This window comes from Afifella aestuarii (assembly GCF_004023665.1).
GTDB classification, from domain to species: Bacteria; Pseudomonadota; Alphaproteobacteria; order Rhizobiales; family Afifellaceae; genus Afifella; species Afifella aestuarii.
In genome coordinates this window covers 806,757-863,405 of the sequence record NZ_SAUF01000005.1, presented here as the reverse complement: position 1 = coordinate 863,405, position 56,649 = coordinate 806,757, and the positions used below count along the sequence as shown (strand labels likewise).

53 protein-coding genes, 2 tRNA genes and 1 riboswitch (1 of these 56 cut by a window edge) are annotated in these 56,649 nt (G+C 63.0%); of the genes, 41 read left to right on the top strand and 14 right to left on the bottom strand.

The genetic code is table 11. The features are described 5' to 3' along the window. On the top strand, positions 1-45 hold the final stretch of the coding sequence (locus tag EO094_RS18165; protein ID WP_246008594.1) for an ATP12 family chaperone protein. It extends 714 nt beyond the left edge of the window; the window shows 45 of its 759 coding nt (coding positions 715-759); its start codon lies off the left edge, out of view; its stop codon occupies positions 43-45. A 32-nt stretch (positions 46-77) separates the two neighbouring features. Here the strand turns inward: EO094_RS18165 and EO094_RS18160 are convergent, their stop codons facing one another. Together EO094_RS18160 and EO094_RS18155 are read right to left on the bottom strand one after the other, a co-directional pair. Then, a complete protein-coding gene (locus EO094_RS18160) occupies positions 78-839 on the bottom strand; it encodes a molybdopterin-binding protein (RefSeq protein WP_128294251.1) in 762 nt (253 codons plus the stop codon). Continuing rightward, positions 836-1,666, bottom strand: coding sequence for a cytochrome b/b6 domain-containing protein (locus EO094_RS18155; RefSeq protein ID WP_128294250.1), 831 nt, complete (start codon positions 1,664-1,666; stop codon positions 836-838). The genes EO094_RS18160 and EO094_RS18155 overlap by 4 nt, the downstream gene beginning before the upstream one ends. Before the next feature lie 208 nt (positions 1,667-1,874). Here EO094_RS18155 and EO094_RS18150 point away from each other — a divergent pair, with 208 nt between their 5' ends. Further along, the gene (locus EO094_RS18150) at positions 1,875-3,407 is read left to right on the top strand and encodes an acyl-CoA carboxylase subunit beta (protein WP_128294249.1); all 1,533 of its coding nucleotides are present in this window, start codon (positions 1,875-1,877) and stop codon (positions 3,405-3,407) included. A 38-nt stretch (positions 3,408-3,445) separates the two neighbouring features. Here EO094_RS18150 and EO094_RS18145 read toward each other — a convergent pair whose 3' ends face one another. Together EO094_RS18145 and EO094_RS18140 are read right to left on the bottom strand one after the other, a co-directional pair. Then, the gene (locus EO094_RS18145; protein WP_128294248.1) at positions 3,446-4,399 is read right to left on the bottom strand and encodes a DMT family transporter; all 954 of its coding nucleotides are present in this window, start codon (positions 4,397-4,399) and stop codon (positions 3,446-3,448) included. A gap of 121 nt (positions 4,400-4,520) precedes the next feature. Beyond that, the gene (locus tag EO094_RS18140; protein ID WP_128294247.1) at positions 4,521-5,456 is read right to left on the bottom strand and encodes a DMT family transporter; all 936 of its coding nucleotides are present in this window, start codon (positions 5,454-5,456) and stop codon (positions 4,521-4,523) included. 78 nt (positions 5,457-5,534) lie between these two features. On the opposite strand from EO094_RS18140, the gene EO094_RS18135 reads away from it, so the two are divergent. The 3 genes from EO094_RS18135 to EO094_RS18125 all read left to right on the top strand — a co-directional run bounded on the left by EO094_RS18135 (position 5,535) and on the right by EO094_RS18125 (position 9,623). Next, positions 5,535-6,938, top strand: coding sequence for an aminotransferase-like domain-containing protein (locus EO094_RS18135; protein WP_128294246.1), 1,404 nt, complete (start codon positions 5,535-5,537; stop codon positions 6,936-6,938). A 171-nt stretch (positions 6,939-7,109) separates the two neighbouring features. Next, a complete protein-coding gene (locus tag EO094_RS18130; protein ID WP_205649963.1) occupies positions 7,110-8,111 on the top strand; it encodes an autoinducer 2 ABC transporter substrate-binding protein in 1,002 nt (333 codons plus the stop codon). 21 nt (positions 8,112-8,132) lie between these two features. After that, a complete protein-coding gene (locus EO094_RS18125) occupies positions 8,133-9,623 on the top strand; it encodes a sugar ABC transporter ATP-binding protein (RefSeq protein WP_128294245.1) in 1,491 nt (496 codons plus the stop codon). A 57-nt stretch (positions 9,624-9,680) separates the two neighbouring features. Here EO094_RS18125 and hxlB read toward each other — a convergent pair whose 3' ends face one another. The 3 genes from hxlB to EO094_RS18110 are packed head-to-tail and all read right to left on the bottom strand — an operon-like array spanning position 9,681 to position 12,404. Beyond that, positions 9,681-10,241, bottom strand: a complete 561-nt coding sequence (hxlB, locus tag EO094_RS18120; protein ID WP_164879721.1) for a 6-phospho-3-hexuloisomerase — start codon at positions 10,239-10,241, stop codon at positions 9,681-9,683. Positions 10,242-10,254: 13 nt separating this feature from the next. Beyond that, positions 10,255-11,313 (bottom strand): ABC transporter permease, encoded by a 1,059-nt coding sequence (locus tag EO094_RS18115; protein WP_128294243.1) that lies wholly within the window; start codon positions 11,311-11,313, stop codon positions 10,255-10,257. An 8-nt stretch (positions 11,314-11,321) separates the two neighbouring features. After that, positions 11,322-12,404, bottom strand: a complete 1,083-nt coding sequence (locus EO094_RS18110; protein WP_128294242.1) for an ABC transporter permease — start codon at positions 12,402-12,404, stop codon at positions 11,322-11,324. A 422-nt stretch (positions 12,405-12,826) separates the two neighbouring features. On the opposite strand from EO094_RS18110, the gene fabF reads away from it, so the two are divergent. Then, complete coding sequence (gene fabF, locus EO094_RS18105; protein WP_128294241.1) at positions 12,827-14,098, top strand: beta-ketoacyl-ACP synthase II; 1,272 nt, start codon at positions 12,827-12,829, stop codon at positions 14,096-14,098. A gap of 327 nt (positions 14,099-14,425) precedes the next feature. Continuing rightward, complete coding sequence (locus EO094_RS18100; RefSeq protein ID WP_128294240.1) at positions 14,426-15,964, top strand: acetolactate synthase large subunit; 1,539 nt, start codon at positions 14,426-14,428, stop codon at positions 15,962-15,964. Between the two features lie 191 nt (positions 15,965-16,155). Here the strand turns inward: EO094_RS18100 and EO094_RS18095 are convergent. Together EO094_RS18095 and gloA are read right to left on the bottom strand one after the other, a co-directional pair. Continuing rightward, positions 16,156-16,231 (bottom strand) — tRNA-Glu (locus EO094_RS18095). Between the two features lie 135 nt (positions 16,232-16,366). Further along, entirely contained in the window at positions 16,367-16,807 is a 441-nt protein-coding gene (gene gloA, locus EO094_RS18090; RefSeq protein WP_128294239.1) for a lactoylglutathione lyase, read from the bottom strand. A 34-nt stretch (positions 16,808-16,841) separates the two neighbouring features. Between gloA and EO094_RS18085 the strand changes: the two genes are divergently transcribed. The 3 genes from EO094_RS18085 (at position 16,842) to EO094_RS18075 (ending at position 18,908) form a co-directional block, all read left to right on the top strand. Next, the gene (locus tag EO094_RS18085; protein ID WP_128294238.1) at positions 16,842-17,633 is read left to right on the top strand and encodes an SIR2 family NAD-dependent protein deacylase; all 792 of its coding nucleotides are present in this window, start codon (positions 16,842-16,844) and stop codon (positions 17,631-17,633) included. A gap of 137 nt (positions 17,634-17,770) precedes the next feature. Further along, positions 17,771-18,346 (top strand): cold-shock protein, encoded by a 576-nt coding sequence (locus tag EO094_RS18080; protein WP_128294349.1) that lies wholly within the window; start codon positions 17,771-17,773, stop codon positions 18,344-18,346. 112 nt (positions 18,347-18,458) lie between these two features. Next, the gene (locus EO094_RS18075; protein ID WP_128294237.1) at positions 18,459-18,908 is read left to right on the top strand and encodes a DUF192 domain-containing protein; all 450 of its coding nucleotides are present in this window, start codon (positions 18,459-18,461) and stop codon (positions 18,906-18,908) included. Between the two features lie 72 nt (positions 18,909-18,980). Here the strand turns inward: EO094_RS18075 and EO094_RS18070 are convergent, their stop codons facing one another. Then, positions 18,981-19,346: a hypothetical protein gene (locus tag EO094_RS18070; RefSeq protein WP_128294236.1), complete on the bottom strand. Its 366-nt coding sequence runs from the start codon at positions 19,344-19,346 to the stop codon at positions 18,981-18,983. 257 nt (positions 19,347-19,603) lie between these two features. Between EO094_RS18070 and EO094_RS18065 the strand changes: the two genes are divergently transcribed. Next, positions 19,604-19,680 (top strand) — tRNA-Pro (locus EO094_RS18065). A gap of 392 nt (positions 19,681-20,072) precedes the next feature. On the opposite strand, the gene EO094_RS18060 is transcribed toward EO094_RS18065, so the two are convergent. Both EO094_RS18060 and EO094_RS18055 read right to left on the bottom strand, forming a co-directional pair. Then, positions 20,073-21,008 carry a threonine ammonia-lyase gene (locus EO094_RS18060; RefSeq protein ID WP_128294235.1) on the bottom strand — a complete coding sequence of 312 codons (936 nt, stop codon included), beginning with the start codon at positions 21,006-21,008 and terminating at the stop codon, positions 20,073-20,075. Then, a complete protein-coding gene (locus EO094_RS18055) occupies positions 21,005-22,039 on the bottom strand; it encodes a succinylglutamate desuccinylase/aspartoacylase family protein (RefSeq protein WP_246008593.1) in 1,035 nt (344 codons plus the stop codon). Before EO094_RS18055 ends, EO094_RS18060 begins: the two co-directional genes overlap by 4 nt. Before the next feature lie 134 nt (positions 22,040-22,173). Here EO094_RS18055 and EO094_RS18050 point away from each other — a divergent pair, with 134 nt between their 5' ends. From EO094_RS18050 to EO094_RS18015, 8 genes are read left to right on the top strand one after another with little or no spacing between them, the layout of a single operon-like run. Then, complete coding sequence (locus EO094_RS18050) at positions 22,174-23,523, top strand: alanine racemase (RefSeq protein WP_205649962.1); 1,350 nt, start codon at positions 22,174-22,176, stop codon at positions 23,521-23,523. Between the two features lie 6 nt (positions 23,524-23,529). Beyond that, entirely contained in the window at positions 23,530-24,198 is a 669-nt protein-coding gene (locus EO094_RS18045; protein ID WP_128294233.1) for an amino acid ABC transporter permease, read from the top strand. A gap of 22 nt (positions 24,199-24,220) precedes the next feature. Further along, positions 24,221-24,871 (top strand): amino acid ABC transporter permease, encoded by a 651-nt coding sequence (locus tag EO094_RS18040; protein ID WP_128294232.1) that lies wholly within the window; start codon positions 24,221-24,223, stop codon positions 24,869-24,871. Beyond that, positions 24,858-25,589 carry an amino acid ABC transporter ATP-binding protein gene (locus tag EO094_RS18035; RefSeq protein ID WP_128294231.1) on the top strand — a complete coding sequence of 244 codons (732 nt, stop codon included), beginning with the start codon at positions 24,858-24,860 and terminating at the stop codon, positions 25,587-25,589. Before EO094_RS18040 ends, EO094_RS18035 begins: the two co-directional genes overlap by 14 nt. Before the next feature lie 12 nt (positions 25,590-25,601). Further along, positions 25,602-26,387 carry a transporter substrate-binding domain-containing protein gene (locus EO094_RS18030; protein ID WP_128294230.1) on the top strand — a complete coding sequence of 262 codons (786 nt, stop codon included), beginning with the start codon at positions 25,602-25,604 and terminating at the stop codon, positions 26,385-26,387. 27 nt (positions 26,388-26,414) lie between these two features. Beyond that, complete coding sequence (locus EO094_RS18025) at positions 26,415-26,762, top strand: RidA family protein (RefSeq protein ID WP_128294229.1); 348 nt, start codon at positions 26,415-26,417, stop codon at positions 26,760-26,762. Positions 26,763-26,822: 60 nt separating this feature from the next. Next, positions 26,823-27,830, top strand: coding sequence for a succinylglutamate desuccinylase/aspartoacylase family protein (locus EO094_RS18020; protein ID WP_128294228.1), 1,008 nt, complete (start codon positions 26,823-26,825; stop codon positions 27,828-27,830). Between the two features lie 30 nt (positions 27,831-27,860). After that, on the top strand, positions 27,861-28,931 hold the full coding sequence (locus EO094_RS18015) for a LacI family DNA-binding transcriptional regulator (protein WP_128294227.1): 1,071 nt from the start codon (positions 27,861-27,863) through the stop codon (positions 28,929-28,931). Between the two features lie 24 nt (positions 28,932-28,955). Here EO094_RS18015 and EO094_RS18010 read toward each other — a convergent pair whose 3' ends face one another. Further along, entirely contained in the window at positions 28,956-30,419 is a 1,464-nt protein-coding gene (locus EO094_RS18010) for a glycosyl hydrolase family 28-related protein (protein WP_128294226.1), read from the bottom strand. A gap of 79 nt (positions 30,420-30,498) precedes the next feature. Here EO094_RS18010 and EO094_RS18005 point away from each other — a divergent pair, with 79 nt between their 5' ends. The 22 genes from EO094_RS18005 to EO094_RS17900 all read left to right on the top strand — a co-directional run bounded on the left by EO094_RS18005 (position 30,499) and on the right by EO094_RS17900 (position 54,049). After that, positions 30,499-31,425 carry a LysR family transcriptional regulator gene (locus EO094_RS18005; protein WP_128294225.1) on the top strand — a complete coding sequence of 309 codons (927 nt, stop codon included), beginning with the start codon at positions 30,499-30,501 and terminating at the stop codon, positions 31,423-31,425. 180 nt (positions 31,426-31,605) lie between these two features. After that, complete coding sequence (locus tag EO094_RS18000) at positions 31,606-32,754, top strand: ABC transporter substrate-binding protein (RefSeq protein ID WP_246008611.1); 1,149 nt, start codon at positions 31,606-31,608, stop codon at positions 32,752-32,754. 82 nt (positions 32,755-32,836) lie between these two features. After that, a complete protein-coding gene (locus tag EO094_RS17995; RefSeq protein WP_128294223.1) occupies positions 32,837-33,838 on the top strand; it encodes an ABC transporter ATP-binding protein in 1,002 nt (333 codons plus the stop codon). Then, entirely contained in the window at positions 33,835-34,815 is a 981-nt protein-coding gene (locus EO094_RS17990) for an ABC transporter permease (RefSeq protein ID WP_128294222.1), read from the top strand. Before EO094_RS17995 ends, EO094_RS17990 begins: the two co-directional genes overlap by 4 nt. Continuing rightward, positions 34,805-35,632, top strand: coding sequence for an ABC transporter permease subunit (locus tag EO094_RS17985; protein WP_128294221.1), 828 nt, complete (start codon positions 34,805-34,807; stop codon positions 35,630-35,632). Before EO094_RS17990 ends, EO094_RS17985 begins: the two co-directional genes overlap by 11 nt. Positions 35,633-35,678: 46 nt before the next feature. After that, positions 35,679-37,103, top strand: a complete 1,425-nt coding sequence (locus EO094_RS17980; RefSeq protein WP_205649972.1) for a gamma-aminobutyraldehyde dehydrogenase — start codon at positions 35,679-35,681, stop codon at positions 37,101-37,103. A 495-nt stretch (positions 37,104-37,598) separates the two neighbouring features. Continuing rightward, positions 37,599-38,579 (top strand): TRAP transporter substrate-binding protein, encoded by a 981-nt coding sequence (locus EO094_RS17975; protein ID WP_164879720.1) that lies wholly within the window; start codon positions 37,599-37,601, stop codon positions 38,577-38,579. A 1-nt stretch (position 38,580) separates the two neighbouring features. Beyond that, positions 38,581-38,958 (top strand): cupin domain-containing protein, encoded by a 378-nt coding sequence (locus EO094_RS17970; RefSeq protein WP_128294218.1) that lies wholly within the window; start codon positions 38,581-38,583, stop codon positions 38,956-38,958. Between the two features lie 97 nt (positions 38,959-39,055). Continuing rightward, positions 39,056-39,625 carry a TRAP transporter small permease gene (locus EO094_RS17965; RefSeq protein ID WP_128294217.1) on the top strand — a complete coding sequence of 190 codons (570 nt, stop codon included), beginning with the start codon at positions 39,056-39,058 and terminating at the stop codon, positions 39,623-39,625. Continuing rightward, entirely contained in the window at positions 39,622-40,899 is a 1,278-nt protein-coding gene (locus EO094_RS17960; protein WP_128294216.1) for a TRAP transporter large permease, read from the top strand. Before EO094_RS17965 ends, EO094_RS17960 begins: the two co-directional genes overlap by 4 nt. Before the next feature lie 3 nt (positions 40,900-40,902). Next, complete coding sequence (locus tag EO094_RS17955; protein ID WP_128294215.1) at positions 40,903-41,685, top strand: IclR family transcriptional regulator; 783 nt, start codon at positions 40,903-40,905, stop codon at positions 41,683-41,685. Next, positions 41,682-43,760 carry a hydantoinase/oxoprolinase family protein gene (locus EO094_RS17950; RefSeq protein ID WP_128294214.1) on the top strand — a complete coding sequence of 693 codons (2,079 nt, stop codon included), beginning with the start codon at positions 41,682-41,684 and terminating at the stop codon, positions 43,758-43,760. Before EO094_RS17955 ends, EO094_RS17950 begins: the two co-directional genes overlap by 4 nt. Next, positions 43,760-45,304: a hydantoinase B/oxoprolinase family protein gene (locus EO094_RS17945; RefSeq protein WP_128294213.1), complete on the top strand. Its 1,545-nt coding sequence runs from the start codon at positions 43,760-43,762 to the stop codon at positions 45,302-45,304. The genes EO094_RS17950 and EO094_RS17945 overlap by 1 nt, the downstream gene beginning before the upstream one ends. Before the next feature lie 8 nt (positions 45,305-45,312). Continuing rightward, the gene (locus EO094_RS17940; protein WP_128294212.1) at positions 45,313-46,065 is read left to right on the top strand and encodes an HpcH/HpaI aldolase family protein; all 753 of its coding nucleotides are present in this window, start codon (positions 45,313-45,315) and stop codon (positions 46,063-46,065) included. A 46-nt stretch (positions 46,066-46,111) separates the two neighbouring features. Further along, positions 46,112-47,272 (top strand): thiolase domain-containing protein, encoded by a 1,161-nt coding sequence (locus EO094_RS17935; protein ID WP_128294347.1) that lies wholly within the window; start codon positions 46,112-46,114, stop codon positions 47,270-47,272. A gap of 3 nt (positions 47,273-47,275) precedes the next feature. After that, complete coding sequence (locus EO094_RS17930) at positions 47,276-48,793, top strand: class I adenylate-forming enzyme family protein (RefSeq protein WP_128294211.1); 1,518 nt, start codon at positions 47,276-47,278, stop codon at positions 48,791-48,793. A 164-nt stretch (positions 48,794-48,957) separates the two neighbouring features. After that, positions 48,958-49,190, top strand: a riboswitch (cobalamin riboswitch). A 130-nt stretch (positions 49,191-49,320) separates the two neighbouring features. Next, the gene (locus EO094_RS17925; protein ID WP_128294210.1) at positions 49,321-50,328 is read left to right on the top strand and encodes an ABC transporter substrate-binding protein; all 1,008 of its coding nucleotides are present in this window, start codon (positions 49,321-49,323) and stop codon (positions 50,326-50,328) included. A 12-nt stretch (positions 50,329-50,340) separates the two neighbouring features. Further along, positions 50,341-51,390: a FecCD family ABC transporter permease gene (locus tag EO094_RS17920; RefSeq protein ID WP_128294209.1), complete on the top strand. Its 1,050-nt coding sequence runs from the start codon at positions 50,341-50,343 to the stop codon at positions 51,388-51,390. Continuing rightward, complete coding sequence (locus tag EO094_RS17915; RefSeq protein ID WP_128294208.1) at positions 51,387-52,172, top strand: ABC transporter ATP-binding protein; 786 nt, start codon at positions 51,387-51,389, stop codon at positions 52,170-52,172. The genes EO094_RS17920 and EO094_RS17915 overlap by 4 nt, the downstream gene beginning before the upstream one ends. 2 nt (positions 52,173-52,174) lie before the next feature. Next, the gene (locus tag EO094_RS17910) at positions 52,175-52,603 is read left to right on the top strand and encodes a pseudoazurin (protein ID WP_128294207.1); all 429 of its coding nucleotides are present in this window, start codon (positions 52,175-52,177) and stop codon (positions 52,601-52,603) included. A 195-nt stretch (positions 52,604-52,798) separates the two neighbouring features. Further along, on the top strand, positions 52,799-53,473 hold the full coding sequence (locus EO094_RS17905; protein WP_128294206.1) for an aminodeoxychorismate lyase: 675 nt from the start codon (positions 52,799-52,801) through the stop codon (positions 53,471-53,473). A 144-nt stretch (positions 53,474-53,617) separates the two neighbouring features. Beyond that, positions 53,618-54,049 (top strand): OsmC family protein, encoded by a 432-nt coding sequence (locus tag EO094_RS17900; protein WP_128294205.1) that lies wholly within the window; start codon positions 53,618-53,620, stop codon positions 54,047-54,049. 742 nt (positions 54,050-54,791) lie between these two features. On the opposite strand, the gene EO094_RS17895 is transcribed toward EO094_RS17900, so the two are convergent. Beyond that, complete coding sequence (locus EO094_RS17895) at positions 54,792-56,333, bottom strand: gamma-glutamyltransferase family protein (protein ID WP_128294204.1); 1,542 nt, start codon at positions 56,331-56,333, stop codon at positions 54,792-54,794. Positions 56,334-56,649: the final 316 nt, after the last annotated feature.

Sequence of the window (56,649 nt, the reverse complement as noted above, 5' to 3'; positions counted from 1 at the left end):
CGCGGCTCTGAGTTCTCGGTGGCCGCGATGGTGCTGCGCGCCTGAACTGTCCTTCCGTTTCCGCTGGCGGTCATGGCTCAGATGCCGGCATACCATTCGTAGCCGCGGTCTTCCCAATAGCCGCCCTTGCCGCCGCGGATTGAGGCGAAGCTCCCCACGACCTCGATGCCCATGACGTACTTCGCCATCTTGTAGCCGAGCTGGCGTTCGATGCGCACGCGCAACGGCGCACCGTTTGCGACCGGCAGGGTTTCATCGTTGAGGCCGTAGGCGAGGATCGTCTGCGGGTGACGTGCGTCGATCATATCGATCGATTCGTAGTATTTTTCGCGACCGAGCGTGTCGGCGCAGCGGAAGACCACGTAGCTGCCACCGGGTTTGACACCGGCTTCATCGAGAACCGCGGCGAGGGGCACGCCCGTCCATTTCGCGATGCAGCTCCATCCCTCGACGCAGTCATGCCGCGTGATCTGCGTGCGCGCTGGCATGCCGCGTAATTCGTCGAGCGACAGGGATTGCGGTCGCTCGACGAGGCCGGTGACGGAAAGACGCCAATCGGCGAAGCCATTCGCGGCCATCCTCCGATAATCCGGATCGCGCGGACTGATCGAGCCGTTCGGACGCTGCGGTTGGATGATCTCGCTTTCGGAATACTCGCGCGCCAGGGCCTCGCGATCGAGGAGGCTGCGCTGCGCGGTCATCGTCAGATCTTCGGCCCGCTGCAAGAAAGCGCGTGCCATCGGATTCTGGACGATGCGGTCGCAACCAGACATGAGCGCGGCTCCACCGCCAATGGCGGCGGCCCGGATGAGGCCGCGACGGGTTAGGGAGACGGTCATGAGGTTTCTCCCTTCGCCTCGGGCCGCACGCGGTACCGTCCGGTGATGATGGCGCGCATCTCGTTGATCGGACCTGCCGCGAGAACCATGACGATGTGAACGACAAAGAAGAGGACGAGCAGGCTCATCGTCATGAAATGCAGCGTGCGTGCCGACTGGCGTCCACCGAACAGATCGAGAAGCCAGGGCAGGGCAGCATCCATCCCCGGCGACATGGCGAGACCGGTGGCGACCATCGTTGGAATGAGGCCGAGGATGACGATGAGGTAGGAGAGCTTTTGCAGAATGTTGTAATGAGCCTCTCGTCCGAAGCGGAAGCGGAGGTGATCGCCGATCGCGCGTGGCATGGCGCGTAGCTCGCCGCGGCGGGGGATGAGATCGCGGCGGAAATGGCCGTTGAAAAGGCTGACGCAGACATAGGCGAGGCCACTCGCCACCAGCACCCAGGCGAAGAAGAAATGCACGATCCGACCGGTCGCAAGGTCTCGGTAGCTCGGGATGGTCGCCCAGGCGGGAAAACCGCGCGCGACAAGTGCCCCGCTGCTGTCGCGTGAGGCGCCCAGAAAGCCGGTCGTGTCGAAGTCCATGCTGCCGATTTCTGTAATTCCTCGCAGGCTGCCGTCACCCGTACGCATGGCGGTCATGGAGACGAGGGAGTTGGAGAAGTTCGACTGGGTGCCGAGATAGAGCGCGGGATGCGCGTTGAAGATCTGCAGACCGCTCGCGAGAAGGAAGAAGAGGCAGAACGCGTTCAGCCAGTGCCATATGCGCGTTGCCCATCCGTGCCGGTAGACGATTTCCGTTTGCGGTTCGGCCGGCTCTGGCATTGGTGCATTCCCTTCGTGATCCCCATGAATATAGCGTCCGCTATGGCGCGCAATGTCACGAAGCGGTCATGCCTCTTCACATCAACGCCAGATTCGCATCCGATCTCTCTCAACAAATGCCGCTGATTGGCGTAGGCCGTTATATGAAGGCGAGATTCTAAACCGGCTAATGGCCATGGGAACAAGATCAATCTGATTGGGGGGTAGAATGCGTGACGTTCTAGTGGAGTTGGAAAAGCGGCGCGCCAATGCGCGCGCGGGCGGCGGCGAGAAGCGTATTGCGGGCCAGCATGACAAGGGCAAGCTGACGGCGCGCGAGCGCCTGGTGGTGCTTCTCGATGACAGCTCGTTTGAAGAGTTCGACATGTTCGTCGAGCACCGTTCTTCGGCCTTCGGCATGGAGGAGCAGAAGATCGCGGGCGACGGCGTCGTCACCGGGTGGGGGACGATCAACGGCCGCCCCGTCTACGTTTTCGCCAAGGACTTCACCGTCTTCGGCGGCTCGCTTTCCGAGGCGCATGCGGAGAAGATCTGCAAAGTCCAGGACATGGCGCTTAGGAACGGCACGCCGATCATCGGGCTTTTCGATGCCGGCGGCGCGCGCATCCAGGAGGGGGTCGCGGCACTTGGCGGCTATGCCGAGATTTTCCAGCGGAACGTGCTTGCCTCCGGCGTCATTCCGCAGATTTCGGTGATCATGGGGCCCTGCGCGGGCGGCGATGTCTATTCGCCGGCAATGACCGATTTCATCTTCATGGTGCGCGGCACGTCCTACATGTTCGTGACCGGCCCGGATGTCGTGAAGACCGTGACCAACGAGACGGTGACAGCCGAAGAGCTCGGCGGCGCATCGGTGCATTGCGTGAAGTCGTCCGTGGCGGATGGCGGCTTTGAAAACGACGTCGAGGCGCTTTTGGAGATCCGGCGCCTCTACGATTACCTGCCCCTCAACAACAAGGCCGAACTGCCCGAAATCCCGGTCCACGATCCTTGGGATCGGCAGGAGAAATCTCTCGATACGCTGGTCCCGGATTCGGCGACCACGCCTTACGACATCAAAGAAGCCATCCTGAAGACGCTCGACGAAGCGGCCTTCTTCGAGATTCAGCCCGACCATGCGAAGAACATCCTCACCGGCTTCGGCCGCATCGAGGGACGTACGGTCGGTGTCGTGGCAAACCAGCCGATGGTTCTGGCCGGCGTCCTCGATTCGGACGCCTCACGGAAGGCGGCACGCTTCGTGCGCTTTTGCGATTGCTTCGGCATTCCGATCCTGACCTTCGTCGACGTTCCGGGTTTCCTGCCCGGCACGTCGCAGGAATATGGCGGCCTCATCAAACACGGCGCCAAGCTCCTCTTCGCCTATGCCGAAGCGACGGTACCGAAGGTGACGGTGATCACGCGCAAGGCCTTCGGTGGCGCGTATGACGTGATGGCGTCAAAGCATCTGCGCGGCGATATCAACTATGCCTGGCCGACGGCGCAGATCGCCGTCATGGGCGCCAAGGGTGCGGTGGAGATCATCTTCCGCAAGGATATCGACAATCCGGAGAAGATCGCCGAGCACGCCAAGACCTATGAGGATCATTTCCTCAATCCGTTCGTGGCGGCGGAGCGGGGCTATATCGACGACGTGATCATGCCGCAATCGACCAGACGGCGGGTTGCCCGCGCCTTCCGGCTCCTGCGCCGCAAGGAACTCGCCAATCCCTGGAAGAAGCACGACAACATCCCGCTCTGAGCGCTTGAACGCTTGAGCCTCTCGAGCCGTCGGTCGCCTCAGTGCGTGACCGGCGGCTTTGCCGTGGTGCGGGCGATGCGATGCTCGCGCAGATAGATGAAAATGCCGGAGCCGACGACGATCGCCATCCCGGCCCATTTCGGAGCATTCGGGAGGTCGCCGAAGACCAGGAGGCCGAGAGCCACCGCGGAGACGATCTCGGTATAGCCAAAAGGGGCGAGGACCGAAGCCGGGGCGAGCTGGTAGGCCCGGTTGAAGAGAAGATGGGCGAACGTTCCGATGACGCCTGTCGCCAGCAACAAGGTCCAGGCAAGAGTGCTTGCCGGCCACGAGAAGGCAAGATCTTTGATGCCGAATGGACGGCAGACGATCATCGCGGCGACGATGACCGCAAAGCCGCCGAGAGCTGCATAAAACTGCATCGCAAAGGCGCTCGCACCGCGCGCCACGTGCCGGCTCAAGATGAAATAGATTCCGACGAGGAATGCTGTCAGCGCCGGCAGGAGAGCGGGCAGCCCGAAGACCGCATAGCTCGGCTGGATGATGATGAGCGCTCCGGCAAATCCGACCAGAACCGCGACGATCCTCCGCCATCCTACCTTTTCGCCGAGGAATAGGCCGGACAAAAGGGTCACGATCATCGGTTCGATCATGAAGATCGCAATCGCGTCGGCGAGCGGCAGGAAACGCAGCGCGGCGAAGAAGGCGAGACTGCCGAAACCGAGACAGGCACCCCGCAGGAGGTTGAGCCCGAGATGCGGAATGCGCAGAGCGGCGGTCCCTTCCCAATGAAGGAGCAGGGGCAAGATCAGCACGCCCTGGAGAAAGAGACGAACGGCTCCGACTTCGCCGGCCGAAAGGCCGTGCTGCGTGATGAGGAGCTTGCTCAAGGCATCCATCGTCGGGATGATTATGCCGCCGGCGACAAAGATCATGATGCCGCGCACCATCTCGGCGGGCGTGTTGGTCAGAGAGGAGGGGAGCGATGCCATTCGCCGTCCTTGCCACAAAGCCGCAAGGCGAGCCACCAACGCCTGATGGCATGGCCGGCGTCACGGTGAGATCAGGCACCGGTTCGCACGGTGTTGCTGTCTCCGTTGCTGGCGGTGATCGTCATCCGGGTGAGGGCGCGCGGCGCGCCTGACGGCCGGCGAAGAGGAGCCCGTATAGCGCCACGCAGATGACGACCATCGCCAGGATCTGAAATGTCTCCACGTGCCCGCCGAGAACGACCACAGTAATGAGCATGGTGACCGCTGGGGTCGGTACCGTGATCGAGCTCGCGACGGAGACATCGATATGGCGGATGGCGTTGAACCACAGGACGAGCTCCAGATAGTAGGCGACGCCAAGAAGGATCGCGGCCTTTTGGAAGGTCGGATCGGTGAAACCCTGCAAGAGAGCGCCCGGTTCGCCAATGACCGCCTGAAGGGCGAGAAGCACGATGCCGGAGGTAACGAGGCGGGTGACGGTCACCTGGTTTGGCGTGATCGACGTCGTCGTCAGAACCTGGCGCAGCAGCACATGTGCGATGGCCCATAATGCCGGGATGCCGAGGGCATAGGCCGACCACCATGAGATGTCCGCCACGCGAAACGTGCCGCCGGTGGTGAGATAGACCAGAGCTGCGAGTAGGAGTGCGGTGAAACCGAGCTCGGTGGTGCTCTTGCGTTTGCCGAGAAGAACCGCCTCCAGAAGGATGGCGAAGAGCGGATAGGCCTGCAGCGCGATCACCATGCTGACGGGCCCGGCCTTCTTGGCCGCCACCACATACATGTAGGTCGCCACCGCGAACATCGCGCCGGTCAAGAGCGCGATTGCGAGCGTTCGGGCGGAAGGTCTTTGCGCTGCCGTGCTTGCGGGCACCCCGCGTCGGAGCTCGACGATAAAGAGGGGAAGACCCGCGATAAGCTGCCAAAAGGTGAGCCAGATGGCGAAGGAGAGGCCGCTCGATCCTTCGGGACGCGCATCGGCGATGAGCGGCATCGCCGATAGGATGGCGAGGCAACAAAGGGCGTAGAGAATGCCGGTACGATGCGACGTGGACATCACCGTTCCATGAGAAGATGTGTGTGATTGTATTGGTATGTCTCGTGCGGTATTGAATGCAATCGGATTATTGTATTGATGGCAATGTGGATCCCTGATCTTTCCCGCTTTTCCGGCCCGGCCTACACAGCACTCGCCGAGGCGATCGGCACGGCGATCTCCGATGGGAGTTTAAGTGCCGGCGAGCGGCTGCCGCCGCAGCGCGATCTCGCCTGGCGGCTGGGCTTGTCGCTCTCGACGGTGACGCGCGGCTATGGCGAGGCGGTGCGTCGGGGCTTTCTGGAAGGCAGCGTCGGGCGCGGCACCTATGTGCGCGATGCGAAAGCGGTCACCGCCGCGGCAAGTGGTGCATGGAATGCGGGGCTCGCGCGGCCCGCGGGCGATGCAATCGATTTCGCCAACAATCTGCCGCCGCTCGGCGGGGCGGAAAGGCAACTTGCAGAAACGCTGGGCGCAATCTCGGGCGAGCCGGGGCTCGGGGTTTTTCTCGATCACTGGCCGGGGCGAACGGCAGAGCGGCACGCAGAGGCCGCGGGCGCATGGATCGAAACGCTGGGGCTTCCCCATCAGGGGCGGTCGATCGTGCTTACCAACGGCTCGCAGCAGGGGCTCTTCGTGGCGCTCCTGGCGCTGGCGCGGCCTGGCGATGCGATCCTCGCCGAGGCGCTCTCTTATGCACCCGTCCTGGCAGCGGCCGAGCGTCTCGGTCTCAGGGTTTTTCCTGTCGCCATGGACGGGGAGGGGCTCTTACCTCAGTCTCTCGACGAACAATGCAAGGCGACGGCCGCCCGACTTCTCTACACCATGCCAACGCTGCACACGCCGACGACTGCGACGATGTCCGAGGCGCGCCGTCGGGCCGTCGCCGAAGTCGCCGAGCGTCACGGCATCGACATTCTGGAGGACGATGTTTTCGGCTTTCTGCCGCGCTCGCGGCCTGCGCCTCTCGGTGCCTGGCTGCCCGATCAGACGATCTATGTGGCGAGCACCTCAAAGAGCCTCGCGCCGGGTCTGCGCGTGGGCTATCTGAGCGCGCCCATGCGCCATGAGAGAGCTTTGCGGGCGGGAGTCGCACTCTCCTCGTGGATGCCGCCGCCGCTGATGGCGGAGATCGCGACACGCTGGATCGAGGATGGGACGGCGGAGCGCCTCAACGAAGAGAAGCGTCAGGCTGCTGAGGCTCGGCAGGCCTTGGCGCGTGCGACGTTGAAAGGGAGCCGCTTGGCGGCCGATCTGGCGTGCTTCCATCTCTGGCTGCATCTGCCGAAGGGATGGCGGCCGGATGCGTTCGAAGCGGCGGCGCAGCGTGAGGGTGTCGCCTTGCGCTCCGCACAGTCCTTTTGCGTCGATCCCGCCGTCGCGCCTGCCGCGGTTCGCCTCTGCCTCAGCCATGAGGCGTCTCACTCGCGGGTGGAAGACGGGCTCTGGCGCCTCAAACGGCTTCTCGACGAAAGGCCGGGAGAGGCTGCCTTCATCGTCTGAGCCGCGGGCTTTGGTGCGCTCGTGCGGGTGGCGTTCTTAGGCCACCCCTTACCGCCAGGCTGACGCTTTTGCGCGACGATCGGGCTCAAAATTGTCCTTGATGCAAATCAAGGTGCAATTAAAAGGGCGGGCGCAGCGTGCTCTCCTCCTCGGAGACAAAGGAGACCAACAGTGATTACAAGAAGAACATTGCTCGGTTCCGCCGCCCTTCTGACGGCTGGTGCCGCGCTTCCGGGAGCGTCGAAAGTCTGGGCTCAGCCCAAGAAGTTCGAGATCGTCATGTGCGCCAAGCAGGAGGGTATCTCCTGGTTCGACGACATGCGCACGGGCGTGGAGGATTTCGCCAAGGATTTCGGCGTCAACGCCTATCAGATCGCACCCGAGACCGGAGACCCCGCCAAGCAGGCGCAGATGGTCGAAAGCCTGATCGCCAAGAATGTCGACGCCATCCTCGTCGTCCCGAACGATCCGAAGTCCATGGAGCCGGTGCTCCAGAAGGCCAAGGACGCGGGTATCGTCATCGTCAGCCATGAGGCGAAGAGCCTTGCGGGCACGGCCGATTACGATGTCGAAGCCTTCAAGAACGAAGATTTCGGCGCCCTCATGTTCGATAAGCTCGCCAAGGCCATGAATGGCGAAGGCAAGTTCGTCGCGATCGTCGGTGCGCTGACGATGGAAACGCACATGCAGTGGTTCAATGCCGGCATGGAGCACATCAAGGCCGATTACCCGGACATGGAATTCGTCCTGTCCGAGCCGATCGAGGACAACAACGACGAGAAGACTGCGCTCGACAAGGTCAACGAGGTGCTGAAGCGCTACCCGGACCTCAAGGGTATCGTCGGCTGCTCGGTGTCTGGCACCTCGATGGCGGCCCTCGCGGTCGAGAAACTGCGCCGCAAGGACATCGCCGTGGTCGGTCTCGGCCTTCCGAGCATCAATGGCCCGTATCTCGAGGACGGCTATCAGAATGTGGCGCTCTGCTGGCGTCCTGCCGATGCCGGCTACGCGTCCGCCTTTGTCGCCTACAAGCTTCTGAACGGCGAAACCGTCGAGGCGGGCATGGACCTGAAGCGGCCGGGCTACGACAAAGTCACCATCGAGGACGGTGTCGTCTATGGCGATGCGACACTGATCCTGACCGCAGAGAACTGGAAGGACTACAAGTTCTAACCCAGGGGATGCTCAGCGATCATGGCTGAACTGATCCGCTTGGAGGGCCTGAGCAAGCGATATATCGCGACCCAGGCCCTCGATCATGTCGACCTGTCGATTGCCGCCGGCGAGGTGTTGTGCATCGCCGGCACGAACGGCTCCGGCAAGTCGACGCTCATGAAGTGCATCTGCGGTGCCGAGGAGCCGGATTCCGGCAACATCGTTTTCGATGGCCATGCCTATCAGCGCTTGAGCCCGTCGCAGGCGATGCGCCTTGGCATCCAGATCATCTATCAGGATCTGGCGATCTTCCCCGACCTGACGGTCGCCGAGAACATTGCGTTCCACGAGATCCAGCATCGCAAGGGATTGTGGGTCGACTGGAAGGCGTGCCGAAAGACGGCGGAAGATGCGCTTGCCTCCCTCGGGGCGAAGCTGCCGCTCGATGCCAGGCTCGGTGATCTGTCCTTCGGCGCGAAGCAGACGACGGCCATTGCGCGCGCCCTGACACAGGAATGCCGCCTGCTGATCATGGATGAGCCGACGAGCGCGCTGCCGGCGCGCGATGTCGAGCAATTGCTGACCATGGTGCGGCGCCTCAAGGAACGCGGAATTTCCGTCATCTTCGTCAGCCACAAGCTCGACGAAGTGTTCGAGATCGCAGACCGCATCTACGTGCTCCGCGATGGGAAGGAAGTGGGCGAGTACGCGCCTGCCGATATCGACGTCAGCGAGCTTGGTTTCCTGATGACGGGTGTGCGCGTCGTTGCCGGAAAGAGCGACGAGGTGAGGGCGGATGCGCCTGTCCTCCTCGAAGTTCAGGATCTTCAGCGTGACGGCCAGTACCGCGATCTGTCTTTCACGCTGCGCGCGGGCGAGGTTTTGGGCTTTGCCGGCCTGACTGGTTCGGGGCGCACGGAGACCGCGCTCTCGCTCTTCGGTCTCAATCCGGCGAAGTCCGGCCGCGTGCTCGTCGACGGTGCGGAATTGCGCATCACCTCGCCGCAGGATGCCGTGCGCGCCGGGATCGTCCTCGTCTCGGAAGATCGGGCGAGCCAGGGGCTCTTCGGCCGCAAGCCGATCCGCATGAACATCGCCTCGTCGATCTATGAGCGCATCAAGGGCGCGCTATCGCTCATTTCGAGCGACAAGGAAGCGACGATCGGCGACGAATGGGTGACGAAGGTGCGGGTGAAAACCCCATCGGCCGCAGAACCCGTGCAGAGCCTCTCCGGCGGCAATCAGCAGAAGGTCGTGCTCGCCAAATGGCTGGCGACCGAGCCGAAGATCCTAATTCTCGACAATCCGACGGCCGGCATCGATGTCGGCTCAAAGGCCGAGATCCATGAAATCGTGCAGACGCTGGCACGCGAAGGCTGCGGCGTCATCATGATTTCGGACGATCTCGACGAGCTCGCCATGAGCTGCAATCGCGTCCTCGTCTTCCGCACGGGACGGATCGTCGAGGAATTTTCGGGTCCGGAGATTACATCGGCTCGCATCGCCGCAACGATCCGGCAGGACGACTGAGCGTCCTGTCGGTTTCGATTTCGATCGAGAGCTTAAGCGTCTGGAAAAGCCGCGACGTCACTCGACGTTGCGGTGACGCCCGACCATGGTTTCGCGGTCGACCTGCATGCTCTCGGCAAGCGCGATCACGATCTGGTCGAAGAGAATGAGCAGGGCCTGCTCGAAGAGATTGCCCATCGGCTGCGTGGATGGCACCACGTTGGCCTTACCCTTGAAGACGGCGGCCGGCAGGAACAGGCGTTGTTTCGCCTTCTGCGCCGTCGTGCCGCTCGGATCGCCGGTGACCACGATGGTGGCGGCGCCGGCCCCGACGGCCTGGTCGTGCACATAATCGATATGGCCGATCGAACCGCTGCCCGAGGTGGCGATCAGCAGATCACCCGGCCCGATCGAGGGCGTCGTGTCGTCCCAGATCCAATGCGCTTCCTTGCCGAGATGCATGAGGCGCATGGTGAAGGCCCGGGTCGACAGGCCTTCGCGCCCGACACCGATCAAAAAGACCCGCTTCGCCTTGATGATCGCGTCCATGAAGGCGCTGATCTCGGCTTCATCCAGGCGCTTCGCCACCTGGCTCAGCTCGTCGACGGCACGTTCAAAGCCGCTTGTGATCGTTTCCATTGTCATCTCCTGATCAGCCAGCACGGAGCGCGGCGCGCGTCAGTGAGCGCCTCACGATCCTGCGCACGAAGAAGTTCAGCGCCATGAAGATGAGGAGAAGACCGCCCCAAATCATCTTCTTGGCGTAAGGCGAGAGCCCTTCGATGGTGAAGGCGTTCTCCACGCATTGCAAAAGCAGGACGGCGGCGAGCACGTTGAGAAGCCGCCCGCGGCCGCCATAGGGATCCATGCCGGCCAAGACCGCGACCAGGATCGCCTGCAGCAGAAACGTGTCGCCGAAGCCGACCTTCATGGAATTGAAGCGCGCCAGCATGATGAGGCCGGCGGCCCCGGCAAGGAGGCCGGAAAGCGCATAGGAAATCATGATGGCGCGGTTGATCGGCAGGCCGGTGAAGAGGGCCGCGACCTTGTTGTCGCCGTAGAGGTAGAGGGTTTTTCCAAACAGCGAATTGCGGATGTAGAAGGATGCGAGGACGAACAGCACCGCCAATCCGCAGAACGAAACCGGGATCGGCCCGAGCTTCAGCATCAAAATGTCGGTAAACGCCGAAGGCATGCCGGTGATGCCGACGCCGCCCGTCAGCCCCGATGCGAGGCCGAAATAGAGCAGCATCGTGCCAAGCGTCGTCACCAGCGCCGGGACGCCGAAACGGGCGATGATGATGCCGTTGAAAAGCCCCATCAGCACGGAGGCTCCGAGCGCCACGACGGTGGCAAGCGCGATCGCGCCGTCGGGCCCGAGCGCGTCGACGATGCTCGGGTTGGTCATGATGTAGGCCGCGAAGATCGCCGACAGGTCGGCGACCGCAATCACGGAAAGATCGATGCCGCCGGTGATCATGGCAATCGCCATGGCGAGCGAGAAGAGGGCGAATTCCGGCACCTGCTCGAGAACCGAGACGAGGTTGGTGGCATTGAAGAACGCACCACCAAGACGCAGGGCGATCAGAGCGAGCACGATCGCTGCGATGCCGTAGAGAACGACTTCGGCCAGGAATTCTTCGTTGAGGCGGGCCTGCAATCCTGGCCGCTTGCTCGTTGGTGCGGGGTGAGAAGGCGTTGTATCAGCCATGACCGTGCTCACACATCCTGGAAGTTGAGGAGCTTTAGATTGCGCTGCTTCGCCCGGTAATGAGAGATGGCGGCGATGGCCACCATGGCTGCGCCAATGAAGAAGCGGTTCCACGAGGCGGAAAGCCCAAGGGTCACCAGCGTGTTGCTCAAGAGCGTGATCAGCGCCATGCCGAGAACGACGCCGCCGACCGAGCCTGTGCCGCCTGTCAGCTTCGCGCCTCCGATGACGACGGCCGCGAGCACGATGAGCTCGTTGCCGACGAGCGAGACCGGGTTCACGAGGCGGATTTCCGACACCATCATGAGGCCGGTGAGGCCCGCAAGCGCGCCGGCATAGCCGTAGACGACGAGGTTGATCTTCAAGACTTCGACGCCGGAGCGCACGGCGCCGAGGGGATTGGAGCCGAGGGCATAGCTCGCCCGGCCGATCGGCGTCCGGTTGAGAAGATACCAGGTGAGCGCAATCACGATCACGAGGGGAATTGCGAAGACCGAGAGCCCGGTGAAGCCGGGGCCGGCCGGGATCTCAAACAGGACTGAGGTGCCGAAATCGCGCAGCGAGGAGGGCATGAAGCCCGCGGTGATCGGCCGTGCACCGAGGAAGACCATGAGCACGCCTTGCAGAACCCCCTGCATCGCAAGGGTCGTGATCAAGGTCGGAAGCGAAAACAGATAGATGATCAGGCCGTTGACGAGGCCGACGAAGGTGCCGATGCCGATCGCGACGGTGAGCGCGAATGCGAGACTGTCGATCCCGAGAGCGTTGGACAAAGCGGTGGCGATCCAGGCCGACAGAATCGCGTTCGCAAGGAAGGACACGTCGATCCCGCCAGTGACCATGACGACGAGAACCCCGAGGGCGACGATGGTGAGGGCGGAGCCCGTCCGGATAAGGTCGAACAGAGATGCAAGCGACAGGAAATCCGGCGACTGAAACGTCACGATGACGACGTAAGCGAGGATGATCAGAGCGAGGAGCCGCAGGTTCTCGCCAGATCCGCTGCCGCCGCGCGGCCATAGCCGCTCGCGCCAGGATGTGCTTGCGCCGGGCGTCGGCGCATTTGGCTCAAAGGCGGGCGTTGTCGTCATCCACTCCCCCAGAACTCGTTCTCATCGTTGGCGTCAGGCAGCGCCGACACTCAGCGTCCGATTGCATGGCCCGCTGATTGCGGTCAAGTTTGTACGACTATGTGACAGAAGAACCATGTGGCTCGTTGCCCATGCACTGGCGATGCGCCGCGTCCCGGGGGGAGAGCCCGATCTCTGCGTGGCGCTTGTAGGCTCTTGTGAATGACATCAGATTAGGGCGGTCGGCGGCGCCAGGTCAGGCTATTCGATCTGCGCAAGACGGTAAGTGACCGAGGTCGGCATCGGCGACCGGCTGATTTCCGGGAGGCTTGAGTCGATCCGTGCAATGGCGCAATGCGCGTCATGCCGCCTTGCACATGCGGCTCCGGAGTGCAGGTTGCGCCGAATCGTCTTTCTGAGAATGTGAACGTCAGGATGTTTCCATGAACCCGAACAAGCGTGTGGTCGTGACAGGGCTCGGCGTCGTCTCGCCGCTCGGCTGCGGTGTGGACCTCGTCTGGAGCCGGTTGGTCGAAGCCCGCTCTGGTATCCGCGCACTCCCCGACGACGTCGTCCCGGATATCCCGTCCAAGATCGGCGGTGTCGTTCCCTCCGTTTCAGATGATGCGGACGGCGGCTTCGAGCCCACGCGCGTGGTGCCCGAAAAAGACCTCAAGAAGATGGACCGTTTCATCCAGATGGCGATGGTGGCGGCGGAAGAGGCCCTCGGGCAGGCCGACTGGCATCCCGAGGATGAAGGAGAGCGCGAGCGCACCGGTACGGTGATCGGCTCGGGCGTCGGCGGCTTTCCGGCAATGCGGGCGGCCGCAGACCTGACCACGGCCCGCGGTGCACGGCGTCTGTCGCCGTTTCTCGTGCCGTCGTTCCTGGTCAATCTCGCGGCCGGCCAGGTTTCGATCCGTCATCACTTTCGCGGGCCGATTGGCGCGCCGGTCACGGCCTGTGCGGCAAGCGTGCAGGCGATCGGCGATGCCGCACGGCTGATCCGGAACGGCGAAGCGGATGTGATTCTGGCAGGTGGCGCGGAGGCCTGCATCGACCGCGTCAGCCTTGGCGGCTTTGCGGCGGCACGGGCGCTTTCCACGCATTTCAACGAGACGCCGGAAAAGGCCTCGCGGCCGTTCGATCGCGATCACGACGGCTTCGTGATGGGCGAGGGGGCAGCCATGCTGGTGCTGGAGACCCTTGAACATGCTGAGGCACGCGGCGCGACGCCGATCGCGGAAGTCCTCGGATACGGGACCACTGCCGACGCCTATCATCTGACGGCGGGTCCGGAAGATGGGGCGGGCAACCGCCGCGCCATGGCCATCGCGCTTTGGCAGGCTGGCCTTGAACCTTCTGCCGTCGGCTATCTCAACGCGCATGCGACGTCGACGCCCGTCGGCGATGCCGGTGAGCTTGCCGGTGTCAGGTCCGTCTTCGGCGACCACAAAGTGGCGATTTCGTCGACCAAATCGGCGACAGGCCACCTTCTCGGTGCGGCCGGCGGATTGGAAGCGGTCTTCACCATTCTCGCGCTGCGCGATGGCATTTTGCCGCCGACCCTCAACCTGGAAAGTCCGATGGAGGGTGCGGAAGGGCTCAATCTCATCGGGCCGGAAGCTCGTGAGCAGAAGATCGATGTCGCCATGTCGAACGGCTTCGGCTTTGGCGGCGTGAACGCCAGCGTCGTTCTGAAGCGCTGGAACTGACGGCGCAGATCAATTTTTCAGGAAGGGCGGCTCATGTGGTGAGCCGCCCTTCGTCTGTATCAGCGTCATTGGCCGGGCGGCGGATAAGCAGCCCGGCCGGCGCGACTCGCGGATTTTTTAGCCGCGGCTTTTTCATCTCGTAAAACTCATTGTCGCCACACGTGCCGTCCCATAGGACGGGGCGGGTGGGAGGCGTCCGTCGCCGCTGGAAGCGACCGACCAGGGCGGAGCACGGCCCCATTCTGCACTTCAACCGGAACCTCGTTTCTGGGTTGGGGGGCACAGAAGAGAAGTCTCCGAAAAGGACCCTCCAAGAAGGACAATGCGATGAACGGCGCACATAGCCTCGTCAGAACGCTCCTCAATCAAGGTGTCGATACCTGTTTCGCCAATCCCGGCACGAGCGAGATGCACTTCGTTGCGGCGCTCGACCAGATCGAGGGCATGCGCTGTGTCCTCGGACTGCAGGAGAACGTCGTCACGGGGATGGCCGATGGTTATGCGCGGATCGCGGGCAAGCCCGCCTGCACGCTCCTGCATTGCGGGCCAGGCCTCGCGAACGGCCTTGCCAATCTCCACAATGCGCGCCGTGCAAGAGCCGCGATCGTCAACATCGTCGGTGACCAGGCGACGTATCATCGCCCGCACGACGCGCCACTGACGATGGATACGAGCAGCCTTGCCCATACGGTTTCTGGCTTCGTGCGCGCATCGACTTGCGCTGCCGATGTCGGGCGGGATGCTGCGGCCGCGACGCAGGCCGCGCGTGTGCTGCCGGGGCAGGTCGCAACCCTGATCCTGCCGTCCGACACCTGCTGGAACGAGGGCGGGATCGTCGCCGATGCGCTGCCGGCTCTGCCCGCGGCACCACTCGACCCCCAGGCCGTCGAGACGGCCGCACGGATGCTGCGGAACGGCCGCGAAACCCTCATTCTTCTCGGAGGCGCCGGGCTTCTCGAGCCGGCCCAGGAACTCGCCTGGCGCGTGGCGCAGGCGACTGGTGCCACGCTTATGGCGGATTTCGTCTGCGGGCAGGTGGCGCGGGGGCGTGGGCGTGTGCCGCTCGCCCGGGTCCCCTATGTCGCCGAAGCCGCGCGGGCCGCACTTGAGCGATTCGAGCAGATCATCCTCGTCGCCGCAAAGCCGCCGGTCTCCTTCTTCGCGTATCCCGGTCAGCCGTCGATTGAATATCGTGCGGAGGCAGAGCTGCAGACATTGGCGCGCGGCGACCAGGATGTTGTGGTCGCGCTCCAGGCGCTCGTCGATGAGCTTGGAGCTCCTCCTGCGGCAATGCCGGATCCGGGACCGCGGCCGGAGGTGGCACACGGCGCGCCGACGTCTGAAGGTCTCGCCCGTACCGTTGCGGCCCTCATGCCGGAGAATGCCATCCTCTGCGAGGAGGCTATCTCCTATAGCCGTGGCTTGTACGATGAGACCTATGCCGCGCCGGCGCACGACATGCTGCACCTCGCCGGCGGAGCGATCGGCGACGGCATGCCCGTCGCGACGGGAGCGGCCGTTGCAGGCGAGGGGCGCCGGGTGATCAATCTCCAGGCCGATGGTTCGGCGATGTACACGATCCAGTCGCTATGGACGCAGGCGCGTGAGCGACTGCCGGTCACGACCGTCATCTTGAACAACCGCCAATATGCGATCTTGCTCGGCGAGTACGCCAATGTCGGTGCGACGCCGGGAGAGACGGCGATGCAGATGCTTGATCTCGGCAATCCCGATCTTGGCTGGATCAATCTCGCCAAAGGCATGGGCGTGGAAGCCGCACGCGCCGAGACACTCGATGAGCTCGCAGACCTGATGCAGGCGAGCTTCGAACGCGACGGGCCCTTCCTGATCGAACTGATGATCTGATTCAACGTTTCCGGCTCGCCTGATTCGCTCAGCGGGCTGGAATCGCACTGCATCAGGACACGAGACGCGGCCTCGGCGGGCGTATCGGCGGGCGCTCGCGGTCATGGGACGCGATTTGACGGGGATGTGAGAGAAGAAAGGCGCCTCGCGCCGCATCCTCCTGGCGAATCGCATGTGCGACGCCGGGAGAATGGTACGCCCAAGGGGAATCGAACCCCTGTTTCCGCCGTGAAAGGGCGGCGTCCTAGACCGCTAGACGATGGGCGCGTCGCGGCGCCTTATAGTCGGGCGCGGCGCCGCAAACAAGTCATGCAACGAAAATCATGAAGGAAATTTGATTGCCCTTGTCTGCCCTCTCGCGCAGGCGGTCGGCGCGGGCCGCGCGCCTGCACAAAAGCGCTCTTACCAGGAGCCGGTGTTCTGCATCGAGGCCCAGGGCTCTGCCGGCGGAAGAGCGTCACCCTTTTGTAGAAGCTCGATCGAGATCCCGTCCGGCGACCGCACGAACGCCATATGGCCGTCGCGCGGGGGGCGGTTGATCGTCACACCGCCATCCATCAGCTTCTGGCAGGTGTCGTAGATGTTGTCGGTGGCGAAGGCGAGATGGCCGAAATTCCGGCCGCCGTCGTACTCTTCCGGATCCCAATTGTAGGTGAGTTCCAGGAGAGGCGCGCGTTCGGTCTCTGCGCGGGCCTTGTCATCCGGCGCCGCGAGGAAGATCAGGGTGAAGCGGCCTTTCTCGCTCTCGCTGCGGCGGACCTCTTCCATCCCGAGCTTGTTGCAGTAGAAGTCGAGCGACTGGTCGACGTCTTTGATGCGCACCATAGTGTGCAGATATTTCATGTATGCCTCCGTGAGTGGGTTGGCGGGAAAGCTTATGGCACAGATCCAAACTGACAATGACACGCTCGTGGGTGAGGCGGCGCATCTCCACCGGCTGGTCGATGACGCGAAGGCGATCGTCGCCTTCTGCGGGGCCGGCATCTCGACCGAATCGGGGATTCCCGATTTTCGCTCGCCGGGCGGCATCTGGTCGAAAATGGAGCCAATCACCTACCAGGAATTCATGGCGAGCGAGGAGGTTCGGCTCGAGGACTGGCGGCGGCGTTTCATGCTCGATGAAATATATTCGAAGGCCGAGCCGAACATCGCGCACCGGGTCCTTGCGCATCTGGTGGCGGAAGGGCGCTCGCCGGGTGTCGTCACCCAGAATGTCGACGGATTGCACCAGCGGGCCGGTCTCCCACCGGAATATCTCGTCGAGCTTCACGGCAATGCCACCTACGCGCATTGTCTCGACTGTCGCGAGCCTTTCACGCTCGGCGAAGTCCGCAAAATGATCGAAGCGAAAGGTGAAAGCCCGCGCTGCCCGGATTGTGGCGGCTTCATCAAGAGCGCGATCATTTCCTTCGGCGAGGCGATGCCCGAGCATGAGATGCGGCGGGCGTTCGAGCTTGCCAACGAATGCGATCTGATGATCGTCCTGGGCTCGTCGCTGGTGGTCCATCCGGCGGCCACAATACCGCTCGTTGCCAAGCAATCCGGGGCGAGGCTGGTGATCTTGAACCGGGAGGAGACGCCCCTCGATGACGTCGCCGACAGCTGTTTTTCGGGCGAGATCGGTGCGCTTCTTAGCGCTTTATTTCCCGAGCTGAGCGGTGGTGGGTAAGGAAAGCCGTGAAAACTTCTTAAAGGTCTTGTGGCCTCTGGCCGCACCGATGTTATGCTTTTTTGCACGAATCAATGGACCGATTTTGGAAGCGCTGCCGTTGGCAGGCTTGAGGGTCCTCGATGGAGTGGTCTCGTATGGGCTTCAAGCCGCAAGCGGATGTCCGCGAAGACGCTGTTCGCGACGAGGCCGCGTCTGAGGTGATCGAAGTTTCGGGCCATATCAAATGGTTCGATGTCGCCAAAGGGTATGGCTTCATCGTGCCCGACAACGGCATGCCGGACGTGCTGTTGCATGTCACCTGTCTCAGACGTGACGGGTTCCAGGCTGCCTATGAGGGTGCCCGCGTGGTGTGCGAAGTGCTGCCGGGCGCGAAAGGGCTGCAGGCGATGCGCGTCCTTGCCATGGACGAAAGCGAGGCGCCGCATCCATCCACATTGCCGCCGACGAGCCAGCGCAGCACGGTCACGCCGACGAGTCCGCTCGTCACGGCGACGGTCAAATGGTTCAACCGTTTGAAGGGCTACGGCTTCGTCACGGAAGGCGAAGACGCTCCGGATATTTTCGTCCACATGGAAACCTTGCGGCGCTTCGGAATGGCCGAGCTTCGCCCAGGGCAGCTCGTTCTCGTGCGCTACGGCGAAGGCGAAAAGGGCCTCATGGCCGCCGAGATCCGGCCACATTCGGGCGGCCATATTCCCGTGTCCCACTGAGGGCCACGAGGTCTCGGGGGCCCAAGGTCTCGGGGGCGACGATATCTTGGGGTCCACGATGTCTCAGGCGATCGGGACCATATTTCTCATCTTGAACTGAAGGCTTGGTGTGATGGCCGTCCGGCTGGTCTCTTTCTTCGTCAGTCTCGTTTTGTTTGCGGCAGGCGCCGTCGCGCAAGGCGCGACAGAGCCGCTCACCATCAAGAGCGCCAAGGGCACGCACACCTTCGAGGTAGAGCTCGCTCTCACCCAACAGGAACGATCTCGCGGTCTCATGTATCGCCGGGAGGTGCCACGCGGGACCGGCATGCTCTTCGATTTCGGCTCCGATCGCCCGATCACCATGTGGATGAAAAACACCTATGTGCCACTCGACATGGTGTTCATCGGGTCCGACCACAAAGTGCAGAGCATCGCCAAGGAGACCACGCCCTTGTCTGAGACGACGATCGCCTCTGAGCGGCCGGTGCGTTTCGTGCTCGAGGTCGCTGGTGGGACGGCGGACCGGCTTCATATCCGGCCGGGCGACCAGGTTTCCGGCAAAGCGATCGAGCGAAACTGATCCGCCGTCTGTTCGCCCTCGCAAGATGTGAAGCAGATAGGCCGCGTTCGATCGGCTGTTTCGCGCCTGCGTTCAGGCTGATCGGGCCCGCTTTCGTTCAGCCTTCTGGTAATCCTCCAAAACCTTGGCGCCGGGCAGATTGGTGACGAAGCCGTGGAGGACGAGCGCCACCATGAACGCGGTGGTGAAATCGTCGAGATCGACATCGGGCCTGTCGCCCATGCGGCGGACCCAGGAATAGACAGAGATGTCTTCAAACAGGCGGTCGGTCGGGACGGATTGTCCGCCACCCAGTCGTTCCAGCCCAAAATCGGTCACCGCCCATTGGCGCCCTCTCCAGAGGATCCCGTCTTCCGGGGCCACCTTGGAGGAGGGGGATTCTTCCGCCGGCGACGATGTGGATATCGGTTGCTCGGTTGCGGGCGCGTCAGTCATCATTCTCTTTCTCCAATGTTGCGAGCGGCTTAGCAGAGTGCCGACGTTCTGGACAATGTCCGGAAGGAAGGCCGGAGCGTGCCGGAAGCGGGCTGAGCACAACGCAAGCTGAGTTTGAAGGTGTCGGGGGTGCGGGGTAGGGGGCGGGGGGGAAGGGGGTGATGGTGCCGGTTTCCGGAATTTTCGGCTTTCGCCTTCACCCTCACTTTCCCGCTTGCGCCGGCGGCCTCAGCCTCCTAATTTCCGCGCCATTGCGGCGTCGGGGCATAGCGCAGTCTGGTAGCGCACCTGCTTTGGGAGCAGGGGGTCGCAGGTTCGAATCCTGCTGCCCCGACCATTTAAGCTTCTGATAATCAAGAGATTTTTGGGCTTTTCGTGTCGTCTGAAAACGACGTGTGTAAGGCCTTTATATTCTGCGCAGTTGGCGTTGAAGCCGCCGACCTTGGAGCCCTCGCGCAAATCTCCGTCCGCCAGCCATTCAAACTCAAGGGCCAAGTGTGGTGCCGCACGGCCGCAAGCGATACGGCCGGAGTTGCCGCGGCGCATCCGCGAAACGGCGCTCGACCACGCTTGCGTCGCCGATCTCATCAGTCGGTACCTGACGGCTCATCTTTCCATCCGAAAGGCAAGCCAGGAGCTGTCCGCAAAGCGTCAGGCGTATCCGCCAGATGCGATTCGGAGACCAGCTCGGCCAGATCATGTGGCCACGCCGGTGGCGAATCGCTCCGGTCACAGAGGCGGCAGGCCGGCGCCACAAACCGGCGCGCAGACAATCTCGTCGTCCCGCGTCGGAATGGAGCCGGTCGCAAGCGCTGCCATCGCGGCCGCCCCGCTCGAATCCGCAGCGAGACCGAACTCGAACCAGAGCTGCTTGGCCGCCGCTTCCATGGCGGCATCTTCGATCAGGACCACTTCGTCGACGACCTGCCGCGTCAGCGCAAACAGCCGCTCGTCGCTCCGCTGGCATGCCATCGTCGGCACGTTGCTGGTGACTTGATCCAGGGTGACGACATGCCCGGCCTTGAGCGAGGCATGGAGCGTCGGCGATCCGACCGGCTCCACTCCGATGATCCGGATCGAGGGTTTCAGCGCCTTGAGCGCCACGGCGGCCCCGGTGATGAACCCGCCGCCGCCGACGGCAATGACCACCGTCTCGACATCTGGAAGATCGTCGATAATCTCCAGGCCGACGGTTCCCTGGCCGGCGACGATCAGGGGGTCGGCGAAGGAGTGGAAGTAAAGTGCGCCGGTCCTCTCGACATGAGCATGTGCGCCGGCATTGGCCTCGTCGAAATTGGCGCCGCCAATCACCGTCTCGGCGCCCCAGCGACGCATCTTGTCGACTTTCTCGGCCTGAACGTTTTCCGGCAGGAAGATGGTGGCCGGGACGTTCTTGAGGCTCGCGCTGCGGGCGACGGCGAGGCCGTGATTGCCGCCCGACGCCGCCACCAGGCCGCGCTCGACATCCTTCGGATCGGAGGCGAGGAGCTTGTTGGCGGCCCCGCGCGCTTTGAACGAGCCGGAAGGCTGCAGGCATTCGAGCTTTAGATGGAGGCTGCCCGGGCAGACGGGATTGCGAAGCTGCGTTGCCGGCAAGAGGGGCGTGCGCCGGACATAGCCGTCGATCCGTCGGGCTGCGTCGCGAACGTCGTCGAGATCGATCATGTGAGATCCTTCTGGTAGGGCGCGGCGACGACAAGACAGCAATTGCCGGGATCGACCCGCCCGGGATGTCGCCGGCCATAGAGAATGCCGTCCTGGCCGTAGGCAAGATCGAGCGGGGCGCGTGTCGGATTGTCGACGAAATGAATGCGTCCCGCCGGCTGGTCCTTTTTCACCCAGGTTCCATTGGCATGGAAGGGCTCGAAGACGCCGGCCTCTGGCGCGAAGACGTAACCGCGCTCGCCAGGTATCTCCAGGACGTTCCGTTCTCCCTGCGCTTTGTTTGGCTCTCCGGCGATGACGCCGAGATGGCGTAGCACATTGCGCACGCCGCGTCTGGCAATCGACAGCGCTTCGAGCGAGACGGTGCCCGCGCCGGCCATCTCCGTGCCGACCGTGGTCAGCCCCGCATGGACGGCGGCCGCGGTGGAGGTCCGCTCCTCGCCGAGATTGCTGATGACGACGGTCAGCGGCGCGTCGAAGGCGAGCACGGCCTCGATGTTGCGCTTCAGATGCTCGGGGTCCCTTGTCGGCTCGACGATGGCGCTCGGCAGAATGTCGAGCGAAGAACCGCCGGAATGCAGATCGATGAACGCATCGGCGATCGGATAGAGGCGGTCGCAGACGAAGGCCGAAATCTGCTGCGAGATGGTGCCGGCCGGATCGCCCGGATAGGTGCGGTTGAGGTTGAGCCTATCGACGGGCGAGGTGCGATGCGCAGCCCGCACGGCCGGCAGGTTGAGCGCCGGCACGATGATGACGCGGCCCGAAATGTCCTCCGGCCTCAATTCGCGGAAGAGTTCGCCAAGCACGATCGGTCCCTCGTGCTCGTCACCGTGATTGCCGCCGGTGAGGAGCACCGTCGGCCCATTGCCGTTCTTGATCACCGCGATGGGGATTCGCACCGCCCCCCAGGCGTCGTCATGCGGCGAATGCGGAATGTGAATATGGCCGGTCTGGCGGCCTTCATGCTCGAAATCGATCGTCGCAAAAGCCGTGCTTTTGCGGGGTCTCTTCTCATTGAAAACGGTCAATTGCACTTGCCTGCAGCCCAGGGGTTGTCATCCATAACAAAAATGATAACGTTGTCATTACTCCGTGTCCACAACGTCAACCTCGTCATTTGGGGCACGAAACGTCTGCAGGGGGCGAGCGGGATTTCATGGTGATGGATGCATCGGCAGCCGCGTCTGGCGGCACGAGCGTTGGCAGTGGCGACGGATCGCTGGCCGCCGAGATGGCGCATGATTTTATCGTCGACGACACGCTTCGCGGCATTCCGGCGGGAACGGACCCCTTCCCGGGTGCGGAGATTGCCGCGCGTGCCTGGTCTCCGACGGCGGGCGATCTCGCCTGTCCCGTGCTCACGTTGCAGGAAAGTGCCTATCGCTCGAACAGGGACGCAATTTTCGCCTATGCCCGTGAGGCGGGCGCGCTTCTCGCCCCGCATGCCAAGACCCCGATGTCGACGGCGCTCGCACGCGATCTCGTCGCCCATGGCGCATGGGGGCTTTCCGCCGCCAATCTCCAGCAGGCGAGCGTGCTGCTCAAGGCGGGCGTAAAACGTCTGCTTCTCGCCAACCAGATCGGCGGTAAGGTGAATGGCGAACGTCTGGGACGTCTGCTTGCACGCTATCCGGAGGCGGAGATCGTGCTTTTTGTCGATTCGCCAACCGCATTGGCAGCGGCCGCGCGCGCAGGCGAGGTGGCCGGACGGCCACAGTCTGTGATGATCGAGGTAGGGCTCGCGCGTGCCGGATGCCGGACGGCGGAGGCAGCTCAGCGCCTCATCGATATCGCTTGCAACACGCTGAAAATCGCGCTTGCCGGTGTGGCCGCCTATGAAGGTGCTGTTGCAAGCGAGGACGAAGCTGCGACGCAGAAGGCTATCGCGGCCCTGAACCACCTGGCGGCCGATGTGTTTGCCAGCGTGCGCAAGGCCGAACCGAAACGCCGCCTCTTCCTGTCGGCCGGCGGCTCGCAGTTCTTCGACCTCGTCGTCGAGAAACTGACGGCGGTCGTCGACGCCGACGGCGATGCGGATCTGATGCTGCGGAGCGGCGCGATCTTCTTTCATGATCACGGCGTCTACGCGCGCGCTTTTCAGCGGATGGATGCCCGTCGCGGCTTTGTGCGCGACGGTGAAATCGTGGCGGCGTCCGACGTTTTCAAGCCGGCGATGCGGCTATGGGCCGAAGTGCTTTCGCGGCCTGAGCCGAGTCTCGCGATCTGCGGTCTCGGCATGCGCGATGTCTCTTTCGATCAGGGTTTCCCGATCGCGCTTGCCGCATGGCGGGGAGGGGAGAAGGGCGAGAACCTTCGAGGCGTTGCGGCGATCGAGAAGCTCAACGACCAGCACGGTTTTCTCCGCATCGGCGAAGAGGTTTCGCTGTCGGTAGGCGACATCGTCGAATTCGGCATTTCGCATCCTTGCACCTGCTTCGACCGCTGGCGTGCCTTCTTCGTGATCGACGACGCGCATCGAGTCACGTCGGTCCATCAAACCTTCTTCGGCTGAGGTTTCATGCAGAATCTCAATTTCCAGCAGGTCTTGCGATATCGCGAGGAATTCATCGACGGCCTGCTGGCAACATTGCAGATGACCGGCATTTCCGCCTTTTTTGGGCTTCTCATCGGTGTCTTGGGTGCGGTTCTCCTCACCCGCGGGCCGAAGCCGGTTCGCATCCTCCTGAAGAGCTACATCGAGATCATCCGCAATACGCCGCCGCTGATCCAGCTCTTCATCATCTTCTTCATCTTTCCGAGCATTGGGGTGCGCCTGTCGCCGTTCCCGGCCGCCTGCGTCGCGCTCAGCATCTATTTCGGCGCCTATGCCATCGAGATCATCCGCTCCGGCCTCAATTCGATCCCGAAGAGCCAGATTGAGGCGGGCGAATGCCTCGGCCTGACGTCCTTTGAGGTGTTCCGCTTCGTCATTCTTCCGCCGGCGTTGCGCAACATCTATCCCTCGCTCACCAGCCAGCTCGTCCTGCTGCTTCTCGGCACGTCGGTCGCCTCGCAGATCGCGGCGACGGAGCTCTTCCACACGGCGACCTTCGTGGAATCGCGCACCTTCCGCTCCTTTGAGGTCTATGCGCTGATTTCCGCGATCTACGTCGTCGTCGTCGTCTCAAGCCGGGTCATGTTCGCCGCCATCGGAGCGCTTGCCTTCCGCTGGCCCGTGCGCCGCTAGGCCTTCCGGAGATACGCCCAAGATGCGCAGCCTTTCGACTGTCGACCTCATCGCCTTTTTGCACGGCTTCCAGTGGACGCTGGTGCTGGTCGCGCTCTCCTTCTTCTTCGGCGGCCTGCTCGGTCTCGTTCTGGCGCTTCTGCGCACGAGTCCGTTCCTGCCGCTCCGCCTGTTTGCCGCGCTCATCCTGCAAATCGTGCAGGGTGTGCCGCTGCTGGCGCTCCTGATGTTCTTCTATTTCGGCATGCCGGTGTTCCTGGGCGTCGAGGTGCCGTCGCTGGCCGCGGTGACGGTTGCCTTCTCCATCTATTCCGGCGTCTTCCTGGGCGAAATCTGGCGGGGCGGCATCCAGGCGGTCAAATTCACCCAATGGGAGGCGGGGGCCTCGCTCGGGCTCAGCCGCTACGAGCAATTCCGCTTCATTATCGCGCCGCAGGCGCTGAAGATCTCGCTGCCGGCGACGGTCGGCTTCCTTGTCCAGCTCATCAAGGGCACGTCGCTTGCGGCCGTCGTCGGCTTCGTGGAGCTGACGCGGGCTGGCCAGATCGCCGCCGCCGCGACGTTCCAGCAGATCTTCGTCTACTCCATCGTTGCGGCGGTCTATTTCGCGATCTGCTTCCCGCTCACCACCTGGTCCCGTTCACTCGAGGCGCGTCTCAATGGCACTGGTTGAAATCAAGAACGTCCGCAAATCCTTCGGAGATCTGGAGGTGCTGAAGGACGTCTCGCTCAATATCGAGGAAGGCGAGATCGTCACGATCATCGGGCGCAGTGGCTCGGGCAAGAGCACTCTCTTGCGTTGCATTAACGCGCTCGAAGCCATTCAGGCCGGCGAGATCCGGGTCGAGGGACAGAGCGTCTCTCCGAAGATGAAGGGCCTGCGCGAACTGCGCCAGAAAGTCGGCATCGTCTTTCAGGCCTTCAATCTGTTCCCGCACCTGACGGTAGAGCGCAACATCACGCTGGCGCCGATCCGCACGAAAAAGGTCGACAAGGCGGGCGCGCGCGTCCTTGCCGAGAAGGTGCTCACGCAAGTCGGGCTGGCGGAGAAGATCGACGCCTACCCCGAACAGCTTTCGGGCGGCCAGCAGCAGCGCGTGGCGATTGCGCGCTGTCTCGCGATGTCGCCCAATCTCATGCTCTTCGATGAGGTCACGTCGGCGCTCGATCCCGAACTCGTCGGGGAAGTTCTCAAGGTCATGGAGGACATGGCCAGGAGGGGCATGACGATGATCCTGGTCACCCACGAAATGGGCTTTGCCCGCAACGTGGCGACCAAGCTCGTCTTCATGCATCAGGGCAAGGTCTGGGAAGAAGGACCACCCGCGGAATTGTTCGCAAATCCCAAGACGCCGGAGCTCCAGAGCTTCATCGGCTCACACCGTCACTAGAGGAAGACAGCCATGTTCAAGCTGAAAGCGTTTGCGATCGCCGTCGGCATCGCGATTGCTTCAACCATCCCCGCCAAGGCCGACAAGCTTCAGGACATTCTGTCCGCCGGCGAAATCCGCGTCGGCGTGCTGCTCGATGTTGCGCCCTGGGGCTTCAAAGACGAAAACGGCGACCCCGCCGGGCTCGACGTCGATGTTGCCAATCTTCTGGCGGACGATCTCGGCGTTGACCTGAAGCTCGTTCAGGTGACCGGTCCCAACCGTATTCCGAGCCTGCTCGCCGACAAGGTCGACGTTCTCGTGGCAGCGCTCGGTGCCACGCCGGAACGCGCCCAGCAGGTTGCTTTCTCGCAGCCCTATGCCGCCGTCCAGCTTGGTGTCTACGGCCCGGCCGATATGGAAAAGGCCGAAACGCCCGACCAGCTCGCCGGCCAGAGCATCGCCGTTGCCAAGGGCACGACGCTCGATCTGTGGCTGAGCGATAATGCGCCGGACGCCAATCTCATCCGCTTCGAAGACGTTCCCTCGGTGCTTTCCGCCTATATGGCCGGTCAGGCGAGCTCGTTTGCCGAAAACAGCGCCATCGTTGCCGAAGCGGCCAAGAACAATCCGGACGTGGAGATGGACCTCAAGTTCCTCATCCGCCAGTCGCCGGCGCATATCGGCATCCGTCATGGCGAGCCGGACTTGCTGCGCTGGCTGGACACCTTCCTTTTCTCCAATCGTATGAACGGCAAGCTGCCGGAGCTGCAGGAGAAGTGGTTCAACGTGAAGCAGGATAACCTGCCTCACATCTGATCGAAAAAAGAGAGTAGACGGAAAGACATGACCATTACGCGTTACGAAAGCGGCCCGCGCATGAGCCAGGCCGTTGCGGCCAACGGCTTCGTCCATGTCGCCGGCCAGGTGGCCGACAGCCGCAAGGCTTCCATCGAGCAACAGACGGAGGAAGTCCTTGCAAAAATCCTGGCCCTCGTCGAGGGCGCCGGATCAGACAAGTCGAAGATCGTGGCGGTCAATGTGTTCCTGCCGCACATCATCGATTTCGACGCGATGAACAGCGTTTACGACAAATGGATCGACCCCGCCAATCCGCCTGCGCGCGCCTGCGTCGAGGCCCGCCTGGCAGATCCCGATCTGCGTGTGGAGATGACGGCGGTCGCGGCTCTCTGAGCCTTAAGAACAGGGCGGGGCCAGTTGCGGTCCCGTCCGATAACATTTGGAAAAACTCACGTGCACACCGGTATTCTGACGGATCTCGACCTCGATGCCGACGGTCGCTCCTCGACCTATCTCAGCATTCCTTATTCCATCGACCGCTCGCCTTATTTTCAGGTCAAGATTCCCATCTTCCGCTTCAAGAACGGCGACGGCCCGCGGCTCCTATTGATGGCCGGAAATCATGGTGACGAATATGAAGGCGTTTTCGCCCTCGGCCATGTCCTGCACGCCCTCGATCCCGACCGCATCCACGGCGCCGTCACCATCCTGCCGATGAGCAACGTCCTCGCCGTCATGGCCGGGCGGCGCCGATCTCCCCTCGACGACGGCAATCTGAACCGCGCTTTCCCAGGCAACCCGACCGGCACGCCAACGGAACGTCTGGCGTACTATCTTGAACACCAGTTGTTTCCCCAGCATGACGTGGTTTTCGACATCCATTCCGGTGGCACGTCGATGGAGCATCTGACCACGGCGCTGATCGAACGGCAGCCGACGCCGGAAATGATGGCAAAGGCGCGCGATCTCTTGGAGCATCTTGGCCAGGACTACGCTTTTGTCGCGCAGAATGGCTACGATTCCCCAACCTCAATGGGTGCGGTCGCCCGCGCCGGCGCGATCGGTGTCAGCGGTGAATTCGGTGGCGGCGCCACCGTCACGCCAAAGACCATGCAGAACACCAAGCGCGCGATCGACAATCTGCTTCTGCGGCTTGGCATCACCGAGACCCCGCTGATCAGCGAGGTGAGGGCGCCGGTGGCGACGACCGTGCTGGCGCTGGAAAGTCACGAACAGGCGATTTACGCGACGCGCCGCGGCTGGTTCGAACCGGTCGTCACCCTCGGGCAATCCGTCGAAGCCAGTGATGTCGCCGGCTATTACCACGACCTGGAGCGCCTTGATCGCGACCCGGAAATCCTGCGGTTCCGCCGTGGCGGGATCGTCATCTCGCGACGCTTGCACGCCAATTGTCAGGCTGGCGATTGCCTTGTGCAGGCGGCCGCCGAAATCGAAGGCTAGGTGCATGCTGACGGGCCGGAACAGAAAGCGATGAGCGACGCGACATTCGACGACGTCTTGCGAATCGCTTCGCCCGAGGCGGACAGCCAGGCCGAACACGGGCCGGTCCGCATCGAGGAGGTGGCGCGCCTCGCCCAGGTCTCTCCGATCACCGTGTCGCGTGCTCTGCGTCGGCCGCAGATGGTGTCCGCGGTGCGCCGCGAACGCATCATGAAGGCGGTCGAGGAGACCGGATATTCCTCAAATCCCCACGCCAAGGCGCTGAAGAGCGGCCGCTCCGACATCGTCGCCGCCTTCGTCTCCAATATCCTGAGCGAGCAGTTCAGCCTCGCCATCGAAGGCCTGTCCGACGTCTTGGAGGCGGCCGGTTTTCAGGTCGCGCTCGGCCGCACCTCCTACTCTTACGGACGAGAGACGACGCTGATCCGTTCGCTCACGGCGATCCGTCCGGCTGCCGTCTTCATCACCGGCGTGATGGAGCTGGAATCGAACCGCACCTTCCTCCGCAACATGGGCATTCCCATCGTCGAGAGCTGGGCGTTGGCACGCGATCCGATCGACATGCTGGTTGGATTCTCAAACGCCGATGGTGCGCGCATGGTGGCGGAGCACTTTGCCGCCAAGGGCTATCGCAAGGTCGCCTTCATTGGCCGCAGCGGCGGGCGTGGCATGCTTCGTCTCAACAGTTTCGCGGAAAGCTGCGAGCGGCTCGGCCTTAAGCTTTGTCGGTGCATCAGCCGCGACACGGTTTCCGGCATTCCCGAGGGGCGTCAGGCCATGCAGGACCTGATCGGCGAAGGCTCCGACGTCGACGCCGTCTTCTGCGCCAGCGATCTTCTCGCGATCGGTGCCCTGCTTGAGGCCCGTGGGAGAGGTCTGGACGTCCCTGGCGACATCGCCATTGCCGGTTTCGGTGATTCGACGCTGGCGGAAGAAATCATGCCCGGCCTGACGACCATCGCCGCGGATACACGGAAGCTCGGCGCGGTGGCCGGGCAGATGCTTCTCGACCGGCTGCAGGAGACGCAGCCGGAGGAAACGCGGGCGCGACATGCGATCCGGAACATCCCGCTGCGTCTGATCGAGCGCGGGTCGACGTAAGGCGCGGGGGCGCGAGACTCTACGTCAGGGATGTTGGTGGAGGTTCGATCCTTCGACGCCGGTGACGATGAGGTCGATGTCGTCCGAGGGGTGTGGTCTTCCCAGAAATTTCGGGCCTGACGATTGGTATCCCACGATTCTGATCATGTTGCCGCCGCCGTCATTCGAGAAGTCGATGGAGCCGCCATTGTTGCTCTCCTGCTGGAGAGAAATCATATTGTTGCTGACATTCTCCCCACGCGTATGGTCGCCGAGCTGAATGCCGACGCTGGTGGGCAACGTTCCCGGATCGTTGTTCATCGCGGATCCGCATATGTAGTTCGACGGGCCCCTGATCAGAATGAGAGGGCCGGGTGAAAATCTGTTGTAATAGGCATTGTCACAAGCAAACTGGTTCATGGATGCGCCCGTGCCCACCAGGACGGGCGGTCCGAAACTGCCTTCGAAATTGGATGAGGTGAACGTCGACCCCCATCCTTCGACATGCAGCGCGTTGCGGACCCTGTTTGTTGCCGTCGATCTGTGCCAGGCGTGAAATCCCTTGGCGCGGACGTTGGTATGTCTGCCGAGATACATTCCGGCATAGGTGTCGTGGGCGCCCTGTCCGGCATCGACGATGATGACATTGTCGAAGTTGGAATCGTGCGGGCCGTTATTGAATATGCCGGTAGCGTTCACGGTATAGACGAGAAGGTTGTTCACGTAAGATTCCATCGGGCCGCGCGTGGCATTACCTCCTTCTGTGTGCCAGCCATTGCGTCCGCACTCAGTCAATTCGACTTGATCAACTGTAAATCGATATCCGTAGGTGCCGAGGCAATCGACATGGCTGTGCGACAGGTTTCCTTTGATCGTGATGTCTTTCAACGCCCAATCAAAGATCCCGGCTGAAGCCCTTGTTTTGAAGAGTGAATAAGCATTCGACGGGCCGTAAACGATGGCGTCGGCCGAATTGCACGAGCTGCCGTCCAATATTGTGACGTTTCGGCCGGCGCCCGTTATGTGGATTTTCGATCTGAGGATCAGGCCGCAGATCGAATAGGTGCCGGGCGGTATGTAAAGTGTGCCGCCGCCCTGTGACGACAGGGCCTCGATCGCATTCTGCGCCGCGGACGTGTTCTGCGCCTGGGTGCCACTGGTCGATGCGCCGAAATCGGTCAGCGTCACGAACTGACCGACGTTTGCCTGTGCCCGGCCGGTCGGCGCTCCCGTTCTGATCTGTCCGGGTGAGGACGTGTCGAAAGGAATGACGTCGGCGGCTCTCGCGGCGGACATAAAGCCTGTGCAAACAAGAAGAATTGCACCGAGATATCTGCGGGTGTTGTGCATTTTGATCCGTCCATGGCGAGCTCGCCATCCCGATCGGGGGAGGGCGTCATCTCCGAGGTGAGCGTTCCCCGAGTTTTCTAGGAGCTGACCGGCTTTGCTGTCAGCGGCCGCAAATCGGCGGAAGACGTCACGGTCTTCAGGAATGGCGGCGGCGCCCATCTCGCTTTTGCCGCGCCTCGCTTTCGTTTCGCGAATTGCGCTAGTCTTCTATCCCCGCCTTCGAGCATGGCAAACTCGCATGAACATCACGCTGAAGCAGGTGCGCTATTTCATAGCTGTCGCCAGCGGCCAGTCGGTGTCGCTTGCAGCGCGCGATCTGCACATCTCGCAATCGGCGATCACCGTCGCATTGAAGCAGCTGGAGCAGGAAGTGGGGGCGGCGCTCTTCCTGCGCACCCCGCGGGGCATGGTGCTGACCCAGGAGGGTCACCAATTCCTGCGCCACTCGGAGCGCATCATGGCGGTCGTGGCCGATGCCGGGCGCGCGCTCAAGGTTCGCGAGCCAACCGGCGGCGGAACCTTGACGATCGGCGTGACGGCGCTCGTCGCAGGCTATTATCTCGCCGACCTTCTGGCGCGCTATCAGCGCGTTTATCCGGAGGTCGACGTCAAGGTCGTGGAAGACCAGCAGCGCTTCCTTGAGCATCTCTTGATCGGCGGCGAAATCGATGTCGGCCTTCTCATCTCCTCGGCGCTTGCAAATCGGGACGCTCTTGCCAGCGACACCTTGCTGCGTTCGCCCTATCTCGTCTGGCTGCCGGCCAATCATCGGCTGTTGGCGCTCGACGAGCCGTCGCTCAGCGATCTCGCGGACCAGCCGCTGGTGCAGCTCACCACCGACGACATGCACGCGATCACGCAGCGGCATTGGCGCGAGGCCGGCATCAAGCCGCGGACCGTCCTGCGAACGAGTTCGGTGGAGGCGATCCGCTCGCTCGTCGGAACCGGCATCGGCCTCGCAGTTCTCCCCGACATGACCTACCGCCCGTGGTCGCTCGAGGGCGATCGCGTCGAGGTTCGCCCTTTGAAAGAGGTTTTTCCGACGATCGATATCGGCCTCACCTGGCGGAAGGGAAGCCTTCTCCCGGAGCCGGCGCGGGCCTTCATCGAGCTTGCCCGTGAGCAGGCGAAGCTGCGCGCCCGCCAGTCGCGGCCGGGCCGATAAGACCTCGGTCGCACTGCCTGAAAAATAAGCGCGATGAGCATATCGATAGGCCGTTCGATTTTTTTCATAGGCCCGCTTAGTTTTTCATATTTCTCACTGCGAAAGATTTCCGATTAGCTTCCTCTCGCCGATTGCGGCGCGGCTCGAAGAGGGGAGAGCAACGTCATGCGCGAGAAGAGAATCCGCCGGGTGGTGGCAGCAACCACCGCACTTGTTCTGGCCGCAGGTCCGGCCCTTGCCGAACCACTTCAAACGCTCGGTGAGGCAGAGGGCGAGGTCGATATCGTCGCCTGGCCGGGATACATCGAACGTGGCGAAAGCGATGCCGCCTATGACTGGGTGACCGCCTTCGAGAAGGAGACGGGCTGCAAGGTCAACCTGAAGACCGCCGGCACCTCCGATGAAATGGTGGCGCTGATGAACGAGGGCGGCTTCGACCTCGTCACCGCCTCGGGCGATGCCTCGCTTCGTTTGATCGCCGGCGGCCGCGTCCAGGAAATCAACACCGCACTCATTGCCTCCTGGGACAGCCTCGACGATCGGCTGAAGGATGCGCCCTGGCACACCGTCGAGGGCAAGCATTACGGCGTGCCCTATCAATGGGGCCCGAACGTGCTCGCCTACAACACCGATGTGTTCAAGGATTCACCGCCCGATTCCTGGAATGTTGTCTTCGAGGAGCAGGATCTGCCGGACGGCAAAACCAACAAAGGGCGCGTCCAGGCATTCGACGGGCCGATCTATATCGCCGATGCCGCGCTCTATCTGATGAGCACCAAACCCGAACTCGGCATCAAGGACCCGTATGAGCTCAACGAAGACCAGTACAAGGCGGCGCTCGAGCTTCTCCGCGAGCAGCGCAAGCTGGTGAACCGTTACTGGCACGACGCCTTCGTGCAGATCGACGATTTCACCAATGAAGGGGTGGCCGCGTCCAGTTCCTGGCCGTTCCAGGTCAACCTCCTGAAGTCGGAGAACCAGCCGATCGAGAGCGTCATTCCGAAAGAAGGGGCGACGGGCTGGGCCGACACCACGATGATGCATTCCGGAGCCGCACATCCGACCTGCGCCTATAAGTGGCTGGAGCATTCCATCGACAAGAAGGTGCAGGGCGACGTCGCCGCCTGGTTCGGCGCCAATCCGTCCGTTCCCGCGGCCTGCGAGGACAACGAGCTCCTCGGCGACAAAGGTTGCGAAACGAACGGTTTCGGCAAGTTCGACGAGATCCATTTCTGGCGGACGCCCAGGGCCGAGTGCGAGAGCCAGGAGAGCTGCGTCCCCTATTATCGCTGGGTCTCCGATTACATCGCCGTTCTCGGCGGCCGTTGAACGACCCGCATAGCCGGCGCGCCGCTCCGCCTATGAGGCGGCGCGCCAGTCGTCCTCCGTCATTTCGCGCCAGGGATAGAAGATGCAAGCCGAGGTGCGCTTCGATCACGTGACCTACATGTTCGGCTCCGTGATCGCCGTCGACGACGTGACCTTCGACATTGCCGAAGGAGAGTTCTTCACCCTTCTGGGGCCGTCCGGCTCCGGCAAGACGACCTGCCTCAGGATGGTCGCCGGCTTTCAGTATCCGACGTCCGGCCACGTCTACATTCATGGGAAAGACGACACCCGGCTGCCGCCGTTCGAGCGCGACGTCAACACGGTGTTTCAGGACTATGCCCTGTTCCCGCATATGAGCGTCTCCGACAACGTGGCCTATGGGCTGATGGTGCGCGGCGTCGGCAAGAAAGCGCGGCGCAAACAGGCGGAAGAGATGCTCGAACTCGTCCGCCTCGGAGGCTACGGGCACCGCCGCCCGATCGAGCTTTCGGGCGGCCAGCGCCAGCGTGTGGCGCTCGCCCGCGCCCTCATCAACCGTCCGCGTGTTCTTCTTCTCGATGAGCCTCTCGGCGCGCTTGACCAGAAACTGCGCGAAGAGATGCAGGTGGAACTGAAGGAGCTGCAGCGCGAGGTCGGCATCACCTTCGTCTTCGTCACGCACGACCAGACAGAGGCGTTGTCGATGTCGGACCGTCTCGCCGTTTTCAACAAGGGGCGCGTGGAACAGATCGGCACGCCGCAGGAGGTCTATGACCGCCCGCTGACCCGCTTCGTCGCCTCTTTCGTCGGGGCCTCCAATATCGTCGAAGGGCGTCTCGCCGAACGGCTTTTTGGCAGTTCTGAGCCGGTCTCGATCCGACCGGAAAAGATCGTCCTGTCACGCGACGGGGAGGGGATTGCCGCCACCATTCGAGAGGTCAACTTCATCGGGGCCGCCACGCGCTACCGCATCGCCGTCGAAGGTGTGGAAGAGGCCGCACTTCTCGTCACCTCGCCCAATGTACTCACCGGCGACACCGCCTTCGCCGTCGGCACACCAGTCCGCCTCGCCTGGGCGGAGGGCACGACGCAGGCCTTGAAATGACCGACCCGTCCGTCTCTCCAACTGACACATTGACGGCACCCTCCGGCGATGCCGGCGGGTCGCCTGTTGGAATCGGCCGTCGCGTCTCGCGCTGGTTTTATGGCCGGCCGGGCATCTTTCTCCTGCTGCTTCTTCTGCCGCCGCTTCTCTGGCTCGGCATCGTCTATGTCGGCTCGCTGTTTGCTCTTCTGCTCAACTCGTTCTTCGCCATCGACCCGTTCACCGGGATGGTGAAATACGAGCTGACCCTGGCGACCTGGAAGCAGCTCTTCACCCTCGCAAACCTCGACATCATCATGCGCACCGTGACGATGGCGGCCTGCGTGACGGTGGGTGCGGCGATCATCGGTTTTCCGCTGGCGCATTACATGGCGCGCTATGCCGGCCCTCGCATCAAGGGGCTTCTCTATCTCGCGGTGATGCTGCCACTGTGGTCGAGCTATCTCGTCCGCCTCTATGCCTGGAAACTCATTCTGGCCAAGGAAGGCATCATCAGCTGGATCGCGGCCCATACTGGGCTGAGCTGGCTTCTCGATGCCCTCCTGGCGTTGCCGGTGATCGGCGGCCCGAGCCTCTCCGTCAGCTATATCGGCATGTTCCTGGTGTTTCTCTACATCTGGTTGCCGTTCATGATCCTGCCGATCGAGGCGGCTCTGGAACGTGTGCCGCGCACGGTGACGGATGCGTCCGCCGATCTCGGGGCGCGGCCGGGGATGACCTTTCGCAAGGTGATCCTGCCGCTCGCCTTTCCGGGCGTCGTCGCGGGCTCGATCTTCACCTTCTCGCTGACGCTCGGCGACTACATCATCCCGGGCGTCGTCGGCTCGTCGCGGCTCTTCATCGGCCAGGCGGTCTATTTGCATCAGGGAACGGCCGGCAACCTGCCTCTGGCGGCTGCTTTCTCCACCGTGCCCATCGTCATCATGGCGGCCTATCTGATGATCGCCAAGCGTCTGGGGGCTTTCAATGCGCTCTAGACGTCATGCCAGCGCAAGGCCGCGGGCGAGCTTTCTGTTGAAGCTCGGAACGGTCTTTTGCGTCCTGTTCCTGCATGTGCCGATGGCCTTCATCATCCTCTATGCCTTCACGACGGAGGACAAATCCTATGTGTTTCCCCCGCCGGGCCTGACGCTCAAATGGTTCGCCGTCGCCTGGGGGCGGCAGGATGTGTGGGATGCGCTGACGCTGTCCGTGCAGGTCGCCCTGACCGCGACGGTGATGGCGCTCATCCTGGGGACCCTCGCGGCGGCCGCGGTCAGTCGGGCTCGATTTTTCGGTCGCGAGGCGGTGAGCCTTCTCGTCATTTTGCCGATTGCTCTGCCGGGTGTCGTCACGGGTATCGCCTTGCGCTCCGCTTTCGGCCTCGCCGACATACCCTTCTCGTTCTGGACGATCGTTGTCGGCCACGCGACCTTCTGCGTCGTCGTTGTCTACAACAACGCCGTCGCCCGCCTGCGGCGCACCTCAGGCAACCTCATCGAAGTGTCGATGGACCTTGGCGCCAATGGCTTTCAGACGTTCCGTTATGTCGTTCTGCCGAACCTCGCGACGGCGCTTCTTGCTGGCGGCATGCTCGCCTTCGCGCTGTCCTTCGACGAGGTCATCGTCACCACCTTCACCGCGGGCCAGCAGACGACTTTGCCGATTTGGATGCTGTCGGAGCTGGTGCGTCCGCGTCAGCGCCCCGTCACCAATGTCGTCGCCGTTTTCGTCATTGCCGTCACCTTCATTCCGATCCTGACCGCTTACTGGGCGACACGTTCGAGCGCCTTTGCGGAAGGGGGAGGCAAGTGAATTTCCATTCCAAGGGAGGAGTGAGACCATGAAGTTACCGCCGAGACTGCCTGCGAAACTTCTCATTGGAGGGGAGTTCGTTACCGGTGCGGGCGCCGATGAGACGATCCTCAACCCGGCCACGGGCGAGGCGATCTGTGTCATCCCGGAAGCCTCCTCCGAACAGGTCGACACGGCGGTCGCCGCCGCCGAGGAAGCTTTTCCGGCCTGGGCTCGTACGACGCCGGCCGAGCGCTCTGCTTTCCTTTTGGAACTGGCGAACCGGATCGAGAAGGAGGCGGAGGCGATTGCGAGCCTTGAAAGCCTCAATTGCGGCAAGCCCTATGCTTCGGCACTTGCTGACGAAGTGCCGGCGATCGTCGATTGCTTCCGCTTTTTTGCCGGTGCGGCACGCTGCCTGCCGGGTATGGCGGCCGGCGAATACCTGCCGGGATATACTAGTATGATCCGTCGCGATCCCGTCGGCGTCGTGGGCTCGATCGCGCCCTGGAACTATCCTTTGATGATGGCGGCCTGGAAGCTCGCCCCGGCGCTTGCCGCGGGCAACACCGCCGTCCTGAAGCCATCGGAGCAGACGCCCCTGACGACGTTGTTCCTCGCCGAACTCGTCGCCGATCTCTTTCCGAAAGGTGTCCTCAACATCGTCACCGGACGAGGCGAGACGGTGGGGGCACCGCTCGTCGAACATCCGCGGGTGCGGATGGTGTCTTTGACGGGCGATGTGGCGACCGGGCAGAAGGTGCTGCAGGCGGCAAGCCGTGCCATGAAGCGCACACATCTGGAACTCGGCGGCAAGGCGCCGGTCATCGTCTTCGACGATGCCGATCTCGAAGCGGTGATCGAAGGCATACGAACCTTCGGCTATTTCAACGCCGGCCAGGATTGCACGGCGGCCTGCCGCGTCTATGCCGGTCCGAAGATCCATGACCGGCTCGTGGCCGATCTCGCCGATGCGGTTTCGACGCTCAAATTCGGTGCTCCGGAGGAAGAGGGCGTCGAGATCGGCCCACTGATCTCCGAAAGGCAGCGCTCACGTGTCGCGAGCTTCGTCGAAAGGGCGTTGTCGCATGGGCACATGGAGGCGGTCACGGGCGGCAGCGCGGCCGAAGGGCCAGGGTTCTTCTACAGGCCGACGGTGATCGCCGGCGCCTTGCAGAAGGACGAGATCGTGCAGCGCGAGGTCTTTGGTCCCGTCGTTTCCGTGACGCGCTTTTCCGAGGTCGACGAGGCGGTCGCCTGGGCCAACGACAGCGAATATGGTCTCGCATCATCCGTCTGGACGAAGGATGTCGGCCGCGCCATGGCCGCGGCCGCGCAGCTGCAATACGGCTGCACCTGGATCAACACGCATTTCATGCTGTGCAATGAAATGCCCCATGGCGGCATGAAGAGCTCCGGTTACGGCAAGGATATGAGCCTTTATGCGCTCGAGGATTACACCGTCGTGCGCCACGTCATGGCGAAGTGGTAGGCATCTCGGCGACCGGTAGGGCAGGTGTCGCTTCGCGCGGCGTCTGTCCTCGCGGGAGGACGAATCGGCCTCCGCGCCTTTGATTTCCCCTCTCTTTCGGGGAGCGTCTTCTGCTCGATGGTGAGCCGGACGGCGCGCTCCAAACGCGTACAAGGGTCCAATTGCTCGGGCGGATCGGCATCCGCCGTGCGAGCGCTGCCAGGAATCCTCAGTCGGATCTGCAAAGCCGAGGCGCCGATGGTGTCCAGCGGCTTGTCGTGGTGTGGCCTGGCCGGATCGTGTTGTCGAGCCGGCCCTGTAGCCGTCCGTCTGCACTCATCGCATGCCGGCAATCCGGCACGGACACCGTTTCTCGGGGCCCAAACTCCTTCGCGTCCAGACCTTCGTAGACAAAGCCCTGCGACGGGTGGCCTGCGACCTCTTGACAGTTTTCTCGACATCGTTTCATATTTCAATATCGAGTTTCGAATAATAAAACAACTCAGAGGGACGCGGATGAGACGAATGATCGCGCTGGCGGGTGCGTGCCTGCTGATGCTCAGCACGGCGCATGCGCAGGAATTCACGCTGAAGTTCGGCCACGCAGCATCGTCCAAGCACCTGTTTCAGACGGGGCTGGAAGACTTTGCCGCGCGGGTTGCGGAAAAGACCGAAGGGCGCGTCAAGGTCGAGGTTTATGGCGACCGTCAACTCGGTGACGACAAGCAGCTTCTGGAAGGTCTGCAGATCGGCACGATCGACGGCGCGCTCGTTTCCTCCCCGACGCTGCCGCTCGTGATCGGCGCGACCGCGTTCGATGCGCTTCAGCTGCCTTTCGTCGTCTCGTCCTATGAGGAGCTTGCCTCGGTCCTGGAATCGCCGGTGGGGCAGGAGCTTCTCGATTCTCTCGAGGCGAAGCAGATCAAAGGCCTCGGCTACATCGAGGCCGGTCAGCGTCATTTCCTGTCTCGCGAGAAACAGGTCGCGACGCTTGCCGATTTCGCCGGCCAGAAGACGCGCATCGTCCCGATTCCGTTGCACAAGGCGACATGGGAGGCGATCGGCGTCAACACGGTCGGTATGGCGTATGGCGAGGTGTACTCAGCTCTGGAGACCGGCACGATCGACGCCGTCGAGATCAACCTTTCCTCCGTTCGCACCGAGAGCCTCTACGAGGCGGCGAAGCACGTCACGCTCACCGGACATTACTTTTGGCCGGGCGTCATCATGGTCTCGAACATCACCTGGTCGCGCCTACCTGATGACGTCAAAGAGGCCATGATCGAGGCCGGTCACGAGGCGACGGAAGCCGCTTACACGCGTGCGGCCGAGCAGGAAGACGAGACGACGGCGTTGCTCAAAGAGAACGGCGTGACGATCGGAAAGCTCGAGGATCTCGACGCGATGCGGGCGAAGACGAAACCCGTCGTCGAGGAATGGCTCGGCAAGGATCCGCTTATCCAGAAATTCTATGACGCAGTCGAGGCGGAGCGCTGAGATGACGAAGGCGAACGTTTATACCTGGACGGAACTGCCGCGCGAGGACGTGCGCAAGGGCGTCACCCGCACAGCCTTTCGAGGCGACAACGCCTTGATGGTGATGAACTGGCTGGAGCCAGGAATGGAGGTGAAGCCCCATTCGCATCCCTTCGAGCAGCTCGCCTACATTCTTTCCGGGCGTGTGCGCTTCACCATTGGCGATGACGTGGTGGAAGTCGGTGCGGGGCAGGTCGTCCGCATTCCGCCGGACGTCCTCCATTGCGGTGAGCCGGTGGGCGAGGAAGTGGCGGTCAACCTCGATGTCTTCGCGCCCGTTCGCGACGATTACCGGCATCTGACGGCCTATCAGGAAGGCGATTTCGACCCCGCCGACTGAGGCAGAAGCCCTCTCGATTTTGACGACGGCCGTCCGGTACCCGCCGGGCGAACAGGGAAGCTCACCCTCGAAGCGTCAGCAAGCGGTTCAAGAAACCATGGCTATCAGCACGTTCCACAGGCTTTTCCAGACGGTGATGAAGGCGCTGCTCGTCCTTCTGATCGGCGTTCTCCTCGCCGTGATGACGCTGCAGATCGTCATGCGTTACAGCTTCAGCGCCTCGCTGATCTGGGCGGAGGAGGTCTGTCGCTATCTCCTGATCTGGGTGTCGCTGATTGCCGGCATCTTCTCCTATGAGAAGGGCGAGATCGCAGCCATGACGCTGCTGCGGGATGCTCTGCCGAGGCGGATTGGCCTGGGGCTCGCCATCTTCTGCAACCTTGCCGCCGCCATCCTGTGCCTGGCGCTCGTCTATTACGGCTGGCGCTATGCGGAGATGGTCGGCTCGCAGCCGATCCCGGCATTGCGTTTCCTGTTCGAGGACACGTTCGGCTGGCCGCAGAGCTACGTCCCGACGGTCTTCTGGGTCTATTTTTCTCTGCCACTCGGCATGGCCTTCATGGCCGTGCGCCTCCTCGTCGACATCGTGCACTACGTCCGCCTGATAGCGAGCGGCGGCAGCGTCGGCGATCTCCGTCCGATCGGTCCCGAAGGGGTCGCCGAATGACCCTCTATCTCGCGGCCTTCTTTTTCTTTCTCATCATCGGCGTACCGATCGCCTTCTCTCTGGGGCTCGCGTCGCTCGCCTATCTGGTGCTGACCGGCAATGTCATGCTGCTCATGGCCTTCCCGCAGAAGATGCTCGCCGGCATCGACAATTTCGTTCTGTTGACGATCCCGTTCTTCATTCTGGCGGGCAATCTGATGAACGCCGCGAACTTGACGCAGGAGATCGTCCGCTTCTCTCAGATTCTCGTCGGTCGGGTGCGGGGAGGGCTGGCGGCCGTGAATGTGGTCGCCTCGATGATGTTCTCAGGCGTTTCGGGCGCGGCGACGGCCGAGGCGGCCGCGCTCGGCTCCGTCATGATCCCGGCTATGCGCCGTGATGGCTATCCCCCGGCCTATGCCGCCGCACTGACGGCGACGGGCTCGCTTCTCGGGCCGCTCGTGCCGCCCTCGCTGTCGCTCATTCTTTACGGCGTTCTGACCGGAACCTCGATCGCCGACCTCTTCCTGGCCGGTATCGTGCCCGCCTTTCTGCTCTGCGCTCTTCTCGTCGGCTACGCGCTCATCAAGGCGCAACGCGAGGGACATCCTCTGCCGACGCCGGTACCGGCCGATGAACGCCGCGGCATCATCGCTCGGGCCCTGCCGGCGCTCTTTTTGCCGGTCATCATCGTCGGCGGCATCAGGAGCGGTGTCTTTACCCCGACCGAGACGGCCGCCGTCGCCGCCGTCTACGCGCTTATCGTCGGCATGGTCTTTTATCGGACGCTGTCGCCGCGACGTGTTGCGGAATGCTTTTATGAGACGGCGACGATGTCGGCCGGCGTCATGCTCGTCGTCGCCATGGCCTCGATGACCTCCTTTATCCTCGGTATCGAGAATATCCCGCAAGCCATTGCACAGGCAATGTTATCTCTGACAGAATCGCCGGCACTTCTCATCATCCTTTTGAACGTCGTCCTGCTCGTTCTGGGCTTCTTTCTGGAGCCGCTGGCCGCGCTCGTTCTCGCCATGCCGATCCTCAACCAGATCACCCCGATGCTCGGGCTCGATCCGGTGCAATTCGGCGTCATGATCGTCTTCAACCTGATGATCGGCATGATCACGCCGCCGGTCGGGCTCTGCCTCTTCATCGTCAGCGTTATCGGACGGGAGCCGCTCGACAGGGTGAGCCGTGCGGCCCTTCCCATGATCGGCATCTGCGTCTTCGTGCTCGCCCTTATCGCCACCGTGCCGCAGCTCTCGCTGATGCTGCCCGCCATGTTCGGAGACTGAGAAATGGGCGAACAGCTCGACAAGACCTCAAACCAGTCGACCCAGGTCGCCTTTCGCATCATCGAGGAGATGGCGCCGCTAGGCGAGGGCATTCGCCTCACCGATCTCGCCCGCCGGCTCGGAATGCCGAAGCCGCGCATCTATCGCTTCCTGCAGACGCTGATGAGCATCGGCTATGTCGACCAGGACCCGGAGACGGAGAGATACCGGCTGACGCTGAAGCTCTTCCATCTCGGTCAGGCGATCGCCGATGGCACGCAGCTCCTGACCGTGGCGCGACCGGTGATGATCCGCTTGCGCGATTCCTTGCATCTGACGACGACGCTTTCGCTGCTCGAAGACGACGGCATGCGCGTCATCGACATCGTGCGCGTGGAGACGCCGGTGCAGATCGTGACGAAGCCGGGTGCGCTCATGGATTTTCACGCGTCTGCTCAAGGCAAGCTCGCGCTCGCCTTCGGCAAGCCGGAACTTTGGGCGCAGGTGCGCGCGCGTCCGCTTGTCCGCCTGACGGAAGAAACCAACACCGACATCAAGCGCCTCGAGGCGGAGGTCGCCGAGGTCCGCCGGCGCGGCTGGGCAGCAGCACCCGGTGAATCCCTGCCGGGCGTCAACGCCGTGTCGGCGCCGATCTGCGACGTCTCCAACGCCATGATCGGCTCGCTCAACATCGTCGGTTCGGTTCAAACGATCCTGCCGGATCCCGACCCTTCACAGATCGACGCCGTGCGCGAAGCCGCCCGCTCGATCTCCATCAATCTCGGTTGCACGGAGTATTTTGGATGACGCGATTTTCGCTGGCGATCGACATCGGCGGCACGTTCACCGATGCGGTCCTGCTTGCCTCCGACGGACGAAGCTTCGTCGATAAGACGCTGACAACGCATGGAGATCTTCTGGAAGGGTTCTTTCGAGGCGTGGACCTCGTTTGTGGCCGCGCCGGTGTCGGCCCGAAGGACATCGACGATGTCGTGGTGCATGCGACGACCGTCGTCACCAACGCGCTGATCGAGCGCAAGGGGCCGCCAGTCGGTCTCGTTCTCACCGAGGGCTTTCGCGACATCCTCTATATCCGCGAAGAGCACCGCTATGACATGTACGATCCGCAGATCGAGTTCGCCGAGCCGCTGATCCCGTCGGAGCGGACCTTCACGCTCAACGAGCGTGTCTTCGCCGACGGCACGGTGGAGAAGGCGGTCGATGCGGATGAGGTTCGCAAGACCATCGCCGAATGCCGCAAGGCGGGCATCGTTTCCGTCGCCGTCTGCCTCCTCAATGCCTACCGCAATGGCGAGAACGAAGAAGCGGTGCGAAAGATTTTTGCCGCAGAGGCGCCGGAGATCTACGTCTCGGTGTCCAGCGAGATCGCCCCGCAGATGCGCGAATATCTGCGCGCCTCGACAGTTGCCATCAATGCCTACACGGTGCCGATCACGCGTCCTTATCTGACCGCGCTCATCGAGGAGCTCGACACGCGCGGCTTCTCCCAGCAGCCGCTGATCATGCTGTCGAACGGGGGTGTCATCGGGGCCGAGCGGGCAGGGCGCTTCCCCGTACGGATGATCGAGTCCGGCCCGGCTGCCGGCGCGCTCGTCGCCTGCTACTTCTCGCGTCTCTTCGGCATTCCGGACCTCATCTCCTTCGACATGGGCGGCACGACTGCGAAGGCCTGCCTCATCCAGGGCCACGAGCCGCTCGTCACCGGCACCTTCGAGGTCGATCGGCGCTACCGCTTCAAGCCAGGCTCCGGCATGCCGATCACGGTGCCGTCGATCGACATGATCGAGATCGGCGCCGGCGGTGGCTCGATCGCCTCCATCGATGCGCTGGGGCTCCTCAAGACCGGCCCGGAGAGCGCCGGCTCCATCCCGGGCCCGGTCTCATATGGTCGTGGCGGCGAGAACCCTTGCGTCACCGACGCCGACGTCGTCCTCGGCATCATCGATCCGGATCGCTTCCTTGGGGGCGACATGAAGCTCGATGCTGCCGGCGCCCGCAAGGCGCTTGGCGCGCTCGGCGAGAAGCTCGGCCTCTCCGCCGAGAAAGCTGCCTGGGGCGTTTTCGAAGTCGTCTGTGAGCAGATGGCGGCGGCGACCCGCACGCACGCCACCGATCGTGGCATCGATTATCGCGGCCTGCCGCTTCTCGCTTTCGGCGGCGCCGGTCCGGTCCATGCCTGTATGGTCGCCGAACTCGTCGACGGCGAGAAGATCATCTACCCGCCCCTTGCGAGCGTGCTTTCCGCTTTCGGCACGCTCGTCACGCCGGCGCAAATCGATCTCGTGAAAAGCCTCGTCTCTCTCCTCGACGCGCTCGACTGGGAGGCGGTCGACGCGACGCTTCAGGCGATGGTCGATGAGAGCCGCGAAGCTCTGAAAGAGGCCGGCATCCGCGAGGAAGACCTCAACTTCACCTTTTCCGTCGACATGCGTTACCTCGGCCAGCAGTCCGAGCTCAGGATCGATCTGCCGGGCGATCCGCGCGCCGCGCGGGATACCGCCGCCATCCGCGATCTCTTCGAGACGGAATACGAGGCCCAGTATGGCCTCAAGCTCGACGACATCGCCATTGAGGTCGTCAACTGGCGCGTGACCGGCAGCGGCCTGAAGCCGGAACGCAAGACCGCGACCGCCGGCACCGGCTCATACGCCGAGGCCGTTCCGACCCGTACCGTCTGGCTCCATGGCGAGCCTCGCGATGTGCCGATCTATCAGCGCCGACAGCTCACTCGGGAAGACGAAGTCGTCGGCCCCGCGATCATCGAAGAACGGGAAACCACGATCTTCATCCTCGAGGGCTGGACCCTCGGCGTGCACGAGACCGGCAGCCTGGTTGCCGAGAAGAAGAAGGACAGCGACTGATGGACGGCGTCGAACTGCAAATCCTCTGGAGCAATCTCATCGGGATCGTTTCCGAGCAGGCGCGCGCGCTCCAGCGCATCGCCTTCAGCCCGATCGTGCGCGAGGCGGGCGATCTCGCCAATGGCCTCTTCGACGAGAAGGCACGCATGGTCGCCCAGGCGGTGACCGGAACGCCGGGCCACATCAATTCGCTCGCGGCGGCGGCCCGCAATCTTCTGAGCGAGATCGACGTCGACAGCCTCAAGCCGGGCGACGTCCTCATCACCAACGATCCGTGGATGTCGGCCGGCCACTTCTTCGACATTACCGTGCTGTCGCCGATCTTCCGCGGCGACCGGATCATCGCCTATGCCGGCTCCACCATCCACCACACGGATATCGGCGGCTACGGCATCGGCTCCGGCGCGCGCGACATCCACGAGGAGGGGCTGTGGATCCCAGTCATGAAGCTCTACGAGGCCGGCAAGCCGAACGAGACGCTCTTCCAGATGATCAAGCGCAACGTCCGCACGCCAGATGCGCTTCTCGGCGATCTCGGGGCGCAGGTTTCGAGCGGCATGATCGCGTCTGAACGCCTCAACGCGCTCTGCGACCGCTACGGCCTCGACGACATCTCCGACCTCTCGGAAGAAATCATCTCCCGTTCTGAGACGGCGATGCGCGAGGCGATCCGCAAGCTTCCGGGCGGCACCTATCACGGCGCTTCGAGTTTCGACGTGCCGGGGGGGCAGACGGTCGAGCTGAAGACCGCCGTCACGGTCGACGCCGAGGCGGGCGAGATCACCATCGATTTTGCCGGCTCTTCGAGGCCCGCATCATCGGGCATCAACGTCGTGCCGGCCTATACGCATGCCTACGCGACCTTCGCGGTGCGCTCCACGCTCAATCCGGACCTGCCGAACAACGCCGGCAGCCTGGCGCCGATCAAGCTCGCGCTGCCGGAGGAATGCATCGTCAATGCGCGCTATCCCTCGCCGGTGAATGCCCGCCACGTCGTCGGCATGTATGTGCCGTTCCCGATCTTGAAGGCGCTCTCCGAAGTCGCTCCCGACCGGGTGGTGGCGGAAGGCTCCGGCGCCGTCTGGACCGTGCAGATCCAGGGCCGCGATGCGAACGGGCGGCCCTTCATCAGCTCCATGTTCAATTACTCTGGCGGCATGGGCGCGCGTGCGACGAAGCCTGGTCTCTCGGCCATTTGCTATCCGACGGGCGTCGCGGCGGTGCCGGTCGAGGTGTTGGAAGCCTCCTATCCGATCGCCTTCACCTGCAAGGAACTGGAACGTGGCACGGGCGGCAAGGGCGCCCAGCCGGGTGGCGACGGCCAGCGCATCGGCTATCGCATGCGCACCAAGACGCCGTGGCTCCTCAACACCATTCCGAGCCGACTGAAGTCTGCGCCGGAAGGCCTGAAGGGCGGCAGCGACGGTTCGCCCGGCCGCTTCGAGATCAACGGCAAATCGGTTCTCGACACGCGCAAGATGGAGATGCAGCCGGACGACGAGGTCTTCATGGTGACGCCCGGTGGCGGCGGCTTCGGAGCCTGAGCGCCGTGATGAAGGTCAATGCGGACTTCGCCACCCGTCTGAAGGACGGCGAGCGGCTCGTCGGCACTTTCGTCAAGACGCCGAGCCCGGCGGTGATCGAGATTCTCGGCTCGGTCGGGCTCGACTTCCTGGTGCTCGATGCCGAACACGCCGCGCTCGGGCGCGAGGCGATCGACCTCTGTCTGCTGGCGGCGCGGGCCGCCCGCATTCCGGTGGTCGTGCGCGTGCCGGTCGCGAGCCTCGAATGGACGATGACCGTGCTCGATTGCGGCGCTGCCGGCGTGATGGCGCCGCATGTGCACTCGCCGGAGGAGGCGACGGCGATCGCGGCCGCGATGCGTTTCGGGCAGGACGGACGCGGCTTCTCGCCGTCGACGCCAGCGGCCGGCTATGGGCAGCGCAGCGTCGCCGAACATTTTGAGCTTTCGGCCAGGGAGAGCGTGCTCATCTGCCAGATCGAGGATCCGGACGGCGCTGCTGCAGCCGCCGAGATTGCTGCCGTTCCAGGCGTCGACGGTCTCTTCGTCGGCCCGGTCGATCTCGGCATTGCCTCTGGTCTGGAGGCGGGATCGGATGAGCTTCGCGCGCTCTGTCGGAAGATCGTTGCGGTTGCCATCGGGGATGGGGCGCGCACGGGCATGTTTGTCGGCCGCGCCAAAGAGATCCCGGACTGGGAGGGAGCGGGTGCGAGCTTCTTCCTTGTCAAGACCGACCAGGGGTTTCTGAGGGCCGGTGCCGCCGCGGCGCTCGCGATCGATTGAGAGCTGGCATCTTTGCCGAACAGACGTCTCGAATGAGGGCATGACAATGAATGTTGCGATCGTCGGCTGGGGCCACACGGCTTTCGGAAAATCCGAGCTGTCCTTCGAAGGGCTCGTCCGGGCTGCGGTCTCGGAGGCACTCGCTGATGCGGGCATCGGCGGCGAGGACGTCGACGCGACCTTTCTCGGCCATTTCAACGCCGGCATGGTGGCGGACGGGTTTGCATCCTCCATGGTGCTCGGGGCGGGCGAGGGCATGCGCTTCAAGCCCGCGACGCGGCTCGAAAATGCCTGCGCCTCGGGCTCGGCCGCGATTTATGCGGCAATCGACGCGATCGAGGCCGGGCGGATCGATGTCGCTCTCGTCGCCGGGGCGGAGAAGATGACCCATCTGCCGGGTGCACAAGTGACCGCCTCCCTCGGCGCGGCGAGCTACCAGAAGGAGGAGGCGGGCGTCTCCTTCCCGGAGATTTTCGCCCGCTTCGCCCGTGCCTATCGCGAGCGTTTCGGCGACCCGAGCGAGGCAATGGCGCGGATTGCGGTGAAGAACCATGCAAACGCTGTCGACAATCCGCTGGCTCAGCTCAGGAAGCCGCTCGACTTCGCCTTTTGCAGCGAGGTTTCCGAAAAGAACCCGATGATCGCGGAGCCGCTGAAGAAGACGGATTGCTCGCTCGTCTCCGACGGCGCGGCGGCGATCGTCGTCTGCCGTGCCGACCGCGCCGGCGAGTTCAAGAAGGCCGTCAGCTTCCGCGCCCGCGTGCAGGTGAACGACTATCTACCGCTTTCAGCCAAGGATCTGACGCGGCTCGAAGGGCCGGCCGAAGCGTTTCGGCAGGCTTATGCGGCCGCCGCAGTCTCCGTCGACGACATCTCCTTCGCGGAGGTGCATGACTGCTTCACCATAGCCGAGCTGATGACGATGGAGGCGATGGGGCTGGCGCGCCCCGGCGAGGCGGGTGCCCTCGTTACGGACGGCGTCACGCACAAGGACGGCAGGCTGCCGATCAACCGTTCGGGCGGCCTGAAGGCCAAGGGCCATCCCGTTGGCGCGACGGGCGTTTCCATGCACGTCATGGCCGCCCGTCAGCTCACTGGGGAAGCGGCGGACATGCAGCTCGCCGATCCGAAACTCGGCCTCTGCTTCAACATGGGTGGAGGCGCCGTTGCCAGTTACGTTTCGATCCTCGAGCCTTTGGAGGTCTGACCCATGAACCTCGCGGACTGGCTTCTTCGCACGGCGCGGCGCATGCCCGAAGCACCGGCGCTTTTGCGTGGTGATGAACTTGTGGCGACCTACGGAGAGTTTGCCGAACGGGCCGCACGGCTCGGGCGCGCGCTCAAAGAGGTGCATGGCGTTTCACCGGGAGACCGGGTCGCGATCTTCATGGCCAATTCGACCGAGTATCTGGAGATCATGTATGGGGTATGGTGGGCCGGCGCGGCCGCCGTGCCGATCAACCACAAGCTCCATCCGCGCGAGGCGGCCTACATCGTCAAGGATTCAGGAGCGGGTCTCGTCTTCATTTCTGAGGGAGACGAGGTGCTGGCGCAGCGGCTCGATGAGGGCGTGCGTCTGGTCACGGCGCCTGGCGCGGCGTACCAGGAGCTCCTTGCCGCCGAACCGCTTGCCGCGCCACATGCGATGTCGTCGGATGCGCTCGCCTGGCTTTTCTACACCTCCGGCACGACCGGCAATCCGAAAGGCGTCATGCTCTCGGTCGCCAATCTGCAGGCGATGAGCTTTGCCTATTTTGTCGATGTCGACGAGGTGCACACCGAGGATGCCGCGCTCTATGCCGCGCCGATGTCGCATGGGGCGGGGCTCTACAACTTCATGTACGTTCTCCGCGGTGCCCGCCATGTCGTTCCAAAATCAGGTGGATTTGATGCGACGGAAATCGTTTCGCTAGCCGGTTCGGTCGGCAGTCTGTCCTTGTTCGCCGCGCCGACCATGGTCCGCCGTCTCGTCCAGCACGCGAAGACGACCGGCTATGACGGCGAGGGGATCCGGACCATCGTCTATGGTGGCGGGCCGATGTACGTCGCCGATATCGAAGAGGCGGTTTCCCTTTTCGGACCGCGCTTCGTGCAGATCTACGGTCAGGGCGAAAGCCCGATGACGATCACGGCCCTCTCTCGCGATCTCGTGGCCGACAGGAGCCATCCGCGCTGGAACGAACGCCTCGGCTCCGTCGGCACCGCGCAATCCTGCGTCGATGTGCGGGTGGCGGACGGCGATGGTCATACGCTCGCCCCTGGCGAGAGCGGTGAGATTTTGGTTCGCGGTCCGAGCGTCATGGCCGGCTACTGGCAAAACGAGAAGGCGAGTGCGGAAACTCTGCGCGACGGCTGGCTCTGGACTGGCGATGTCGGTGTGATGGATGAGGACGGTTTCCTGACGCTGATGGATCGCTCCAAAGACGTCATCATCTCCGGCGGCACCAACATCTATCCGCGCGAGGTCGAAGAGGTGCTCTTGCGGCATCCCGCCGTTCAGGAAGTGTCTGTCGTCGGCCGGCCGAGCCCCGAATGGGGTGAGGACGTCGTCGCCTTCGTCGTCGCGCCGGAGAACACGCCGAATGTCGAAGAACTCGATGCGCTCTGCCGCGAGGAAATCGCCCGCTTCAAGCGCCCGAAGGACTATGTCTTTCTGGATGAGCTTCCGAAGAACAATTACGGCAAGGTGCTCAAAATCGAACTTCGCAGGTTGCTCAGCCAAGCATAAGCGAATCGGGCGGGGCCGCGAACGCGGGGCGTTTGGCTCCACCTGACCGAAGTCCGAAGGATGCGTGTCTGAGCGATCGCGGGCGTGGCGCGCCGGCTTGTTTGAGCCTGCGCAACCGGGACGGAATGTGGCGTGCACCCGGCTTGACACTCCGACACCATCCAGCCTTTATCTCTGTCGATGGTTTCCAGCGAAACGAAGACTTCGCTGGGTGAAAAGGGAATACGGTGCGGTGTAGCCAGTAGGCGCCAAATCCGTGACTGCCCCCGCAATTGTGAGCGGAGAGCGACCCCGAACGATGCCACTGGGCGTGCGACGGAGACCGTCTAACGCCTGGGAAGGCTCGGGGAAGCAGAGACCCGCAAGTCAAGAGACCTGCCGTCATCATGCAACCAGACCCGGCGGGGATGTCGGGGGAAGGATCGAGATGACAATCTTGTCGTCGACGACAATGCGCGAGTCTCTTTTCGGGCAATCCATTCCGCCTGCCCCCGCGGTTCTCTCTCGGAACCAGGATAGCAGACACAATGCACCGAAACGCCGCGATCGGCCTTGCAGCACTGGCCAGTCTTTCGCTCATCGACGCCGCGCATGCGAACGAAACCAGCTACCCGCTGAGCATCGACAATTGTGGACAAACCATCACGTTCGAGGCTGCGCCTGAGCGCGATGTCTCGGTCGGCCAGTCTGCGACTGAGATTCTCTACTCGCTCGGCCTTGGCGACAAGGTCGTCGGGACCTCAGTCTGGTTCAGCGATGTGCTGCCGGAGTTTGCCGAACTCAACAGCGGCATCGATCGGCTCGCGGACAACGACCCAAGTTTCGAAAGCGTCGTTGCCAAGAAGCCGGACCTCGTTGCGGTTTCCTATGAGTGGCATATCGGGCCGCAGGGAATTGTCGGGACCCGCGAGCAGTTCCATGACGTCGGCATCCCGACCTACATCCTTCCGACCGATTGCGTGAAAGACAATTCCGCTGGCGTCGATGGCACCAGGCTCGAGATGTACAGCACCGACGCCCTCTATCGTGCGATCCGCGAACTTGCGGAGATCCACGACGTCACGGCGGAGGGCGAGGCACTCATCAGCGATCTTGCGGAGCGCGAAGCCGTTGCCGTGGAGAAAGCGAAAGAGGCGAAGGCGGACGACGTTTCCGCGGTCTTCTGGTTTTCGTCTGCCGAAATGGACGTCGATCCCTATGTCGCCGGGCGCAAGGGCGTTCCGGGCTGGATGATGGAAAAGCTCGGCGTTCGCAACGTCGTGCAAAGCGACGAGGAATGGCCGACCGTTGGCTGGGAGACGATCGCCAAGGCCAATCCCGACATCATCGTCGTCGCCGAGATGACCCGCCGCCGCTTTCCTGCCGACGACGTCGAAAAGAAGCTCGAATTCCTCAAGACGGATCCGGTCGCCAAGGAAATGGACGCCGTCAAGGCGGGGCGGATTCTTGTCATGGATGCCCATTCCATGGATCCCTCCATCCGCAACATCTCGGCACTCGAGATGCTCGCCGATGAACTTCCCAAGCTGAAATAGCAGAGCCCGGACATGGCCATTCAACGACCCGGCCGCTGGCCGGGTTTTCTGACATCGCTGTCGTCGAAACTCGCAATTCTGGGGGCCGCTCTGATCCTCGGGGCTGCGATCGGAGAGACACGCATCCCGTTGGAAACGGTCGGGCAGGTGCTTGCCATGAAGGTGTTCGGGGGAAGCTATCCTGTCGATCCGATCGACCAGGGCATCGTCTGGAATTACCGCTTCAGCCGGGCAATCGTCGCGGCCTGCTGTGGCGCAGGCTTGGCCGTGTCGGGGCTGGTGCTTCAGACCCTGCTGCGCAATGTGCTCGCTGACCCTTACATTTTGGGGATCTCTGCCGGCGCATCGACCGGAGCTGTGGCTGTTACCATCGCCGGCATCGGCGGCGGTCTCGTGTCGCTCTCGGCCGGCGCTTTCGTCGGCGCCCTCGTGGCGTTTGCGCTCGTCATCGCTTTGGCGCGGGCCGCCGGTGGCTTTGCGGGAACATCGACCGGTCAGGTGATCCTTGCCGGCGTGGCCGGGGCCCAGCTTTTCAATGCCCTGACCTCGCTGATCATCGCGCACTCGGCCAATGCCGAACAGGCGCGCGGCATCATCTTCTGGCTGCTCGGCAATCTGTCCGGTGTGCGCTGGCCTGATGTATGGCTCGCCGCACCCGTCGCGATCCTGGTGCTTGTCATCATCACGGCCCATGCGCGGGCGCTCGACGCGTTCGCCTTCGGATCGGATGCGGCTGCCTCTCTGGGCATCAACGTGCTGAAGACGCAGGCGATCCTGATCGGGGCGGCCGCTCTGGTGACGGCCGTTATGGTCAGCATCGTGGGTGCAATCGGCTTCGTCGGACTGGTTGTCCCGCATGCGGCAAGGCTTCTGGTCGGTCCGCGCCATGGTCGGCTCATCCCGATGACGGCGATCACCGGCGCCGTTTTTCTCATCTTCGCCGACATCGTGTCGCGAATCATCATTCCGGGCCAGGTTCTGCCGATCGGTGTCGTGACGGCGCTCGTCGGTGCGCCGGCCTTCGCGCTGATCCTGGTGCGCGGTCGCGGAGGGGCGCGATGACGCTGACGGCGCATGCTCTCGGCTGGTCCGCCGGCCGCACTCCGATCGTGTCGGACATCGATCTGACGATCGAGCCTGGCGAGCTTTTCGGTCTTGTCGGACCGAACGGCTCCGGCAAGTCGACATTGTTGTTGCTGCTCTCGGGATTGCGGAAACCATCCCGCGGCCAGGTGATGGTCGGTGATGTCGATATTCAAAAAATCACGCGGTGCGAGGTCGCGCGGCGGATCGCTATCGTCGCCCAACAACTCGATACCTCCGACCGGCTTACCGTCCGCGAGACGGTCGAGCTCGGGCGCACGCCATGGCTGGGACCTCTTACTCCCTTCAGCGCGGACGACGATGAAATCGTGGAGACGGCGCTCGCCGAAACCGGCATTGCGCATCTCGCCGAGCGTCGATGGCAGACGCTTTCAGGCGGCGAACGCCAGCGCGCCCATATTGCCCGCGCTCTGGCCCAAAAGGCCGACATCCTGATCCTGGATGAACCCACGAACCATCTCGATATCCACCACCAGCTTTCGATTCTCGCGCTTGTCCGGCGCCTGCCGATCACGGTGGTCGTGGCTCTGCACGATCTTAATCAGGCGATGGTGTGCGACCGGCTGGGGTTGATGGCGAAAGGGCAGCTGGAGGCAGTGGGCACCCCCAAAGACATCCTGACCGCCACTCGGATCGAACGGGTTTTCGACGTCTGCTCGCGCTCAATCGGCGACCCGGCGAACGGCGAGTCCATCCTGCGCTTTGCGCTATCACAAGAAAATAACCCTGTAGGAGTTTGATCATGAAGGGGGTTCTGGTTCTGGCGCTAGTGCTTGTGAGCGGCTTCGCGCATGCCGAGACCTTCGAGGTGAAGATGCTGAGCCGGGGAGAGAAGGGCGCGATGATTTATGAGCCGGATTTCCTGCGCGTGGCGCCGGGCGATACGATCCGTTTCCTTGCGACGACACCGGGTCATAACGCCCGGACCATCGCCGGGCTGGCGCCCGAAGGTGCGGAGGAAATCAAGACGCCTCTCGGCGAAACGGCGGATGTGGTGGCTGAGACGCCGGGCATCTATGGCCTCAAATGCAGCCCTCACTACGCCATGGGCATGGTGATGATGATCGCCGTCGGAGAAGAGGCGGATCCAGCGACGGTCGTTCTTCCAGACGGCCTGCCCAGGCGGGCGCGGCAAAGGCTGGAAGAGATCCTCACCGAAAATCGCAAGTGAGGGCCTCCCCGATTCCGGCTGCGCGCCAAGCTGTCGCGGCAAAGCATCGTTGATCTGAGCGAGGGGATCATTCCTCAATCCTTGAACGTTTTCTTCAATTGCTGCGACCTGAGATCGTCCATGGTGCCTGCGAAACTTGTCACTCTCAGTTTCTTCCGTTACCCGCGCAGGCAAGCGTGGGGCGCTTTTCTGCGCATGGGATTTCCGGGGGTGATCGACCGCCCGACGCAGCGTTCCGGTCAATTGCGCCTGCTGGGCTGTGGAAGTGGCAGCGGCTTTTCCATTCTCCCGGACTTCACGCGCTACTGTCTCATGGGCGTTCCGGAGCGGCAGGAGGATTTGGCGGGGCTGCGCCAGACCAGACTTTACCGCAGCGTTGCGGGGCCAAGCATCGAGCAGCTTCATTTCACCGTCCGTCCGGCGCGCGGCCATGGCAGCTGGGACGGCGAGCCGCTCTTCGATTATTCGGGACACGACGTCGGCGGGCATCCTTTTGCGGTTCTGACCCTGGCGAGCGTCGCTGCGAAGCGGGTCCGGTCCTTCTGGCGACAGGTGCCTGAGGTCGACCGCTCGCTCAGCGAGGCGGAGGGGTGCCTCTGGCATGTCGGTTTTGGCTCCCATCCCTTGTTGCAGCTCGCGACCTTCAGCATCTGGGAAAACATGGATGCGATGCGTGCCTTCGCCTATCGTGACGGGCAGCATCCGACGGCGATCCGGAAAGCGCGCGGCGAAGACTGGCTGCCGGAATCGCTTTTCGCGCGCTTCGAGATCGAGGCGATCGAGGGCGATGTCGATCGATATCCGGGGCTCGCCGCCCTTGTCGCTTCAGATCGTCTCCGACAGCCGCAATCGCTCTCTATCGCGTCCTAGGCATCGCCTCCGACAGGCGTCGCGCAGGCCATGCCGCCATCCACGCCTTTGCAAGTGGTCGCGCTGGCCCATCTATCGTGTCGAAGCAAACGGCTTCGCAGTGCTCGATAAGACGGCGGAGCCCAGGCAAAGGAGCAATCGACAATGGCAACCACGAAACACGGATCAGCTGTCTGGAAGGGCGGGATCAAGGACGGAAGCGGCACGATCTCAACGGAGACCGGAGCGCTTGACGCGCATCCTTATGGCTTTGCGAGCCGCTTTGAGAGCGGCAAGGGCAGCAACCCCGAGGAGCTTATCGCAGCCGCACATGCCGCCTGCTTTTCGATGGCACTTTCGCTGATGTTGACCCAGGAAGGGATGGCGCCGGAAGAGCTCGACACCTCCGCGGCCGTGACCATCGAGCAGCAGGGCGAGGGGTTCACCATCACCTCCAGCCGCCTGACGCTGAAAGCCAAAGTGCCCGGCATCGACGAAGCGAAATTCCAGGAGATCGCCGGCAAGGCCAAAGAAGGCTGCCCGGTCTCCAAGCTCTTGAATGCCGAGGTGACACTCGAGGCAAGCCTCGTCGGCTGACCCGGGAGATTTGACGACGCCGCAGCCTCCGCCCCAAGGCGATGGTTGCGGCGCATGCCTAAAAGCCCACCGCCTGACCGTCCTTGCGGTGGTCGCTGCCGGCAATATAGCCGTTGGGCAGATAGCTTCTGGCGAGGCAGTTCCCGCCGATGTCGCGTTTTCGCTTCGGCAATCCCTAACGTATTCCACGCATCAATATTTTCAGCATGGTTGTCAGAAAGAACTGCGCTCCCCTCTTGGCGCCAATCCGCGCGCCTGCTCCGGCACCTCGCAGAACGGCTTGGCGGGTGGTTAGCACCTCTCCACGGGCTGCTGCCTCGCTTACTACCCGCGCACCTGCCGCCTTACCTTCGGAAAGTGTCTTTGTGAAGATCTCTGCGGGATCACTCATCTAAATTATCCCCCATCATATCTAGAAAGCAGATTTCATGATTTAATCTGCTCGATTTTAAAATATCATATATTTGTGCGTGTAGGAAGAGTGTTCAGGAGAGGGCGAATGGGTGTTGGAGGACAGGTTATGTCAGGGACTTAACGAGTCTTCCCGATTGTATGAGTAGCGAATTATTATCCCGAACAAACGTGTCTCACGTGGTCTTCGGGTGAAAGATAAGGTATATCAGCAGACTGGAGTTAGTAATGTAAGCGGATGGAAGATGCAGTAAAAATTGTCGGGGCTATGGAGACTGTGAGCCTGGATTGAGTATCGAATGGTCGCTGCGGTGGCCCACTCGCCTTGCCGTTAGTAGCCCACCGCCTGACCGTCCTTGCGGTGGTCGCTGCCGGCAATATAGCCGTCGGCGAGCCGATGAATGAGCTGCGCGCCGCCGAAGCTGAAATCCGTGTCCGGTGCGACCCGCTCGATCTGATGGCCCATCCGTTCCAACTCTGCTGCGACCTCGGTGGAGATGCCCGTTTCGAGGGCAACCCGGCGCCCGGCGATAAAGCGCCAGCGCGGCGCGTCACTCGCCGCTTGCGGGTTCTGCCGCCAAAGCTGCGTGCGCAGGACCATCTGCACGTGACCCTGCGCCTGCATCGCGCCGCCCATGACGCCGAAGCTCATGAGGGGCGTGCCGTCACCCATGAGAAAGCCCGGAATGATCGTGTGGAAGGGGAGCTTGCCGCCTGCGACCTCGTTTGGGTGGCCTGGCGCGAGCACGAAACCGGAGCCCCGATTCTGCAGGTGGATGCCGGTTTCGGGCACCACCACGCCGGACCCGAAGCCCGCATAATTTGACTGAATGAAGGAAACCATGCGTCCGGCGGCATCTGCGGCCGAAACATAGACCGTTCCGCCCCGCCTCGGTGCGCCGGCGGTCGCGTCGGATGCCCGGTCGTGATTGACCAGCGCGGCGCGTGAAGCAAGGTAATCGTCGTCGAGAAGAGTGTCGGGTGAGATCTCCATGTTGGCCGGGTCGGCGACGAAACGATGCGCGTCGGCGAGCGCCAGCTTCATCGCCTCGATTTCAAGATGAAGGGCCTCGGCGCCGTCGGGGTCGAGGCTTTCAAGCTCGAGCCTGTCCAGAATGCCGAGCGCGATCAGCGCCGCGATGCCTTGCCCGTTTGGAGGGATCTCATGGAGTTCGGTGCCGTGGAACGGCTGGCTGATCGTTCCGCACCAATCGCAGGCATGGGCCGCGAGATCCTCTTCGTCGAGAACAGCATCATGTTGCTGGGCGAAATCCGCGATTTTGCGGGCGAGCTCGCCGCGATAGAAATCCTCGCCGCGGCTACCGGCGATTTTTTCGAGGGATCCGGCGAGGTGCGGATTGCGAAAGGTCTCGCCGGGCCGGGGAACGCGGCCTTCGATGAGAAAGTGGGGCGCGAAGCCGGGTTCGTGCCGCAATTTGTCGGCGCCTCGCGACCATAGCAGCGCAATCGAAGGCGAAACCGCAAACCCTTCTTCGGCATAGGCGATCGCGGGCTCGAACAAGGTTGCGAAGGGCAGGGCGCCGAAGCGCTCCGACAGAGCGACCCAGCCCGAGACGGCCCCCGGGACGGTGACGCTCTCCCAACCCTGCTGCGGCATTTCGGAAAGACCGCGGAAGCGCTCGGGCGACCAGGCGCGTGGTGAACGCCCGGAGGCGTTGAGGCCGTGGAGCTCGTTCCCGTCCCAGACGATGGCAAAAGCGTCGGAGCCGAGCCCGTTGCCGGTCGGTTCGACCACCGTCAAAGTGATTGCCGCCGCAAGTGCTGCATCGATCGCGTTTCCGCCGGCAAGCAGCATGCGGAGGCCCGCTTGCGCCGCCAGCGGCTGCGAGGTGGAGACCATGTTGCGTGCCATGATCGGGGTGCGCACGCTGACATAGGGATTGTCGTAGGAAAGGGCCGAGATGGTCGTTCTCCGCGGCGGGAAGCGGCTGGCGCTTGCTGGACAGGCAATCTCGGCAGCTTCCCCCAGAGGTCACGCCTCTGCAAGCCAGCCCATGCGATCCTCGCTTCCCTGTCGATGTCTGAGATGGCGGAGACGAAATTCCGCGTGCGCAGAGAGCGTTTGCTCGCCGATGGGACTTTCCGTGGCCCCGACCAGATCCTATAGAGACGACAGCCGAGCCGGCCGCGATGGCATGGAATTTGTCGGCATTCCTGCTAGTCTTCTG

Bases quoted from the DNA above. Each gene is read 5' to 3' on its own strand.
- EO094_RS18160 (WP_128294251.1), bottom strand. From the start codon at position 839: ATGACCGTCTCCCTAACCCGTCGCGGCCTCATCCGGGCCGCCGCCATT.
- EO094_RS18155 (WP_128294250.1), bottom strand. From the start codon at position 1,666: ATGCCAGAGCCGGCCGAACCGCAAACGGAAATCGTCTACCGGCACGGA.
- EO094_RS18150 (WP_128294249.1), top strand. From the start codon at position 1,875: ATGCGTGACGTTCTAGTGGAGTTGGAAAAGCGGCGCGCCAATGCGCGC.
- EO094_RS18145 (WP_128294248.1), bottom strand. From the start codon at position 4,399: ATGGCATCGCTCCCCTCCTCTCTGACCAACACGCCCGCCGAGATGGTG.
- EO094_RS18140 (WP_128294247.1), bottom strand. From the start codon at position 5,456: ATGTCCACGTCGCATCGTACCGGCATTCTCTACGCCCTTTGTTGCCTC.
- EO094_RS18135 (WP_128294246.1), top strand. From the start codon at position 5,535: ATGGCAATGTGGATCCCTGATCTTTCCCGCTTTTCCGGCCCGGCCTAC.
- EO094_RS18125 (WP_128294245.1), top strand. From the start codon at position 8,133: ATGGCTGAACTGATCCGCTTGGAGGGCCTGAGCAAGCGATATATCGCG.
- hxlB (WP_164879721.1), bottom strand. From the start codon at position 10,241: ATGGAAACGATCACAAGCGGCTTTGAACGTGCCGTCGACGAGCTGAGC.
- EO094_RS18115 (WP_128294243.1), bottom strand. From the start codon at position 11,313: ATGGCTGATACAACGCCTTCTCACCCCGCACCAACGAGCAAGCGGCCA.
- EO094_RS18110 (WP_128294242.1), bottom strand. From the start codon at position 12,404: ATGACGACAACGCCCGCCTTTGAGCCAAATGCGCCGACGCCCGGCGCA.
- fabF (WP_128294241.1), top strand. From the start codon at position 12,827: ATGAACCCGAACAAGCGTGTGGTCGTGACAGGGCTCGGCGTCGTCTCG.
- EO094_RS18100 (WP_128294240.1), top strand. From the start codon at position 14,426: ATGAACGGCGCACATAGCCTCGTCAGAACGCTCCTCAATCAAGGTGTC.
- gloA (WP_128294239.1), bottom strand. From the start codon at position 16,807: ATGAAATATCTGCACACTATGGTGCGCATCAAAGACGTCGACCAGTCG.
- EO094_RS18085 (WP_128294238.1), top strand. From the start codon at position 16,842: ATGGCACAGATCCAAACTGACAATGACACGCTCGTGGGTGAGGCGGCG.
- EO094_RS18080 (WP_128294349.1), top strand. From the start codon at position 17,771: ATGGGCTTCAAGCCGCAAGCGGATGTCCGCGAAGACGCTGTTCGCGAC.
- EO094_RS18075 (WP_128294237.1), top strand. From the start codon at position 18,459: ATGGCCGTCCGGCTGGTCTCTTTCTTCGTCAGTCTCGTTTTGTTTGCG.
- EO094_RS18070 (WP_128294236.1), bottom strand. From the start codon at position 19,346: ATGATGACTGACGCGCCCGCAACCGAGCAACCGATATCCACATCGTCG.
- EO094_RS18060 (WP_128294235.1), bottom strand. From the start codon at position 21,008: ATGATCGATCTCGACGACGTTCGCGACGCAGCCCGACGGATCGACGGC.
- EO094_RS18050 (WP_205649962.1), top strand. From the start codon at position 22,174: ATGGATGCATCGGCAGCCGCGTCTGGCGGCACGAGCGTTGGCAGTGGC.
- EO094_RS18045 (WP_128294233.1), top strand. From the start codon at position 23,530: ATGCAGAATCTCAATTTCCAGCAGGTCTTGCGATATCGCGAGGAATTC.
- EO094_RS18040 (WP_128294232.1), top strand. From the start codon at position 24,221: ATGCGCAGCCTTTCGACTGTCGACCTCATCGCCTTTTTGCACGGCTTC.
- EO094_RS18035 (WP_128294231.1), top strand. From the start codon at position 24,858: ATGGCACTGGTTGAAATCAAGAACGTCCGCAAATCCTTCGGAGATCTG.
- EO094_RS18030 (WP_128294230.1), top strand. From the start codon at position 25,602: ATGTTCAAGCTGAAAGCGTTTGCGATCGCCGTCGGCATCGCGATTGCT.
- EO094_RS18025 (WP_128294229.1), top strand. From the start codon at position 26,415: ATGACCATTACGCGTTACGAAAGCGGCCCGCGCATGAGCCAGGCCGTT.
- EO094_RS18015 (WP_128294227.1), top strand. From the start codon at position 27,861: ATGAGCGACGCGACATTCGACGACGTCTTGCGAATCGCTTCGCCCGAG.
- EO094_RS18010 (WP_128294226.1), bottom strand. From the start codon at position 30,419: ATGGGCGCCGCCGCCATTCCTGAAGACCGTGACGTCTTCCGCCGATTT.
- EO094_RS18005 (WP_128294225.1), top strand. From the start codon at position 30,499: ATGAACATCACGCTGAAGCAGGTGCGCTATTTCATAGCTGTCGCCAGC.
- EO094_RS17995 (WP_128294223.1), top strand. From the start codon at position 32,837: ATGCAAGCCGAGGTGCGCTTCGATCACGTGACCTACATGTTCGGCTCC.
- EO094_RS17990 (WP_128294222.1), top strand. From the start codon at position 33,835: ATGACCGACCCGTCCGTCTCTCCAACTGACACATTGACGGCACCCTCC.
- EO094_RS17985 (WP_128294221.1), top strand. From the start codon at position 34,805: ATGCGCTCTAGACGTCATGCCAGCGCAAGGCCGCGGGCGAGCTTTCTG.
- EO094_RS17975 (WP_164879720.1), top strand. From the start codon at position 37,599: ATGAGACGAATGATCGCGCTGGCGGGTGCGTGCCTGCTGATGCTCAGC.
- EO094_RS17970 (WP_128294218.1), top strand. From the start codon at position 38,581: ATGACGAAGGCGAACGTTTATACCTGGACGGAACTGCCGCGCGAGGAC.
- EO094_RS17965 (WP_128294217.1), top strand. From the start codon at position 39,056: ATGGCTATCAGCACGTTCCACAGGCTTTTCCAGACGGTGATGAAGGCG.
- EO094_RS17960 (WP_128294216.1), top strand. From the start codon at position 39,622: ATGACCCTCTATCTCGCGGCCTTCTTTTTCTTTCTCATCATCGGCGTA.
- EO094_RS17955 (WP_128294215.1), top strand. From the start codon at position 40,903: ATGGGCGAACAGCTCGACAAGACCTCAAACCAGTCGACCCAGGTCGCC.
- EO094_RS17950 (WP_128294214.1), top strand. From the start codon at position 41,682: ATGACGCGATTTTCGCTGGCGATCGACATCGGCGGCACGTTCACCGAT.
- EO094_RS17945 (WP_128294213.1), top strand. From the start codon at position 43,760: ATGGACGGCGTCGAACTGCAAATCCTCTGGAGCAATCTCATCGGGATC.
- EO094_RS17940 (WP_128294212.1), top strand. From the start codon at position 45,313: ATGAAGGTCAATGCGGACTTCGCCACCCGTCTGAAGGACGGCGAGCGG.
- EO094_RS17935 (WP_128294347.1), top strand. From the start codon at position 46,112: ATGAATGTTGCGATCGTCGGCTGGGGCCACACGGCTTTCGGAAAATCC.
- EO094_RS17930 (WP_128294211.1), top strand. From the start codon at position 47,276: ATGAACCTCGCGGACTGGCTTCTTCGCACGGCGCGGCGCATGCCCGAA.
- EO094_RS17925 (WP_128294210.1), top strand. From the start codon at position 49,321: ATGCACCGAAACGCCGCGATCGGCCTTGCAGCACTGGCCAGTCTTTCG.
- EO094_RS17920 (WP_128294209.1), top strand. From the start codon at position 50,341: ATGGCCATTCAACGACCCGGCCGCTGGCCGGGTTTTCTGACATCGCTG.
- EO094_RS17915 (WP_128294208.1), top strand. From the start codon at position 51,387: ATGACGCTGACGGCGCATGCTCTCGGCTGGTCCGCCGGCCGCACTCCG.
- EO094_RS17910 (WP_128294207.1), top strand. From the start codon at position 52,175: ATGAAGGGGGTTCTGGTTCTGGCGCTAGTGCTTGTGAGCGGCTTCGCG.
- EO094_RS17905 (WP_128294206.1), top strand. From the start codon at position 52,799: ATGGGATTTCCGGGGGTGATCGACCGCCCGACGCAGCGTTCCGGTCAA.
- EO094_RS17900 (WP_128294205.1), top strand. From the start codon at position 53,618: ATGGCAACCACGAAACACGGATCAGCTGTCTGGAAGGGCGGGATCAAG.
- EO094_RS17895 (WP_128294204.1), bottom strand. From the start codon at position 56,333: ATGGCACGCAACATGGTCTCCACCTCGCAGCCGCTGGCGGCGCAAGCG.